The organism is Mycolicibacter sinensis (assembly GCF_001667945.1).
GTDB lineage: Bacteria > Actinomycetota > Actinomycetes > Mycobacteriales > Mycobacteriaceae > Mycobacterium > Mycobacterium sinense_B.
On sequence record NZ_LZJK01000115.1, the window covers coordinates 1 to 57,540 of the forward strand.

General features: G+C 68.9%; 53 protein-coding genes, 1 tRNA gene and 1 pseudogene (1 of these 55 only partly in view). 27 read left to right on the forward strand and 28 right to left on the reverse strand.

Features of this window, described 5'->3' with window-relative positions; translation table 11 throughout:
- The 5 genes from A5694_RS15370 to A5694_RS15390 all read left to right on the forward strand — a co-directional run.
- The coding region (locus tag A5694_RS15370) for a hypothetical protein (protein WP_207516024.1) at positions 1 to 728 on the forward strand (728 nt) is incomplete at its 5' end.
- A gap of 64 nt (positions 729 to 792) precedes the next feature.
- Positions 793 to 2,046 carry an ImmA/IrrE family metallo-endopeptidase gene (locus A5694_RS15375; protein WP_064922693.1) on the forward strand — a complete coding sequence of 418 codons (1,254 nt, stop codon included), beginning with the start codon at positions 793 to 795 and terminating at the stop codon, positions 2,044 to 2,046.
- A gap of 22 nt (positions 2,047 to 2,068) precedes the next feature.
- Positions 2,069 to 3,274 (forward strand): tyrosine-type recombinase/integrase, encoded by a 1,206-nt coding sequence (locus tag A5694_RS15380; protein WP_109470165.1) that lies wholly within the window; start codon positions 2,069 to 2,071, stop codon positions 3,272 to 3,274.
- Positions 3,258 to 5,486, forward strand: coding sequence for a tyrosine-type recombinase/integrase (locus A5694_RS15385; RefSeq protein WP_064922695.1), 2,229 nt, complete (start codon positions 3,258 to 3,260; stop codon positions 5,484 to 5,486). Before A5694_RS15380 ends, A5694_RS15385 begins: the two co-directional genes overlap by 17 nt.
- Positions 5,483 to 5,896 (forward strand): hypothetical protein, encoded by a 414-nt coding sequence (locus tag A5694_RS15390; RefSeq protein ID WP_064922697.1) that lies wholly within the window; start codon positions 5,483 to 5,485, stop codon positions 5,894 to 5,896. The genes A5694_RS15385 and A5694_RS15390 overlap by 4 nt, the downstream gene beginning before the upstream one ends.
- Before the next feature lie 112 nt (positions 5,897 to 6,008).
- Here A5694_RS15390 and A5694_RS15395 read toward each other — a convergent pair whose 3' ends face one another.
- The 3 genes from A5694_RS15395 to A5694_RS15405 all read right to left on the reverse strand — a co-directional run bounded on the left by A5694_RS15395 (position 6,009) and on the right by A5694_RS15405 (position 10,169).
- Positions 6,009 to 9,086 carry an RND family transporter gene (locus A5694_RS15395; protein ID WP_082952688.1) on the reverse strand — a complete coding sequence of 1,026 codons (3,078 nt, stop codon included), beginning with the start codon at positions 9,084 to 9,086 and terminating at the stop codon, positions 6,009 to 6,011.
- Between the two features lie 99 nt (positions 9,087 to 9,185).
- Complete coding sequence (locus A5694_RS15400; protein WP_064922698.1) at positions 9,186 to 9,620, reverse strand: DUF6188 family protein; 435 nt, start codon at positions 9,618 to 9,620, stop codon at positions 9,186 to 9,188.
- A 90-nt stretch (positions 9,621 to 9,710) separates the two neighbouring features.
- Positions 9,711 to 10,169, reverse strand: a complete 459-nt coding sequence (locus A5694_RS15405) for a PaaI family thioesterase (RefSeq protein ID WP_064922700.1) — start codon at positions 10,167 to 10,169, stop codon at positions 9,711 to 9,713.
- Positions 10,170 to 10,373: 204 nt separating this feature from the next.
- Here A5694_RS15405 and A5694_RS15410 point away from each other — a divergent pair, with 204 nt between their 5' ends.
- On the forward strand, positions 10,374 to 11,063 hold the full coding sequence (locus tag A5694_RS15410) for a TetR/AcrR family transcriptional regulator (RefSeq protein ID WP_064922702.1): 690 nt from the start codon (positions 10,374 to 10,376) through the stop codon (positions 11,061 to 11,063).
- A 150-nt stretch (positions 11,064 to 11,213) separates the two neighbouring features.
- Here A5694_RS15410 and A5694_RS15415 read toward each other — a convergent pair whose 3' ends face one another.
- Positions 11,214 to 12,239, reverse strand: a complete 1,026-nt coding sequence (locus A5694_RS15415) for a TadA family conjugal transfer-associated ATPase (protein ID WP_419179738.1) — start codon at positions 12,237 to 12,239, stop codon at positions 11,214 to 11,216.
- Positions 12,236 to 13,327 (reverse strand): septum site-determining protein Ssd, encoded by a 1,092-nt coding sequence (ssd, locus tag A5694_RS15420; protein WP_275084992.1) that lies wholly within the window; start codon positions 13,325 to 13,327, stop codon positions 12,236 to 12,238. The genes A5694_RS15415 and ssd overlap by 4 nt, the downstream gene beginning before the upstream one ends.
- 421 nt (positions 13,328 to 13,748) lie before the next feature.
- Between ssd and A5694_RS15425 the strand changes: the two genes are divergently transcribed.
- Positions 13,749 to 14,606 (forward strand): HAD-IB family hydrolase, encoded by an 858-nt coding sequence (locus A5694_RS15425; protein ID WP_109535707.1) that lies wholly within the window; start codon positions 13,749 to 13,751, stop codon positions 14,604 to 14,606.
- 417 nt (positions 14,607 to 15,023) lie between these two features.
- Here A5694_RS15425 and A5694_RS15430 read toward each other — a convergent pair whose 3' ends face one another.
- Positions 15,024 to 15,770: an oxidoreductase gene (locus tag A5694_RS15430; RefSeq protein WP_109535708.1), complete on the reverse strand. Its 747-nt coding sequence runs from the start codon at positions 15,768 to 15,770 to the stop codon at positions 15,024 to 15,026.
- A 39-nt stretch (positions 15,771 to 15,809) separates the two neighbouring features.
- Here A5694_RS15430 and acs point away from each other — a divergent pair, with 39 nt between their 5' ends.
- Entirely contained in the window at positions 15,810 to 17,774 is a 1,965-nt protein-coding gene (gene acs, locus A5694_RS15435) for an acetate--CoA ligase (protein ID WP_064922780.1), read from the forward strand.
- Positions 17,775 to 17,819: 45 nt separating this feature from the next.
- On the opposite strand, the gene A5694_RS15440 is transcribed toward acs, so the two are convergent.
- Entirely contained in the window at positions 17,820 to 18,536 is a 717-nt protein-coding gene (locus A5694_RS15440) for a peptidase (RefSeq protein ID WP_082952685.1), read from the reverse strand.
- A 212-nt stretch (positions 18,537 to 18,748) separates the two neighbouring features.
- Here A5694_RS15440 and A5694_RS15445 point away from each other — a divergent pair, with 212 nt between their 5' ends.
- Positions 18,749 to 19,306, forward strand: a complete 558-nt coding sequence (locus A5694_RS15445) for a phage holin family protein (protein WP_064922704.1) — start codon at positions 18,749 to 18,751, stop codon at positions 19,304 to 19,306.
- Complete coding sequence (locus tag A5694_RS15450; protein WP_064922706.1) at positions 19,306 to 20,265, forward strand: alpha/beta fold hydrolase; 960 nt, start codon at positions 19,306 to 19,308, stop codon at positions 20,263 to 20,265. Before A5694_RS15445 ends, A5694_RS15450 begins: the two co-directional genes overlap by 1 nt.
- A gap of 1 nt (position 20,266) precedes the next feature.
- Here the strand turns inward: A5694_RS15450 and marP are convergent, their stop codons facing one another.
- The 4 genes from marP to nth form a co-directional block, all read right to left on the reverse strand.
- Positions 20,267 to 21,460, reverse strand: a complete 1,194-nt coding sequence (marP, locus tag A5694_RS15455) for an acid resistance serine protease MarP (RefSeq protein ID WP_064922708.1) — start codon at positions 21,458 to 21,460, stop codon at positions 20,267 to 20,269.
- Entirely contained in the window at positions 21,457 to 22,149 is a 693-nt protein-coding gene (locus tag A5694_RS15460) for an NUDIX hydrolase (protein ID WP_234786378.1), read from the reverse strand. Before A5694_RS15460 ends, marP begins: the two co-directional genes overlap by 4 nt.
- 106 nt (positions 22,150 to 22,255) lie before the next feature.
- The gene (locus tag A5694_RS15465; protein WP_064922712.1) at positions 22,256 to 22,867 is read right to left on the reverse strand and encodes a TlpA family protein disulfide reductase; all 612 of its coding nucleotides are present in this window, start codon (positions 22,865 to 22,867) and stop codon (positions 22,256 to 22,258) included.
- A 12-nt stretch (positions 22,868 to 22,879) separates the two neighbouring features.
- Positions 22,880 to 23,560: an endonuclease III gene (gene nth / locus A5694_RS15470; RefSeq protein WP_109535712.1), complete on the reverse strand. Its 681-nt coding sequence runs from the start codon at positions 23,558 to 23,560 to the stop codon at positions 22,880 to 22,882.
- Between the two features lie 132 nt (positions 23,561 to 23,692).
- Here nth and A5694_RS24115 point away from each other — a divergent pair, with 132 nt between their 5' ends.
- Both A5694_RS24115 and crp read left to right on the forward strand, forming a co-directional pair.
- Positions 23,693 to 23,833, forward strand: coding sequence for a hypothetical protein (locus A5694_RS24115; RefSeq protein WP_165604302.1), 141 nt, complete (start codon positions 23,693 to 23,695; stop codon positions 23,831 to 23,833).
- Between the two features lie 105 nt (positions 23,834 to 23,938).
- A complete protein-coding gene (gene crp / locus A5694_RS15475; RefSeq protein WP_013830875.1) occupies positions 23,939 to 24,613 on the forward strand; it encodes a cAMP-activated global transcriptional regulator CRP in 675 nt (224 codons plus the stop codon).
- 97 nt (positions 24,614 to 24,710) lie between these two features.
- Here the strand turns inward: crp and A5694_RS15480 are convergent, their stop codons facing one another.
- The 3 genes from A5694_RS15480 to A5694_RS23325 are packed head-to-tail and all read right to left on the reverse strand — an operon-like array spanning position 24,711 to position 26,094.
- Positions 24,711 to 25,430: an MBL fold metallo-hydrolase gene (locus A5694_RS15480; protein ID WP_234786377.1), complete on the reverse strand. Its 720-nt coding sequence runs from the start codon at positions 25,428 to 25,430 to the stop codon at positions 24,711 to 24,713.
- Between the two features lie 47 nt (positions 25,431 to 25,477).
- Positions 25,478 to 25,936, reverse strand: a complete 459-nt coding sequence (locus A5694_RS15485) for a RidA family protein (RefSeq protein ID WP_064922718.1) — start codon at positions 25,934 to 25,936, stop codon at positions 25,478 to 25,480.
- Positions 25,933 to 26,094 carry a hypothetical protein gene (locus A5694_RS23325; protein ID WP_019737648.1) on the reverse strand — a complete coding sequence of 54 codons (162 nt, stop codon included), beginning with the start codon at positions 26,092 to 26,094 and terminating at the stop codon, positions 25,933 to 25,935. The genes A5694_RS15485 and A5694_RS23325 overlap by 4 nt, the downstream gene beginning before the upstream one ends.
- Positions 26,095 to 26,141: 47 nt before the next feature.
- On the opposite strand from A5694_RS23325, the gene A5694_RS15490 reads away from it, so the two are divergent.
- Entirely contained in the window at positions 26,142 to 27,164 is a 1,023-nt protein-coding gene (locus A5694_RS15490; RefSeq protein ID WP_064922720.1) for an ArsA family ATPase, read from the forward strand.
- Positions 27,161 to 28,315, forward strand: coding sequence for an ArsA family ATPase (locus tag A5694_RS15495; protein WP_064922722.1), 1,155 nt, complete (start codon positions 27,161 to 27,163; stop codon positions 28,313 to 28,315). The genes A5694_RS15490 and A5694_RS15495 overlap by 4 nt, the downstream gene beginning before the upstream one ends.
- A gap of 24 nt (positions 28,316 to 28,339) precedes the next feature.
- On the opposite strand, the gene A5694_RS15500 is transcribed toward A5694_RS15495, so the two are convergent.
- Positions 28,340 to 28,711: a WhiB family transcriptional regulator gene (locus A5694_RS15500; protein ID WP_064922724.1), complete on the reverse strand. Its 372-nt coding sequence runs from the start codon at positions 28,709 to 28,711 to the stop codon at positions 28,340 to 28,342.
- A gap of 331 nt (positions 28,712 to 29,042) precedes the next feature.
- Here A5694_RS15500 and ponA2 point away from each other — a divergent pair, with 331 nt between their 5' ends.
- The 5 genes from ponA2 to A5694_RS15525 all read left to right on the forward strand — a co-directional run bounded on the left by ponA2 (position 29,043) and on the right by A5694_RS15525 (position 34,578).
- A complete protein-coding gene (ponA2, locus tag A5694_RS15505) occupies positions 29,043 to 31,469 on the forward strand; it encodes a transglycosylase/D,D-transpeptidase PonA2 (protein ID WP_064922726.1) in 2,427 nt (808 codons plus the stop codon).
- 38 nt (positions 31,470 to 31,507) lie between these two features.
- Positions 31,508 to 32,470, forward strand: a complete 963-nt coding sequence (locus A5694_RS15510) for a metallophosphoesterase (RefSeq protein ID WP_064922728.1) — start codon at positions 31,508 to 31,510, stop codon at positions 32,468 to 32,470.
- Complete coding sequence (locus tag A5694_RS15515) at positions 32,467 to 33,573, forward strand: PLP-dependent cysteine synthase family protein (RefSeq protein WP_064922730.1); 1,107 nt, start codon at positions 32,467 to 32,469, stop codon at positions 33,571 to 33,573. Before A5694_RS15510 ends, A5694_RS15515 begins: the two co-directional genes overlap by 4 nt.
- Positions 33,574 to 33,952: 379 nt before the next feature.
- Positions 33,953 to 34,026, forward strand: a tRNA-Pro gene (locus A5694_RS15520).
- Positions 34,027 to 34,320: 294 nt separating this feature from the next.
- Positions 34,321 to 34,578, forward strand: a complete 258-nt coding sequence (locus tag A5694_RS15525; RefSeq protein WP_064922732.1) for a DUF3297 family protein — start codon at positions 34,321 to 34,323, stop codon at positions 34,576 to 34,578.
- Positions 34,579 to 34,967: 389 nt separating this feature from the next.
- Here A5694_RS15525 and A5694_RS15530 read toward each other — a convergent pair whose 3' ends face one another.
- Together A5694_RS15530 and A5694_RS15535 are read right to left on the reverse strand one after the other, a co-directional pair.
- On the reverse strand, positions 34,968 to 36,758 hold the full coding sequence (locus tag A5694_RS15530) for a glycoside hydrolase family 15 protein (RefSeq protein WP_064922734.1): 1,791 nt from the start codon (positions 36,756 to 36,758) through the stop codon (positions 34,968 to 34,970).
- Positions 36,759 to 36,764: 6 nt separating this feature from the next.
- On the reverse strand, positions 36,765 to 37,229 hold the full coding sequence (locus A5694_RS15535) for a GatB/YqeY domain-containing protein (RefSeq protein ID WP_064922736.1): 465 nt from the start codon (positions 37,227 to 37,229) through the stop codon (positions 36,765 to 36,767).
- 25 nt (positions 37,230 to 37,254) lie between these two features.
- Between A5694_RS15535 and A5694_RS15540 the strand changes: the two genes are divergently transcribed.
- Genes A5694_RS15540 through A5694_RS15560 form a run of 5 tightly spaced genes read left to right on the forward strand, consistent with a single transcriptional unit; the run spans position 37,255 to position 42,469 of the window.
- Positions 37,255 to 38,457 carry a hypothetical protein gene (locus A5694_RS15540; RefSeq protein WP_064922738.1) on the forward strand — a complete coding sequence of 401 codons (1,203 nt, stop codon included), beginning with the start codon at positions 37,255 to 37,257 and terminating at the stop codon, positions 38,455 to 38,457.
- 10 nt (positions 38,458 to 38,467) lie between these two features.
- The gene (locus A5694_RS15545; protein WP_064922740.1) at positions 38,468 to 39,076 is read left to right on the forward strand and encodes a DUF4129 domain-containing protein; all 609 of its coding nucleotides are present in this window, start codon (positions 38,468 to 38,470) and stop codon (positions 39,074 to 39,076) included.
- The gene (locus A5694_RS15550) at positions 39,073 to 40,182 is read left to right on the forward strand and encodes a DUF4350 domain-containing protein (RefSeq protein WP_064922742.1); all 1,110 of its coding nucleotides are present in this window, start codon (positions 39,073 to 39,075) and stop codon (positions 40,180 to 40,182) included. The genes A5694_RS15545 and A5694_RS15550 overlap by 4 nt, the downstream gene beginning before the upstream one ends.
- Entirely contained in the window at positions 40,176 to 41,156 is a 981-nt protein-coding gene (locus A5694_RS15555; protein ID WP_428844280.1) for an AAA family ATPase, read from the forward strand. The genes A5694_RS15550 and A5694_RS15555 overlap by 7 nt, the downstream gene beginning before the upstream one ends.
- Positions 41,153 to 42,469: a DUF58 domain-containing protein gene (locus A5694_RS15560; protein ID WP_064922746.1), complete on the forward strand. Its 1,317-nt coding sequence runs from the start codon at positions 41,153 to 41,155 to the stop codon at positions 42,467 to 42,469. Before A5694_RS15555 ends, A5694_RS15560 begins: the two co-directional genes overlap by 4 nt.
- Positions 42,470 to 42,552: 83 nt before the next feature.
- Here the strand turns inward: A5694_RS15560 and A5694_RS15565 are convergent, their stop codons facing one another.
- A complete protein-coding gene (locus A5694_RS15565; RefSeq protein WP_064922748.1) occupies positions 42,553 to 43,545 on the reverse strand; it encodes a stage II sporulation protein M in 993 nt (330 codons plus the stop codon).
- Between the two features lie 32 nt (positions 43,546 to 43,577).
- Between A5694_RS15565 and A5694_RS15570 the strand changes: the two genes are divergently transcribed.
- Positions 43,578 to 44,408, forward strand: a complete 831-nt coding sequence (locus tag A5694_RS15570) for an RDD family protein (RefSeq protein ID WP_064922750.1) — start codon at positions 43,578 to 43,580, stop codon at positions 44,406 to 44,408.
- A 110-nt stretch (positions 44,409 to 44,518) separates the two neighbouring features.
- Positions 44,519 to 45,322: a PadR family transcriptional regulator gene (locus tag A5694_RS15575; RefSeq protein ID WP_064922752.1), complete on the forward strand. Its 804-nt coding sequence runs from the start codon at positions 44,519 to 44,521 to the stop codon at positions 45,320 to 45,322.
- Positions 45,323 to 45,436: 114 nt separating this feature from the next.
- On the opposite strand, the gene A5694_RS15580 is transcribed toward A5694_RS15575, so the two are convergent.
- Together A5694_RS15580 and glpK are read right to left on the reverse strand one after the other, a co-directional pair.
- Complete coding sequence (locus tag A5694_RS15580; protein WP_064922754.1) at positions 45,437 to 46,165, reverse strand: HNH endonuclease family protein; 729 nt, start codon at positions 46,163 to 46,165, stop codon at positions 45,437 to 45,439.
- Between the two features lie 2 nt (positions 46,166 to 46,167).
- Entirely contained in the window at positions 46,168 to 47,703 is a 1,536-nt protein-coding gene (gene glpK / locus A5694_RS15585) for a glycerol kinase GlpK (RefSeq protein WP_082952686.1), read from the reverse strand.
- A 291-nt stretch (positions 47,704 to 47,994) separates the two neighbouring features.
- Between glpK and A5694_RS15590 the strand changes: the two genes are divergently transcribed.
- Complete coding sequence (locus A5694_RS15590) at positions 47,995 to 50,175, forward strand: hypothetical protein (protein ID WP_064922758.1); 2,181 nt, start codon at positions 47,995 to 47,997, stop codon at positions 50,173 to 50,175.
- A 218-nt stretch (positions 50,176 to 50,393) separates the two neighbouring features.
- Here the strand turns inward: A5694_RS15590 and A5694_RS24685 are convergent.
- From A5694_RS24685 to A5694_RS15625, 8 genes and pseudogenes are all read right to left on the reverse strand, one after another.
- A pseudogene (locus A5694_RS24685) lies at positions 50,394 to 50,513 on the reverse strand (type II toxin-antitoxin system VapC family toxin); the annotation flags it as partial.
- Between the two features lie 25 nt (positions 50,514 to 50,538).
- Complete coding sequence (locus A5694_RS15595) at positions 50,539 to 51,864, reverse strand: class I SAM-dependent methyltransferase (RefSeq protein WP_064922784.1); 1,326 nt, start codon at positions 51,862 to 51,864, stop codon at positions 50,539 to 50,541.
- 110 nt (positions 51,865 to 51,974) lie between these two features.
- Positions 51,975 to 53,060 (reverse strand): ergothioneine biosynthesis PLP-dependent enzyme EgtE, encoded by a 1,086-nt coding sequence (gene egtE / locus A5694_RS15600; RefSeq protein ID WP_064922760.1) that lies wholly within the window; start codon positions 53,058 to 53,060, stop codon positions 51,975 to 51,977.
- Positions 53,057 to 54,046 carry an L-histidine N(alpha)-methyltransferase gene (gene egtD / locus A5694_RS15605; protein ID WP_064922762.1) on the reverse strand — a complete coding sequence of 330 codons (990 nt, stop codon included), beginning with the start codon at positions 54,044 to 54,046 and terminating at the stop codon, positions 53,057 to 53,059. The genes egtE and egtD overlap by 4 nt, the downstream gene beginning before the upstream one ends.
- The gene (egtC, locus tag A5694_RS15610) at positions 54,043 to 54,735 is read right to left on the reverse strand and encodes an ergothioneine biosynthesis protein EgtC (protein ID WP_064922764.1); all 693 of its coding nucleotides are present in this window, start codon (positions 54,733 to 54,735) and stop codon (positions 54,043 to 54,045) included. Before egtC ends, egtD begins: the two co-directional genes overlap by 4 nt.
- A complete protein-coding gene (gene egtB, locus A5694_RS15615) occupies positions 54,735 to 56,015 on the reverse strand; it encodes an ergothioneine biosynthesis protein EgtB (RefSeq protein WP_064922766.1) in 1,281 nt (426 codons plus the stop codon). Before egtB ends, egtC begins: the two co-directional genes overlap by 1 nt.
- On the reverse strand, positions 56,012 to 57,298 hold the full coding sequence (gene egtA, locus A5694_RS15620) for an ergothioneine biosynthesis glutamate--cysteine ligase EgtA (protein WP_064922768.1): 1,287 nt from the start codon (positions 57,296 to 57,298) through the stop codon (positions 56,012 to 56,014). The genes egtB and egtA overlap by 4 nt, the downstream gene beginning before the upstream one ends.
- 66 nt (positions 57,299 to 57,364) lie before the next feature.
- Positions 57,365 to 57,540: the 3' end of a sensor domain-containing protein gene (locus A5694_RS15625; RefSeq protein WP_064922770.1), read on the reverse strand. Its footprint extends 469 nt past the window's final position; only the last 176 of its 645 coding nucleotides appear in the window; its start codon lies off the right edge, out of view; its stop codon occupies positions 57,365 to 57,367.

Sequence of the window (57,540 nt, forward strand, 5' to 3'; positions counted from 1 at the left end):
TCAGCGACACACCCGATACCAAGTCCAGCACCGTCTGCCCCGACCCCCGAAACCCCACCACCCCAGGGGACTCACCCCATGCTCTCGTGTTGGGCGAAACGCATGGCGATCTGTGTGCGAGGTTGGCGGAGGTTCCGGACCGGTACGTCGATCAGGGCAACGATCCCCGAGGAATCACCGTGTCATGCACGCTGCTGGAGACGTTGCTGTTCTCGAGGTGGCGTCGCCAGACCGAGGACTCGACTTTGAGGGCGATCAAGGGCAACGGGTTTGGGATTGTTCTGGTCGACGGGAAGGGGTCTCGTATCGGGGTGCGCAAACATCCACGCAACTGGGACGGCAGCCTGCTCGAATCGGTGGAGTATGTGCCCGGCGAGCATCAGCTGAGTATCGAGGAGGAATTGGGGTACCCAATCGGCGGCGGGGATGGCATTCCGGAGCCTCCCGGGTATCGGCAATATGTACTGTGGTGGCCAGGCAATCTGGGCTTGGGTGGTGCGGTCTTGGCTGCGGGCATACTCACCGACAAGGTTCAGGTACTCTACGCCAGCACTCCGCTGCCGCCACCGATCATGGAGCAGCGTGCGAAAACGGCACCCACCATGGATCCGTTCGCGCAGGCTACCGAGGTTGCAATGCCCGGAAAGCGGCGCCGGGACGAGGATTTCGCGGATGCCGACGGCGTCACCGAGGAGACACTGAAGGAAGCGCCGCCGGAATCGTCGTAGCCCTCGTGCACACTGCTGGGTGCATGCGGGGCTCCCACTCGGGTGATGTTGAATCGAGCGCACGATGATCGAGGTTTTTGGTGCACGGGTCCGGCAGGCCCGGCTATTGCGGCGGATGACGGCAACTTCTGTGGTGGGCCTGGTTGGCTGGAGCAATGCCCGCCAGACGAAGATCGAGAAGTCTTCGACGATCATGTTGTCCGCTGATGAGGTTGCGCGGCTGTCGGAGTTGTTCCGCTTTCCTGCACGGTTTTTCAGCTCGGAACCGCAGTCTCGCGTTTCGGCAGGTGAGTTGCTTTTCCGGGCGCCAAAGTCGATGACTGTTGGCGAGCAGGACTTCTTGGCGACATTCGCTTCGCTCGCCGGCGATTTTCTCGGCGAGCTGGATGAGCGGTCGAAATTGCCTCATGTGAAGATCCCGTCGATCTGCGGCAAGGATCATCACAGGCCGAGCGCGGTCCAGGCCGCAGGGTGGCTGCGCGAGGCGATGGGGCTGGAACCTAATGAGCCACTGGATGATTTGATGTATGAAGCTGAGCGATTGGGTGCACCGGTGATCGTCCGTCGGCGTACTCCGGGTGAGTGGGAGAGCGAGTTCGCGGCCACACCGGGGAGAGCGCGTGACGAGAAGCACTTGGGTTATTCGAGTTGGGTGGGACGACACCGGGATCGCCCGCTCGTGGTGCTGCGCGAATCCGAGTCGTGGGAACGGACCCGATTCACCGTTGCCCATGAGTTGGGGCATTTGGTGTTGCACAGCCGTGGACACTGCTCGGTGAACTCGGGCGAGGAGTTGGAGGCCAATCGGTTCGCCACCGAGTTGTTGGCGCCCGTCGCCGCGCTGGCGCCGGAGTTGCCGCAGGTGATGTCACTGTTGAACCTCAAACCGCTCAAGGACAAGTGGGGCTTGTCGTTGGGTTCGCTGATCATGCACATGCGTGACTCGGGATTGATCGACGCTGATCGCGCGAAAATGCTTACCACACAACTCTATTCACGGATAAATCCTGAGACTGGGCATACCTGGGGTATGACGGAACCCGGATGGAACGAACGTGACCCCGAGCGGCCCCGGCTGCTGCGCAAGTGGGTGGAACGCTGCTACGGGGATGCCTCGGTGCCGATGCTGGCCGCACGCGAGTCAATGATATTTCCATCGGATCTGCTCGAATGGTTCCTGGCTACGCAACGGCCTTCACCTGCATCTGACAGGCGCCCGATGGCTGCCGTCGGGATGCGCGGCGCTAGCGGATCAGCCCCGGAAGAGCGGCATCAAGTGGTCCGCCTCGACGATTTCCGTCGCGGTAGAACTCCATGAACGGCGCGAGAGGCCGCTGACGGTGGCGCGGGTGCAGCGGCTGTGTTTCCCGGACCGGCCTGACACCTACACGGTGGTCGGCGCCGATCGGCTACCCGTTGCACCTGCCCGGGAGTACTTGCGGTTCCTCGCCGATCAGGGCGCGTCTCCAAATACTGTGCGTGCCTACGCATACGGGCTATCGGCGTGGTGGACGGTGCTCGAACACACCGGCGCGGCCTGGGATGATTTTCCCACTAGCCTGTTTGGCGAGTTCCTGTGTTATCTGCGGACCGGGGATCTGCCGGGCGTGGTCCGCATCGGTGAGCCCGGGCCTGGGATGGCCGAGTCGTCGTTGCAGCCGCGGGGGGCTGCGGTGTTGTCGATGTACCGGTACTTCGCCGACGCCCACGATCTGACCCGCCCGTACCGCCGCTTGTTCTCCTCCCACGCCCGATCCTCGCGGCGCCGCTATGCCCCCACCCTGGCTGGTGTCGGACCGCGACGTGATCAGGAGGTGCCTGTGCACCGCCGGCGTGCACCCAATCGCAGCGAGACGCCGGTGTTGTTGCCCGATCAAGTCAACACCATCCTGGATGGCTGCAGTGTGCAGTCGCCGTCGGGTGAGTGGACCGGCAGCGAGGCGGGTTTGCGTGACCGGTTGTTCTTCGCCGTCCTGGCCGAGACCGGAATTCGGATAGGTGAAGCCTTATCATTGCGCCACAATGATTTCCATATCACCGGGGGTGACACGCCGTCGATTCTGGTGGCCGGCCGCGACGATCACCCCCATGGGGTACGAGCCAAGTCCGGTGCCCGCCGGATCTACATCGGCGATGATCTGGTAGCCCTCTACAGCGAGTACGTGTGGCAGCTGATCGGGTGGGCCGCCGACGTCGCGGTTGCCGACCTGGCGTCGCACTTCGTGTTCGTCAATCTGGCGCGCGGCCAGCGCTATGCACCGTTACGCCCGGAAACCGTCTACGACAAGGTGGACGCCCTCACGGCCGCCCATGCTGATGCGTTGCCCCAGGATTGGACTCCTCACTGGCTGCGGCACACCCACGCCACCGCTCTGCTGTTGTCTGGGGTGCCTGAACACGTGGTCATGCGCCGTCTCGGCCATGCCGATGTGCAGACCACGCTGTCGATCTACGGGTGGGTGACCGCCGACGCCGAGATGCGCACGGTCGCGCAGTGGAAGAGCTTCGTCGCCGGCTGGAAGGTGAGCCATGACTCAACCCCATAACAGTCACGTCGATTCTGCAGGATCCGCGGCGGCCACCGCGTGGGATCGGCAATGGCAGCAGGTCCCTGAATCGTGGCGAACTTTGCACTACCGCATCGACGCTGCACCGTTCGACGCCGTATTCGTGCGCAACCAGCGCTACCTGAACAATCCCGACGGCCACGACTTCACCCCCGCCGGTGTCCCAGAACGCTTTCGCCAAGAAATGGCGTGGTGGGTGTGGTTGTGCGGTCACGAAGGAATCCGCAAGATCGAGCCGTTCCTGTTGAAGTGGACGGCCGTCGCCTTGACCGACGCCGCCGCCGAGCACCAGCAGCGATATCACCGGCCTCTAGTAAGCATCGCAGACCTCGCGGCCGAAGACGTCGTACGTCACGCGGTGGTGCGATTTGAGCGCCGCAACGCCCGCCTGCCCTCCGCGGGGGCTCGGCGCCAAGTCGTGGGCTTGATCGAGCACCTGCATCTTTACGTATCGGTGCGCTGCACCGATGCCCCGTGGTGGGCCCATGACATCTGGGATCTGCGGGCTGATCCCCGCATACCACAGCGCGAACATGAACCCAGCCATGACAAAGTCGTCAAACTTGCCCAGATCCACCCGCCGTGGCTGCGTGAGGGCGTGCGGTTCTGGCTGCGCACCTCCATAACCGCGGAATTGCTGCGCTGGTCATCGGTAGCCGATCGTGCTCGCAACATGGCCAGGCACCTCGGCCCGTTCTTGGCCGCCCGCAACATCAGCACCCCGCTGTTGGCCGATGACCGCGCCGCCCTGCGGTTGTTGTTCACCGAGTTTTCCAACTACCTGAAATCCCCATCCGCACAGTTCAAACCAGACCGGCCGTTGTCAGCATCCGCGGTGGACTCGACCCAGTCGCAGGCCCAGGTGTTCTACGCCTTCATGGTTGATCACGCCGAGGAAGCCGCTGCGGCGACCGGCGACCCCCGGTGGGCTCAGATCACCGACACCTACACGCGGCTGTGGGGCGCGGCGTTTCGAACCCGCCGCGCCAACCGGCAGCGGGAACTGACGTGGTTCTCCACTACGGAATTGCAGCAGATGTTGTGCTACCTCGACGTGCTGGCGGCCGATCGCGGTATGCCGGTGGCCATCACTCACCCCGATGCAACGATCTCGGTTGTCGCCGGCCTCGGAGACCCGCAAGCCGCGCGAGTCTGGCTGCTGCAGGCGCTGACCGGACGCCGAGCCTCGGAGATCCTGATGCTCGATTTCGACCCTCTGACCGCTATTCCCGGCCAGGAACGCCCCACAGATTCCGATGACCCCGACGCATTCGTCGCCAAGTTGCGCTACCAGCAGACCAAGGTCGACGGGGTACTGCCGTCGATCCTGGTTGAGAAGGCGGTGGTCAACGTGATCACCGAACAGCAACAGTGGGTTCGCCGCCGCCACCCTGGGCTGAGCCCGAAGTACCTGTTCCTCGGACTGCGCCACCAGCATCAGGGCCACCGGGCCCGCACCTACCAGTCCTACGGTGTGGCACTGAACAAACTCGACAAGGTTCACGGCCTGGCCGACTCGACCGGGCGTCCGCTGCGGTTCAGCCAGACCCATCGGCTCCGCCATACCCGGGCCACCGAGTTGCTAAACGACGGCGTTCCCATTCACGTGGTACAGCGATACCTTGGGCACGCATCCCCTGAGATGACCCTGCGCTACGCTGCGACGCTTGCTGCAACAGCTGAGTCAGAATTCCTGCGGCACAAGAAGGTCGGCGCACACGGCACCGATATCGCAATCAGTCCATCCGATATTTATGACATGACTCAACTGGCGGCCCGCACGGATCGGGTACTTCCCAACGGCGTGTGCCTGCTTCCTCCGCTGAAGAGCTGTGACAAAGGAAATGCTTGTCTGTCCTGCGGGCATTTCGCCACCGACGCCACTCATCTCGACGAATTGATCGCGCAGCGCGCCAAGACCGTCACCTTGATCGAGGTCCGCCGCGAACAGTACCGGCGACGCAGCGGGCGGGAACTAACCGACGACAACGTGTGGATCCACGAACGGCGCCGGGAGATCGCCTCTCTGGACGCCATCATCGAGCGTCTGCACACCGACACCGAGGGCCTCGCGAACGGAGCCAGTGTGGGCGGTGCTGGTGCCTCAAACCGGTTGCCGCTGTTGAAGGTCAAGACCCGCGGCAGCCACGAATCTGTTCTACGCAAAGCCGACCCCAACGCACCCGGATGAGGCAACGCCCCCCTCCCCCTTCGGATAACGCCCGCCGCGCCCTGGCCGACTACCGCAAGAACATCTCCCAGACCAAGCGCCGGGATATCGAACGGGCCATCAAACACCTACGCAAGACCAACGCCATCATCAACATATCCACCGTCGCTTCCCGCGCCGGCGTAGAACGCAAGACCGTCTACAAGCACCGCGACCTAGTCGCCATCATCGACGCCTACCGACGCCAGCCGCCTTCGCTCGACGCCGCCACGGGCCGCGAGACCACCGTCGTAGCCGCCCTACGTGCCCAACTGGTCGCCAAGGACGGTGAGATCCGCGCACTGAAAACCAAGCTTGCCGAACAAGAATCGACAATCGCACTGCTCTACGGACAACTCGACGCCGGAAACGGTGCAGGGGGCGGCGGCTAATGGGTGCCATCGCAACAACGGTGTGGGGCACCGCCTGCACTTTACTCGCGATTCCAGCCATTGTGGCGCCGAAACCACGCACCCGTATCCGGAATCCCCCAATCTGCGGCGGTTACAGAGTGCCTGTGTCGTAATACGGATCGCTCAGGCGGGCCTGACGGTGTCCAGGTGGGATAGAGCGCGGCGTGTTGGGCCACCAGCTGGCTTCGCGCAGGAGTGTGGCGATGGCGGGGACGGTGAGGGTGCGAACGAGGAATGTGTCGAGTAGGAGTCCGCAGCCGATGATGAGGCCGACTTGGATCATGATCGCGATGGAGCCGAACATCAGTCCGAACATGCTGGCAGCGAAGATGATTCCGGCTGAGGTGATGACCGAGCCGGTGCGGGCGACGGTGCGCAGTACCCCTACGCGAATGTTGTGTTTGGATTCCTCGCGCAATCGTGAGACGAGCAGCATGTTGTAGTCGGCGCCGACGGCTACCAGGATGATGAAAGCCAGCAACGGGACGGGCCAGGCGATTTCGTAGCCGAGTCCCCATTGGAAGACCAGGACGCCGATGCCCAGTGAGGCCAGGTAGTTCAGCACGACCGTCCCCAGCAGGTACAGCGGGGCGAGCAGGGAGCGCAAGAGCAGGACGAGGATGAGTCCGACGATGACCAGGGTGCTGATGGCCAGTTGGGTGAAGTCAGCCGACAGCAGCCGCTGGATGTCGGAGTTGACGGCGGGGAACCCGGCAACGGCGATGGTGGCGTTGGCCAAGGTGGTGTTGGGGCGTGCGGTGTCGGCGGTCTCGACGATCTGCTGGGCGAGGGTGATCGCCTGCGCGCTGTAGGGGTCGTAGCTGGATTCGACGACAAAGCGGGCGGTTTTGCCATCGGGTGAGAGGAATTGTTTGGCGACGTCGGTGAATTGACGGTTATCAAAGGCACTGGCGGGCAGGTAGAAACCGCTCGCTGCGTCAGAGCCGGCGCTGGCGCGGGCCGAGTTCTGCAGTTGGGCCGCGACCTGGCCCATCCGAGCCAACATTTCGATGTTGCTGTCGGCCAGGGCGTGCACACCGGCGGCCAGCGCTTGCGCCCCGGAAGCGAGTTGGCCGATGCCCTCTTGGAGCCGGCCGATGTTGCCGGCCGGGTCCGCGGGATCACCCTGGGTTCCGAAGGCCTTGTCGAGTGCTGCGGCAGCGACTTGTATGTCGGCAAGGGTGCCAGCAATGGTGGCGTCGGTGTCAGGGTTGTAGCGATCGCCGAGGGTGGCGACTTCGGTGAAGAATCCATTATCGCGCAAACTCACCAGGATCTGGACCTGGTCACGGATCTGGGCGCATTGCGGCGTGGCGGCACACCACCCGGAAGTGTTCAGGCCATCGACGAGGGGGGCCAGCACAGCGAGGGCGGTTTCGGCTTGATCCGCCCGAGACCGCAGCCCGGGTCCGGATTGGATGGCTTGGTCGACGGTGGGTGCGGTGGCCGAAAGTTCTTGCAGCAACGGTCGAGATGACCACAGCAAGGTGTCACCGGATTGGGCTCGGGCCAGTACGCCCGACAGGGGAATCAAGATGGCGTGCAGGGCGGCATCGAGCTGGGTCAGGCCGCCGGCGAGTTGATCGGCGCCGTCGGTGAGTTGGGTGAGGTCGCCTTTTCGTGCGTCGCCATCGGCGACGGCGTCGGCCATCTTGTCGCCGATCTGCCTGTTCTGCCAGGACAGTTGGGCTTGTTCGAGGCGGGTGCCGGTGGGGCGGGTTATCCCGACGACTTTGGTGACCCCGGGTACTTGGGCGACCCGGGAGGCCATCTCGTCGAGGTCGGCCAGCCCTTTGCTGGTGCGCATGTCGTCGGGGTTTTCCACGACGAGAAATTCGGTGATGACGACGTCTTTGGGGAAGTGGCGATCCAGCAGTTGGTAACCCTGGTTGCTAGCGGTGGTGGCAGGCTGGCCTTTGCGGTCGTCGTAGCTGATCTTCATCGTGGTCGCGACCGCAGAGAGGGCCAGCAGGATCACCAGGCTCACGGCCAACAGCGGCACCGGCCGGCGGACCACCGCGACAGCGACACTGTTCCAGTAGCGGCGGGTTCGATCGGATTTCGGCTCGCCGATTCCACGGCGGGCTGCCAGCGCCAGCACCGGCGGCAACAAGGTGACGGTGGCCAGGAATCCGACCAGCACGGCGACCGCGCAGGCCGGGCCGAGCCCAGCGAAGACACTGAGGCGAGCGAAAACCATGGCAAAAAAGGCCAGCGCAACGGTGGCCGCCGAAGCCAGGATCACGCGGCCGATGCTGGCGGTGGCATCAATGACGGCCTGATCGGCGGGGACGTGTGCGCGGCGCTGTTCGTGGTAGCGGCTGATCAAAAACACCGTGTAGTCGGTGCCCGCCCCGAGCAGGATCACGGTCATGAACGCCACGGTGAACTGCGAGACGGGCATGCCACTCTGGCCGAGGGCAGACAGCACCCCACGGCCGACGGCCAGGCTGACCCCGATCACCAGCAGGGGCAACAAGGCGGTAAACACCGACCGGTAGACGATCAGCAGGATCAGTGCGATCAACGCGGCGGTGGCGATCGAAATCAGCAGCAGGTCGTGTTCGGCGGCGGCGATCTGGTCGTTGAAGGTGGCCGCCGGGCCCGTCACGTACACCGTCGTCGGTGAACCGGCGAATACGCCGGCGGCGATGTCGCGCACGGCTTGGACGGATTCGGCGGCCTTGGGGTCACCCAGGGTGCCGGCCACACCCACAGGCAGATACCAGGCTTTGCCGTCATTGCTGGTCGCGTGCGCCGCGGTGACGGGGTCGGCGAGCAGATCTTGAACCAGCAAGACGTGGTCGGTATCGGCGCGCAGCTGCACCACCAACTGCTCATAGCGGTTGCGCACCGGCGCGGTTAAGCCGTCGGGGTCTTCCATAGCCACGACCAGCATCGTTTTGGAGCCCTGTTCACCGAAGGCCGCGCTCATGCGGTCCACGGTTTGAAACGACGCGGCGTCGCGGGGGATCAGGTTCACCGACTGCTGCCGCACCACCGTTTCCAGCTGCGGGAACACCAGTGCCAGCAGCACGGCGGCGGCGATCCAGCCGCCGATGACCAGTGCTTTATGACGCACCGTGAACCCGGCCAGCACTGCGAGCCGGCCGCTGTACTCACTGGATTCGCCCGGACCGGCCACAGCGTTGCGGGGCCGGCGAGACATGGTTGCCGTGCCCGCACCGTTGTCCGCACTCACCGCGCCTGCGCCCACACAAGACGCTGCCACCGGCCACAAGGTCCTGGCCGACGACGACGAAGATCCTTAGTTGGGGGTCGTTGCACCGGCATTGTCGTCCTCGTCGTCGGGGATGTCGTGGCGGACCACCTTGACCCTGCCGTGCGGCAGGCACGCCATGTAACCGTGGTGTTTGCCGTAGAGCTCCCAGGCGGTGGCGCGCTCGTTGGCGCTGACCTCGATGCGCAGGCCGTTGGAGAAGCTCAGGAATAGCCGACCGGAATCGTCGTGGCATGCCTTTGTACACACCGCACCCGCCAGATCCAGTAGCGGACGTTGGTGGGCGGCGACCTCGCGCGGGTCGATGAGCACTTCCTCGGCCGGAAACTCACCGTTAGCGGGCAGGGCAAGCCACAGCAGGCAACTGATGACCACCTCGTTAGCGTCATCGAAGCTCAACACCAGATCGCCCTGCAACGACATCCGCTGCACGGTGCAACCTTCGATCCACGTGGTGTACATCGCGCACCTCCGTCGACGCCCAACCGGTCTGCACTGAAATGGTACGGCACGTAGCGCTGCGCTACTAGCAATAGCGTTACGGGCTGCGGGTCAGGACTCCGGATCGCTCGACGCCCCGTTGCCCCCGAGCCGCCGAAGAAGATGCTCGAACGCTGCTACGTCGCCATAGGCGGCGAAGTGATCGGCGGTGACCACGACGAACACCGCTTTTGCGGTGAATCGGGTGGTCCCTTCGGGGTCGGTGCCGGTCGCGCCGATGTGCAGCACGCGGCCTTCCCGGGTGGCGACGTGCGCGGTGATGCGGTGGGATCGATGCAGCACGACCGGCTGGAGATATTCGACGGTCAGGCTGCGTGTCACAGCGGGCGCGCCGGCAATCCACAACGCGAACCCCAATACGTCGTCGCAGGCGGCGGCGACCGCCCCGCCGTGCGCCAGACCGGGCGCCCCGATGTGGCGTTCGTCGAAGGTCACGTCCGCGTACACCGTGTCGCCGCTGCGGTAGACCACCAGGTGCAAACCGTGTGGATTCTGCGGCCCGCAACCCATACACGTCGGAGTGTGAGCGGGCAGCAGCTCAGGTCGTGCCGCACCCGAGCGGCCGGACGCGACGTCTTGATGTGATGAGTGATCGGCCACCAACGACACCTTCGGTACACATAGTTTCGCTGCGCTACCGTTGGTACGGTACCCGTTACGGGCGGCGACGCGCGTAATTGGTCGGGAATCTGGAATGAGGCGAGGTGAGCGGGTGTGAGCAGCGAGCAGGTACCGCCGGCCCCCGATGACGACGATATTGACCCCCGCCGGACTCGGTCACGCAACCGCTTGCTTGACGCCGCGACCGCGCTGCTCAGCAGCGGCGGCATCGAAGCCGTCACCATCGAGGCGGTCACCAAGGCTTCCAAGGTGGCCCGCACCACCCTCTACCGCCATTTCGGCAGCTCATCGCAGTTGCTCGCGGCCACCTTCGAGCGACTTCTACCTCAAGTGACCCCACCCGGGCCGGCCAGTGGGACACTGCGCGAACGGCTCATCGAACTGCTTACCCGACAGGCCGCGCTGTTCGCCGACGCCCCAGCCCACATCACCATGCTGGCCTGGCTCGCCCTGGGCCCGACCACAATCGATCACGCCAGCACCGAACATGCCCCGCAGGCGCTGCGAGCGCGGGTCATCAACCAATACCGGCAGCCCTTCGACGCCATCCTGCAAGACATCGAGGCCGCTGCTGAATTCGACGGCCTGGACCCGGATCTCGCACTGTGCCAACTCATCGGACCACTCGCGTTCGCACGAATGACCGGCCTGCGATCCATCACCGCACACGACTGCGCCCGCATCGTCGACGACTTCCTGGCCACTCACCGACCCCAGGAAGCCCAACCCGCAGTTCCACAGCCCGACGGCCAAAGGGTCACAGACGACAACCGCCCGGGGTGAGCCTCTCCCGGGGCGCAATCAGTGCAACCGGGCAGACGACAGGAGCAACGGGTCGGGATGGCAGCCGCTCAACCCCTAGGCGGGCACACCGTGCGATTCGATCGTTCCCGATTAGGCTGATCGGCACAGGACGCACCTAATCGGTAACAGTCATACACATATGCTCGCGACCCCAGATAACACGGCCGCGGCCAACTGGCTGTGCAGCCCGGCGCGGTCCAGTCCGCCGAGCGCGGCCAGGGCTTCCAGGCGGGCCGGAACCTCGGCCGGGCTGTTGGCGTGCACGGTGCCCGCGCCGCCGTCGTGCCCGGTGTTCAACGCGGCCAGCAGGTCGACCACCTCGGCGCCCCGGACCTCGCCGACCACCAGCCGGTCCGGCCGCATCCGCAGCGCCTGCCGGACGAGATCCCGCAGGCCCACCGCACCGGCGCCTTCGACGTTGGCCGCGCGGGCTACCAGCCTGACCAGGTGCGGGTGGCGGGGCTGCAATTCGGGGGCGTCCTCGACGCAGACCAGGCGCTCTCCGGCCGGTACCGCCCCCAGCATGGCGGCCAGCAGCGTGGTCTTACCGGCGCCGGTGCCACCGGAGACCAGAAACGCCAGCCGGGCGTTGATGATGTCGGCCAGCAGTGCCGCCGCCGGGGGCGCAATGGCGCCGGCGCCGATCAAAGCGGCGATGTCCTGGGTGGCCGGCCGCAATACCCGCAGCGACAAGCAGGTCCCGTCGGCGGCGACCGGCGGCAGTATCGCGTGCAGGCGCACGCTGAACTCGCCGGTGCCGATCCCGCTGAGGTGGCCGTCGACCCACGGCTGGGCGTCGTCGAGCCGGCGTCCCGCCGCCACCGCAAGCCGCTGGGCCAGCCGGCGCACCGCCGCCTCGTCGGGGAACCGGATCTCGGTGCGCCGCAAGCCGTCCCCGTCATCGACCCATACCGCGTCCGGGGCGGTGACCAGCACATCGGTGGTGCCCGGCGCGCTCAACAGCGGCTGCAGGATCCCGGCGCCGGTCAGTTCGGTCTGCAGCACCCGCAGGTTGGACAACATCTCGGTGTCGCCGAGCACCCCGCCGGATTCGGCCCGGATCGCGGCGGCCACCGCCTGGGGCCGCAAGGAGCCAGACTCCCACGACTCCGAAGCCAGCCTCTCGCGGACCCGGTCGATCAAGGAATCGCTCATGCCGCGGCAACCTTTCGCGCGGGTAGCACGTCGAGGACCCGGTCGGCGGCGATCGCCAGCGCGGATCGGCGGTGTAGGCGCAGTCCCGCGTGTTCGAGCCGCTCGGCCAGCCGCGGCTCGGCCCGCGTCGCCGCCAGCAGCGGCAGACCGATGATCTCGGCGACCTCGATGGCGCGAAGTCCGCCCGGAGCCGGCCCGCGCACCACCAGACCGACGTTGGGATTGGCCGCACGCAGCCGTGGGGCGATCACGGCGCCGGCGGCACACGAACGCACGTCGCAGGGGCTGACCACGACCACGAGATCGGCGGCGGACAGCGCGGTTTCGACCGGGTCGGTCAGGGTGCGAGGCAGATCACAGACCACGGTGATCCCGCCGCGGCGGGCCGCATCCACCACGGCGTCAACAGTTCCGGCTGAGACCTCAACGACCTCATGGGCCGCGTCGGCGTCATGGCTGCGGCGGGCGGCGGAGAGCACACTGACCCCGCGCTGCCGGGGCAGCGCGTCGCGCAGTGCCGGCCAGGTCAGCCGCCCGCTTCGCGCGGTCAGGTCGCACCAGCGCAGCCCGGCGGCGTTCTCGGTGCCGGCGAGCAGGTCGATGCCGCCGCCCCAGGCGTCCAGGTCGACCAGCAGCGCGTCGCCGGCGCGCTGCGCCAGCGCGGTCGCCAGCAGCGACGCCCCGGCGCCGCCGCGTGCGCCGATCACCGAGATCGCCTCGCCTCGGCACCCACCGTCGGGCAGTGCGTCGGCCGCCTCGGCCAGCTCGGCCACCAGCTCGTTGCCGTCGGCGGGCAGCGTCAGCACTCGCTGGGCCCCGACCGCGACGGCGGCCTGCCAGCTGGCCGCGGTGGGCTCGGCCGCGGTGAGCACGATGACGTGGGTGCGGCGCGGCAGCCGGGCCGCGGCACAGGAGCTGGCGGCGGCCTCGTCGAGCACCACCGCGGCGGCCGCGGCCCAGGCCTTGCGGCTCGGTGTCGCGGCGCCGAGGTGGATGACGCGCACGCCCACCGCCGCACCCACGCGGTCCAACTCGTCACGCAGTAGGGGCTCAGTGACGAGGGCCAACAGGCCGGCGGCGGTGCTCACGCCCCCACCGTGGCGGCGCGCCCCCGCCCGGGCCAGTCGCTGGACCCCCGAATGTGGATGGAATCCGCGACTGTGCAAAACCGTCCGACAGCAGCCAACGCAATTTCAAGTCGAATCGGATCATAATTCCGGTTTTGGAGCACGTTCCGGAAGGACGGGAGCCCATTCCAGCGAAGAATGACCGATTAAAAAAGACGACCCCCGCCAGGGGGGGAGGAGGCGGAGGTCGTCGTGTATCAACCCCGGGGGGTCGGGTCGATACACCCTCAGCATAAGCCGAGTGATGCCACTATACACACGACAGGCCGGTCCGGCGCAAGTGTTAGTGCCAAATGCCGACACTTCGGCTCCGCACGGCCGCTGAAGTGCTCTTTCCGGCATTGCACCGGGCCGGCCGACCCCTCGCCCCTATGCTGTACCGGTGACCGCTTCCGACCCGGGCGCCGGGGGCCCGCAGGCGCTGCGATCGCCGAGGCCGGTGGGCAGTCGAACCCGCACCGCGGCCTTCCTAGACCTCGACCACACCGTCATCGCCAAGTCCAGCGCGCTGGCTTTCAGCAAACCATTTATGGACCAGGGACTGATCAACCGGCGCACCGTGCTCAAGTCGAGCTACGCCCAGTTCCTCATGCTGCTCTCCGGCGCCGACCACGATCAGATGGAGCGGATGCGCACCCACCTGACCAACATGTGCACCGGCTGGAACGTCGAACAGGTCAAGGCGATCGTCAACGAGACCATGCATGACATCGTCACTCCGCTGGTGTTCGCCGAGGCGGCTCAGCTGATCGCCGACCACAAGCTCTGCGGCCGCGACGTGGTGGTGGTCTCGGCCTCCGGCGAGGAGATCGTCGCGCCGATCGCCCGGGCACTGGGGGCCACGCACGCCATGGCGACCCGCATGGTCGTCGCCGACGGCAAGTACACCGGCGAGATCGCGTTCTACTGCTACGGGGAGGGCAAGGTGCAGGCCATCCGGGAGCTGGCCGCCCGGGAGGGCTACCCGCTGGAGCACTGCTACGCCTATTCGGATTCCATCACCGACCTGCCGATGCTGCAGGCGGTCGGCCACCCCTCGGCGGTGAACCCCGACCGGGCGCTGCGCAAGGAGGCGATCGCCCACGGATGGCCGGTGCTCACCTTCTCCCGGCCGGTGTCGCTGCGCGACCGCATTCCGGCGCCGTCCGGTGCGGCGATGGCCACCACCGCAGCGGTCGGCATCAGCGCCGTTGCCGCCGGGGCATTGACCTACTCGCTGCTGCGCCGGCTGGCGTTCTGAACGCTCCAGCAAACACCGGCGGTCACAATCCGGTGACGTCATAACCGCCCTTCGCAATTGGGCCTTGATGTGGCTTGCGTCACGTAGTACAAAGGAAGCACGGAAGCCCGGCAAGGCCAGGGTCGAGCCGGAAGAGAAGGATCGATCTCCCGAGCCGCACTTCCCAGTACGGAAAGCGGTACCCACGCGGAGCCACAGCCGCGAAGATGGCAGAAGTGTTGTGGGCCTGCGTAATTGCGGAACGTGTTCGGTATCGACAGCCCTTTGGGTGGGGCAGCAGCCGAAGCACACCGGATGAGCGCCGAGGCCACCCACACAACCCACGTTGGACGCTTGGTAACCGTGCACCGTGCTAGCGGGCGGCGAGCCGAATCTTTCGGAGCGCCGCCCGCTTCGTTCGTCCGGACGGCCGCTGAATCAGCGCTTGGCGCCCGCTTCAGCTATCCCCAGCGCATCCAGGGCGCCGGCGTGCATCGCCGCGCAGCACCCCAGCAGCCACCCGGTCACACCCTCGGTGGAACCGCCGGCGAAACCCTGCGCCGCACGGCGGTACTCCCCGGCCTTGCGCATCCAGGTCACCTCCGGCACCCCCAGCCCGTGCCGGTCCAGCCCACTGGCGATCGTCACCAACCGGGCCGCCCCCCGAGCGACCACGCCGTCGGCGCTGCCGAACGGCGCGAGCGTGAGCAGCTCGCCGTGCACCACCGCGGCGAACACCGGCGCCGGCACCGTGGTGCCCCCGGTGGCCAGATCGGCCAGCATCTCCAGGCGGCGGCCGACCTCGGCGCCGCCCGCCGGGCGGCCGAGGTGGTCGCCGTCAACCAGGTCGGCGGCGGCCAGCACGTGCAGCCGGGCCAGGGCCTGCAGCGGGGCCCGCCGCCACACCTCGACCAGCGAACCCTCCCCGCCTTCGAGGGCCTGGGCCACCCGCAGCGCGCCGGCGAACACCGGATCGCCTGCCGCGCGCGCGTCGACGGTGGTGGGTCCGCCGTCGAGCACCGACGACGCCCGGGCCGCCCGCAGCGAGGCCTCGGCGGCACTGACCGGCCAGCCCCGCACGTTGGTCCTGTGGCGATGGGCCCGCGCCAGCTCATCGCGGACCTTCTCGCTGGCCTCGGCGACACCGGGCAGTTCGAGCAGCGGAGCCAATGGGTCGGTGATCACGGGCTGTGACACTACCGCCGGGTGGTTAGGCTGCTGACCGTGAGCCAGAACCCCGATAGCGCCGCCGTCGATTCCCTGCCGTCGTACCCGCCCTCCCCGGCGTTCGCCGCCCGCGCCAACACCGGCGCCGAGGCCTACCAGGCGGCCGAGCGCGACCGGCTCGGATTCTGGGCCGAGCAGGCCAACCGGCTGCACTGGGACACGCCGTTCACCGAGGTGCTGGACTACTCTCGGGCGCCGTTCGCCCGCTGGTTCGCCGACGGCAAGCTCAACGTCGCCTACAACTGCGTGGACCGTCACGTGCAGGCCGGCCACGGCGACCGGGTGGCGATCCACTGGGAGGGCGAGCCGGTCGGCGACGCCCGCACCATCACCTATGCGGAGCTGCTCGCCGAGGTGAGCCGGGCCGCCAATGCGCTGACCGGGCTGGGTCTGGTCGCCGGAGATCGGGTGGCGATCTATCTGCCGATGATCCCCGAGGCGATCGTCGCGATGCTCGCCTGCGCCCGGTTGGGGGTGCTGCACACCGTGGTGTTCGCCGGGTTCTCCGCACACGCGCTGCGATCCCGCATCGACGACGCGCAGGCGAAGGTGGTGATCACCTCCGACGGGCAGTACCGGCGCGGCCAGGCTGCGGCGCTCAAGCCGGCGGTCGACGAGGCGGTCACCGGTGCCGAGTCGGTACAGCATGTGCTGGTGGTTCGGCGCACCGGTGGTGAGGTGGCGTGGGCGCCGGGCCGCGACCTGTGGTGGCACGACGTGGTCGACGCGGCGTCACCGCAGCACACCCCCGAGGCGTTTGAGGCCGAGCAGCCGCTGTTTCTGCTGTACACCTCGGGCACCACGGGCAAGCCGAAAGGCATCGTGCACACCAGCGGCGGGTATCTGACCCAGGCCGCCTACACGCACTACTGCGTGTTCGATCTGCGGGCCGACACCGACGTGTTCTGGTGCACCGCGGACATCGGCTGGGTCACCGGCCACACCTACGCCGTCTACGGCCCGCTGGCCAACGCCGCCACCGAGGTGATCTACGAGGGCACCCCGGAGCACCCGGACCAGCACCGGCACTTCCAGATCATCGAAAAGTACGGTGTGACAATCTATTACACCGCACCGACGCTGATCCGCACCTTCAAGAAGTGGGGCCGCGAGATCCCGGACACCCACGACCTGTCCAGCCTGCGGTTGCTGGGTTCGGTCGGTGAGCCGATCAACCCGGAGGCCTGGCGCTGGTACCGGCGGGTGATCGGGGCCGACGCGGTGCCGGTGGTCGACACCTGGTGGCAGACCGAGACCGGCGCGACGATGATCTGCCCATTGCCCGGGGTGGCCGCGGCCAAGCCCGGTGCGGCGATGCGGCCGCTGCCCGGCATCTCCGCGCGCATCGTCGACGATCACGGCGATCTGGTCTCCCCCCAGGACGCCGGCGGCGAACCGGTGTCGGGCTACCTGGTGATCGATCAGCCGTGGCCGTCGATGGCCCGCGGAATCTGGGGTGACGAACAGCGCTTCATCGACACCTACTGGTCGCGGTTCGCCGAGCAGGGCTGGTACTTCGCCGGTGACGGTGCCCGCTACGACGCCGACGGCGACATCTGGGTGCTGGGCCGTATCGACGACGTGATGAACGTGTCCGGGCATCGCATCTCCACCGCCGAGGTGGAGTCCGCACTGGTCGGTCACGCCGCGGTAGCCGAGGCCGCGGTGGTCGGGGCTCTCGACGAGCAGACCGGCCAACGGATCTGCGCCTTCGTGGTGCTGGCGGCATCGCACCGCGACGTCGGCGGCGCGATCATCGACGAACTGCGCCAACGTGTCACGGTGGAGATCTCGCCGATCGCGCGGCCCCGCGACGTCCACCTGGTCCCGGAACTGCCCAAGACCCGCAGCGGCAAGATCATGCGACGGCTGCTGCGCGACGTCGCCGACGGACGCGCACTCGGTGACACCTCAACCCTGGTTGACCCCAGCGTGTTCGACGCGATCCGGGCGGCCGACTGAGCCGATGCGGCGCCAGCTCCGCCGCGCTCCGCGAGCGCCTGAGCCTCAGGGAATCGGGACGAACCCCGCGCCCGGCCGGTCGTTGGCGTCGATATCGCCCAGCACGGCGTTGATCGACACCACCACCGCGGGCGTGTGCAAGGGGATGTACTTGACCACGCAGGTCGGCAGCGCTTCGCTGAACGCCCCGTGAATCATGCCGACCAGCATGTTGTTCACCACGACGGGCCCGCCGGAGTCGCCCGGGCGACCGCACACCTGCATCACGATGGTTCCCGGGTCCTGGCCCGGCCCCCAGGTGACCCCGCAGGAATTGCCGGTGGTGCGGCCCTGCTTGCAGGCGATCTGGCCGAAGATCGGGTCCGGTCCGATACCGCCGACGACGAAGCCGCCGAAGTTGGACACCGGCGTCACCTTGTCCGGGTCGAATTGGATCACCGCGTAGTCCAGGCCGTCGTTGCCGGCCACCATGCGGCCGATCGTGCCGTTGGCCTCCGCCCCCTCGGCGGCGACCTCCGCGCCGGGGCCGCCGCAGTGCGCGGAGGTGAAGCCGATCAGTGCACCGGTCTTGTCGTGGCCGATGGCCGTCAGCGTGCACATCGTGTCGCCGTCGACGACGATGCCGGCGCCGCCGCCCATCACCACCTTGTTGTCGGCGGAGGCCCGCGGGGCCGGTGCGGCAAGCGCGGCCAGAGCGGCCCAGGCCGCGCAAGTCAGCAGCGTCGCCAGAGCGCGCAGCAGCCAGCGGTGTGCGATCTGCACAGCGGTACTCCCGTCCGATCAGCTCCACCCCCGGTGGGCATAAAACAGCGTAGCGGCGGTCGCACGTGCGGCGGAGCCAGACGCGCGGACCGCTGCCATCACCACGGCACCAGCCCTGCCCAGTCCGGCCGCAGCTTTACCGGGGTCGCTCCTCGGCGCCGCTGACGCATGGCAACATTAAGCCGCGACGACAGCGAACGGGAGGACAGCCAGTGAGCAAGGCCGATCGCAGAAACGCAAAACGCGCCGCGGCTAAGGCGGACCGCAACGGGGTGCCCAACACGCTGGCGACCATCCCGCTGACCGATCCGCACGCCCTGCCCGCCGACCCGTCGCTGGGGGATCTGGTCAAAGACGCCACCGCCCAGATGTCGACGCTGGTGCGCGCCGAGGTCGAACTGGCCCGTGCCGAGATCACCCGGGACGTCAAGAAGGGCCTGACCGGCAGCGTGTTCTTCATCGCGGCGCTGGTCGTGCTGTTCTACTCGACCTTCTTTTTCTTTTTCTTCCTCGCCGAGGTGCTCGACATCTGGCTGCAGGACTGGGCCGCCTATCTGATCGTCTTCGGGATCATGCTGACGGTGGCCGTGGCCTTGGCCCTCCTGGGTTTCCTGCGGGTTCGGCGCATCCGCGGACCGCGCCAAACCATCGAATCGGTCCGAGAGACGCGCGAGGCGCTGCGCCCCGACCCGGAGCGGCTGCATTCGTCGGGGCCGCACGCGCTGGACGTCCAGGACGGCAAACCGGCCACCGATCCCTCGGGCTGGTAGTGCCGCCACCGGATCCGTCGATCACCCGCATCGACGGGCCGTGGCGACACTGGGACATCCACGCCAACGGCATACGTTTTCATGTCGTCGAGGCGACCCCGCCCGGCAAAGACCCCGCCGACGGCCCGCCGACGGCGCGGCCGCTGGTGATGCTGCTGCACGGGTTCGGCTCGTTCTGGTGGACCTGGCGCCACCAGCTGCGCGGGCTGACCGGTGTCCGGGTGGTCGCGGTCGACCTGCGCGGATACGGGGGCAGCGACAAGCCTCCCCGCGGCTACGACGGCTGGACCCTGGCCGGCGACACCGCCGGGCTCATCCGCGCCCTGGGGCACTCCTCGGCGATCCTGGTCGGCCACGCCGACGGCGGCCTGGTGTGCTGGGCGACCGCGCTGCTACACCCGCGGCTGGTGCGCGCCATCGCGGTGGTCAGCTCGCCGCACCCGGCGGCGCTGCGCAAGTCGGCGCTGACCCGCGCCGATCAGGGTCGGGCGCTGCTGCCGTGGTTGCTGCGCTACCAGATACCGTTCTGGCCGGAGCGCACCCTGACCCGCCGGGACGGCGCCGAGATCGAACACCTGGTACGTAGCAGAGCCGGGGTGAGTTGGCAGGCGGGCCAGGACTTCTCCGAAACCATGGGCCATCTGCGCGCCGCGATCCAGATACCGTCGGCAGCGCATTCCGCGCTGGAGTACCAACGCTGGGCGGTCCGCAGCCAATTACGCTCGGAGGGCCGGCGATTCATGAAGGCACTGGACCTTCGGACGCTGAACATCCCGCTGTTGCACCTACGCGGCGAGGACGACCCCTACGTACTCGCCGATCCGGTCGAGCGGACCCGGCGGTACGCGCCGCACGGCCAGTACGTGTCCTTGCCCGGCGCAGGGCATTTCGCCCACGAGGAAGCCCCCGATGCGGTCAACACCCACCTGATGCGGTTCCTGGCTGCCGCCCGGGCCTAACTTATTCGCCGCCCACGCAGGTCTGGGTCGACACGGGTTGGGTATCGCCGATCCGGGCGAGCTGGTTCGCCACCTCCTCGGCGGTCATCACGAACCCGGTGTCGGCGTCGTCGACGGCCGCACCGAAGACCACACCGAGCACCCGGCCGTCCATGTCGATCATGGGACCGCCCGAGTTTCCTTGTTGCACAGTGCCTCTGATGGTGTAGACCCGGCGGGTGATGGTAGCGGTGCGGTAGATGTCGGGTCCTTCGAGGTTGATGATGTCGCGGACCCGGGCCGGGGTCGCCTCGAAGACGCCGCCGCCGGGGTAGCCCAGAACCAGGGCGTCGGTGTCGGGCGCGGCCGGCGAGGAGGCGAACGCCAACGGCGGCAACGGCAGATCCGGCACGGCCAGGATCGAGATGTCTTCTTTGGGGTCGAAGGAGATCACCGTGGCGTCGTAGGACTTGGTACCGCTTTCCACGGTGACGCTGTCCGATCCGGCGACCACGTGCGCGTTCGTCATCACCCGGTTCGGCGAGATCACGAAACCGGTGCCCTCCAACACTTTCTGGCAATTGGGCGCCACCCCACGGATCCGCAGCACGCTCGGCGAGGCGGTCTCGACCACCGGGCTGGCGGCCAGTCCCGGGTCGGGCGCATCCACGGCGGCGATCGGCGTGCGGCTGAACGGCTCCAGCACGGCCGGCAGCCCGGAGTCGTCGAGCACCGCCGACAGCCGGCGCGGCACGTTCTTGAGCCAGCCCGGCGCGATCTCGTCGACTTGGCGCAAGACCCGCGAGTCATTGACCGCGGCAGCCAGATTCGGCTGATCGGATGCGGTCAACGGGGTGGCCAGCAGCCAGGCCGCGATGAGCACCACCACCAACTGCAGCACCACGCCGACGATCGAGTCCATCCCCCGCACGCCGGGGCTGCGGATCGCCCCGCGCACCGCCCGGCCCAGCACCACACCGGCGACCTCACCGATGACGACCATGGCCAGGATCAGGAACAGCGCGGCGAACAGCTTGAGCCGGGCCCCGGCGACGTGCTCGATCAGGTGCGGCGCCAGCAGCACCCCGGCCATCGCGCCGAGCGCCACACCGACGAAGGACAGCAGGGAGCCGAGCGCCCCGGAGCGCCAGCCGGATACTGCGGCAACAAAGGCGATCGCCAGCACGGCGATGTCCAGCCACTGCGACGACGTCATATCCCAGTCATCCCCGTTCCACCAGGTTCTCCTCCAAGCAGAGCCATGGCCTCGTCCAGGCCGCGCACCTCGGTGTGGTCCCAGGGCTGCGCCCAGCCGGCCACGTCCAACATCGCCGAGATCACCTGGGCGGTGAATCCCCAGACCAGCATCTCGTTGAGCCGAAACGCCGGCATGGCCCAACGCCGACTGCGGGCATCACGGTAAACCATCAACCGGTTCTCGGGGTTGATGAATGCCCGGACCGGAACCCGGGCCACCACAGCGGTCTCGGCCGGGTCCACCACGCGCACCGGCCCGGGATCTTGCGCGTAGGCCAGCACCGGCACCACCTGGAATCCCGAGGGGGCGATGAAGACCTTCTCCAGCACCACCAGCGGATGCACCCGGTCCGGGTCGATCCCGGTCTCCTCGTTGGCCTCCCGCAGCGCGGTGGCCACCGGCCCGGAGTCCCCGGGGTCGACGGCCCCGCCCGGGAATGCGGCCTGGCCGGCGTGGTGGCGCAGCGTCGAGGCGCGGACGGTGACCAGCAGGTCGGCCGATTCGATGCCGCCGCCCGACGGCGGACCGGAGAACAGCACCAGCACCGCCGCGTCACGGCCGTGCCCGGTGACGCGGGCCTTGGCGCTGGCCGCGGTGGTCATCGCGCGAACGTCGGCGGGCAGCCGGTGCAGGTAGGCGTTCGGCATCTTCTCGACGTTGTCGACCAGCGGGCGCAGCCAGGGTGGGGCCAACAGCCGGGGATCGCCAGCGTTCACCGCGTCTCCCTCTGTCCCGGATCCTGATCGCCCCACGTCAGCGCCCACTGCCCTCCACGGCGGCGGCGATCTCCTCGACGGTGGCGAAGGACTGCGGCAGGATGCGGGCAACGCTACCGTCCACGGCCAGCACCACGGTCGCGGGCATCACGTTGGGAACCCGCAGCGCCGCCGCCACCGCACGACGGCCGTCCTGCAGGGTGGGCAGCTGCACCCCCAGCTCGGTCAGCAGCGCCAATCCGGCCGCGGCGTTGTCGTCCTGGTGCACCGTCACCACCGTGACGTCCGGCCCGGCCCGGCGCTGGTATTCGGCGAGGGCCGGCAGCTCCTCACGGCACGGCCGGCACCAGTACGCCCACAGGTTCAGCACCACCCGGCGGCCGGCGAGCATGGCCGCCACGTCGACGGGCGCACCGTCGGCCGCGCATTCGACGGTGACGTCGCGCAGCGCACTCGGGCCGGCGCCGCCCGGGCCGATCCGGCAGGGCGGCAGCGCGGCGCGTTCACGGAGGTGGTCGAGGTCTGGCCCGGCGCTGGTCACCCCCGTGCTGCGGCCGGGCGGCACCGGCTCACGGCGCAGTTCGACCACCAGGCCGACGACCAGCGCGGCCGCCACCACCAGCACCGCGACGGTCCACCGGGTTCGCATCAGCGGCGGCCGCTACAGCCCGGCCAGGGCCAGCAGGTGCTCGGTCTCGGGGCCTTTGACCAGCGCGGCGGCCTCCATCGTGTTGGTGGGGCCGAGCCCGAACGAGGGGCAGTCCTTGGCCAGCACGCACACCCCGCAGGCCGGTTTACGGGAGTGGCAGACCCGCCGGCCGTGGAAGATCACCCGGTGAGACAGCAGGGTCCATTCCTTGCGTTCGATCAGCTCACCGACCGCGTGCTCGACTTTGACCGGGTCCTCCTCGCGCGTCCAGCCCCAGCGCCGCACCAGCCGCCCGAAGTGGGTGTCGACGGTGATTCCCGGTACGCCGAACGCGTTGCCCAGGATCACGTTGGCCGTTTTGCGGCCCACCCCGGGCAGGCGCACCAATTCGTCCATGCTGGCGGGTAGTTCACCGTCGTAACGCTCGACCAGCGCCTGCCCCAGGTTGATCAACGACGTCGCCTTGTTGCGGTAGAAGCCGGTGGGCCGGATGAGCTCCTCCAGCTCGGTGCGGTCGGCTTGGGCGTAGTCCAGCGCGGTCGGGTACCGGGCGAACAGCGCCGGTGTCGTCAGGTTCACCCGCACGTCGGTGCATTGAGCCGACAGCACCGTCGCGACGGCCAGCTCCAGCGGCGTGGTGAAGTCCAGTTCGCAGTGGGCGTCCGGAAAGGCTTGCGCCAGAGTTCGATTCATCCGCCGAGCGCGTCGCACCAGCCCGATCCGGGTCTCGGTGCGGGGCGCTCGGGAATCTTTGTCCACTGTCACCTCCGACAGGGTACTAATTTGTGACCGCAATGAGACCTTGCCCAGGTTTACTGTCACCTTGTGTCCTGGCTGCTGATCACCGCCATACCCATGCTGCTGATGTTGGCAGCGGTGGGGCTGGAGCGCATTGAGACCGGGTTGAACGAGGTCGAGACGACAAATCCGCAGTTTCCCCGGACTCGCCGCGCCAATCGTGTGTAGCGTTGGCACGTCGCTTGGCGCTTAGCCGTAGACTCAGATGGCTAGCCGGGTAGAGGCTGGCGCTTGCGCGATTCACATTTTCATCAAGAGCATCTAAGGGGCAACGTGGACGAGATCCTGGCGAGGGCCGGAATCTTCCAGGGAGTTGAGCCCAGCGCCGTCGCCGCGCTGACCAAGCAGCTTCAGCCCGTGGACTTTCCGCGCGGACACACCGTGTTCGCCGAAGGGGAGCCCGGCGATCGGCTGTACATCATCGTCTCCGGGAAAGTGAAGATCGGCCGGCGGTCGCCGGACGGCCGGGAGAACCTGCTGACCATCATGGGCCCGTCGGACATGTTCGGTGAGTTGTCAATCTTCGACCCCGGCCCGCGGACCTCCAGCGCGACCACCATCACCGAGGTGCGGGCGGTCTCGATGGACCGCGACGCGCTGCGGTCGTGGATCTCCGATCGGCCCGAGATCGCCGAGCAGCTGCTGCGGGTGCTGGCCCGCCGGCTGCGCCGCACCAACAACAACCTGGCCGACCTGATCTTCACCGACGTGCCCGGCCGGGTCGCCAAGCAGCTGCTGCAGCTGGCGCAGCGGTTCGGCACCCAGGAGGGCGGCGCCCTGCGGGTTACCCACGATCTGACCCAGGAAGAGATCGCCCAGCTGGTCGGGGCGTCGCGGGAGACGGTGAACAAGGCGCTGGCCGACTTCGCCCACCGCGGCTGGATCCGGCTGGAGGGCAAGAGTGTGCTGATCAGCGACTCCGAGCGGCTGGCCCGGCGCGCGAGGTAGTTTCGCCGAGGCTGTCGTTAGCGTGGAAAAGTACGAGTAGCGGCCGCGCTAACTCTCCCCCGCAAGCGGGAGGTGCCCCCAGGCTCGCGGGGGGTGTTCAGCTCCGCAGGTAGTTCAGCTGGGCCTGCACCGACCATTCCGCCGCGCCCCACAACTCCTCGTCGACGTCGGTGTAGACGTATTCGACGACCTGGCGCGCGGTGGCGTCGTCCCCGAGGGCGGTCAGGGCCGAGCGCACCTGGTTGAGTCGTTGCTCGCGGTGTGCCAGGTAGCCGGTGGCGGCGGCCTCGAGGTCCGGCAGCTCGGGACCGTGCCCGGGCAGCACCGTCCGTCCGCCCAGCCCGCGCAGCCGGCGCAGCGAGTCGAGGTACTGCGCCAGGTCGCCGTCTTCGGTGTCGATCACGGTGGTGCCGCGGCCCAGCACGGTGTCGGCGGTCAGCACGGCATCGTCGAGCACGAACGACAGCGAGTCCGCGGTGTGCCCGGGAGTGGCCAGCACCGTGATGCGCAGCCCGGCCGCATCGATCACCTGCCTGTCGGCCAGGCCGCCACCCATCCGGCGCTGAAATCCGCTGCCGGCCGAATACACCGGCGCCCCGACCGCGTCGGCCAGCTTGTCGATGGCGTCGGTGTGGTCGAAATGCCGGTGGCTGATCAACACCAGCGCGATCTTGCCGACCTCGGCGAGCCGGCTGATGTGCTCGTCGTCATCGGGCCCGGGGTCGACGATCACCACCTCGTCACTGCCCGGCCCGCGCAGCACCCAGGTGTTGGTGCCCTCCAGCGTCATCAGGCCGGGATTGTCGGCCAGCAGCACCGACGCGGTCGCGGTGACCGGTCGCAGCTGACCGTAGGCGGGGTGGCTCAGGGCGCGATCTCCACGATCAACTCGACTTCCACCGGCGCGTCCAGCGGCAGCTCGGAGACCCCGACGGCCGAGCGGGCGTGCGCACCGGCCTCGCCGAACACCTCGCCGAGCAGCTCGGAGGCGCCGTTGATGACGGCGGGCTGGCCGTTGAAGTTCGGGCCCGATGCGACGAACCCGACCACCTTGACCACCCGGGTCACCGAGTCGAGCCCGACCAGGGCGTCCACGGCGGCCAGCGCGTTGAGCGCACAGATGCGGGCCAGCGCATAGCCGTCCTCCGGGCTGACCTCCGCGCCCACCTTGCCGCGGCGGGCCAACTTGCCGCCGGCCATCGGCAGCTGACCGGAGGTGTAGACCAACTCGCCGGTCCGCACCGCCGGTACGTAGGCCGCCAACGGCGCGACCACCTCGGGCAGCTCGATCCCGAGTTCGGTCAACCGGGCCCGCCAGCTCATTTCGGGCGCTTCAGGAAGGCGATGAGCTGCTCACCGGAAGGCCCGGGCAGCACGGTGACCAGCTCCCAGCCGTCCTCGCCCCACTGGTCGAGGATCTGCTTGGTGGCGTGCGTGATCAACGGGACGTTGGCGTACTCCCACACCGTGCGTTCGCTCATGGGAGCGAGCTTATCGCTAGCACGCTCAACCCCTTGGTTAGCATGCAGTGGTGACAGCCACACCCAGCGGCGAGCCCGCCATCGGCTGGCCTTCGCGTTTGTCCAAGGCCCGGCTGCATTTCGTGACCGGCAAGGGCGGTACCGGCAAGTCGACGGTGGCGGCCGCACTGGCGCTGTCCCTGGCGGCCGGCGGGCGCCGCGTGCTGCTGGTGGAAGTCGAAGGGCGCCAAGGCATTGCGCAGCTCTTCGATGTGCCGCCGTTGCCACCGGACCCGAGCAAGATCGCGACCGCCGAGGACGGTGGGCAGGTCGACGCGCTGGCGATGGACATCGAGGCCGCGTTCCTGGAATACCTCGACTTGTTCTACAACCTGGGCATTGCCGGGCGGGCGATGCGACGCGTCGGGGCGGTCGAGTTCGCCACCACCATTGCGCCGGGCCTGCGCGACGTCATCCTCACCGGCAAGATCAAGTACCACGTGATCCAGACCGACAAGAACAACAAGCCGGTCTATGACGCGATCGTGGTCGACGCGCCGCCCACCGGCCGGATCGCCCGATTCCTCGACGTCACCAAGGCGGTATCGCAGTTGGCCAAGGGCGGCCCGGTGCATTCGCAGGCCGAGGGTGTGGTGAAGCTGTTGCACTCCGATCAGACGGCGATCCACCTGGTGACGCTGCTGGAGGCGCTGCCGATGCAGGAGACCATCGAGGCCATCGAGGAGCTGCGGGAGCTGGAGTTGCCGATCGGCAGCGTGATCGTCAACCGCGACATCCCCGCGCATCTGGAGCCGGACGATCTGGCCAAGGCGGCCGAGGGCGTCGTCGACGCCGACGCGGTCCGGGCCGGCCTGGCCGCCGCCGGGATCACCCTGGACGACGACGATTTCGCCGGCCTGCTGACCGAGACCATCCAGCACGCGACCCGCATCAGCGCTCGCACCGAAACGGCCGAACAGCTCGAGAAGCTCGACGTGCCGCGTCTGCATCTGCCGACGATCACCGACGGCGTCGACCTCGGCAGCCTCTACGAGCTCTCCGAGATCCTCGCCCGACAGGGGGTTCGATGACACCCGACCCGGCCGGCAAGCCGCTGGCACTGGACATGGCCGCCATCCTGGCCGACACCGCCAACCGGGTGGTGGTGTGCTGTGGCGCCGGCGGCGTCGGCAAGACCACCACCGCCGCCGCGATGGCGCTGCGGGCCGCGGAATACGGCCGCACCGTGGTGGTGCTGACCATCGACCCGGCCCGGCGACTGGCCCAAGCCCTGGGCATCGACGACCTGGGCAACACCCCGCAGCGGGTGCCGCTGCCCGACGAGGTGCCCGGCGAGCTGCACGCGATGATGCTCGACATGCGCCGCACGTTCGACGAGATGGTGACGCAGTACTCCGGGCCCGAACGGGCGGAGGCCATCTTGAACAACCAGTTCTACCAAACGGTGGCCACCTCGCTGTCGGGCACGCAGGAGTACATGGCCATGGAGAAGCTCGGCCAGCTGCTCTCCGAGGACCGCTGGGATCTGGTGGTGGTCGACACCCCGCCGTCGCGCAACGCCCTGGACTTCCTGGACGCACCGAGGCGACTGGGCAGTTTCATGGACAGCCGGCTGTGGAAGCTGCTGCTGGGTCCCGGACGGGGCTTCGGCAAGCTGGTCGCCGGAGCGCTCGGCTTGGCGATGAAGGCGCTCTCGACCGTGCTGGGTTCTCAGATGCTTTCCGATGCAGCGGGTTTCGTCCAATCGCTGGACGCCACCTTCGGCGGCTTTCGGGAGAAGGCTGACCGCACCTACGAGCTGCTCAAGCGCCGAGGCACCCAGTTCGTGGTGGTCTCAGCGGCCGAGCCCGATGCGTTGCGGGAGGCGTCGTTCTTCGTCGACCGGCTTTCCTCCGAGCACATGCCGCTGGCCGGATTGATCCTCAACCGGACCCATCCGATGCTGTGCGAGCTGCCGATCGAGCGCGCCATCGACGCCATCGAGACGCTGCAGGACACCCCGACCGGCCAGACGGCGTCCGACGGGGCCAAGGCGCTCACCACCGCGGCGTTGCAGATTCACGCCGAACGCGGCGCCACCGCCAAGCGTGAGGTCCGGCTGCTGTCGCGCTTCACCCGGGCGAACCCGCGCGTGCCCATCGTCGGGGTGCCGTCACTGCCGTTCGACGTCTCCGACCTGGAGGCCCTCGGCGCGATCGCCGACCAGCTGACCGCGAAGTAGACGCGAAGAAAGCTCAGCGGCCGTTCAGCCGGCGTCGCGTTGTTTGCGCTGGGCGGCGAAGTACTCCCGCCAGGAGGTCACCTCGGGGTGCTGTTTGAGCAGCGCCCGGCGTTGCCGCTCGGTCATGCCGCCCCATACGCCGAACTCCACCCGGTTGTCCAGGGCGTCGGCCAGGCATTCGAGTACCACCGGGCAGTGCCGGCAGATCACCGCCGCCTTGCGCTGGGCGGCACCGCGTACAAAGAGTTCATCCGGGTCAGCGCCTCGGCAGAGCGCCTTGGAGACCCAGGCGATCCTGCCCTCGTCCTGCACGCCACGCAGGACGGTTCGGGACGGCTGGGAAGCTGATGCCACTGATGTGCTGGTCTTGTGAACCGCTGGCCGTGTAACAGACACTGACGATCCTCCGTCCCGGCCGCCCCGGCAGCCACCTATTCAACATCAACGCCGACCGCTATTGCGATCTACGCCACATCGTGTCATCAGTGTTACCTGAATCGCACTCGATGTCCAAGTTAGGTGGTCAGGTGGCATCTGCGCAACCGGTAGAAGCGCCCTTTTTTGGGACAACCGTGCCGTCCGATCATGATCTGCGGGGCTATCGGCCCTCGCGAGCGTTCCCGACCCGGCTTTTTCTGACGCCGGCGACAACTGCCTGGATCCGGCGTTCGGGGTCTGCTGGGGACTTCGGTGAGCGTCACCGGCCACCGGCGTTACTGTGTTAGCCATGTCGGAGCGTCCCCCGACCGGCCCAACCGTGCTCAAACTGGCCGGGTGTTGTTTGCTCGCCGCCGTGCTCCTTGCGGCGTTGCTGTTCCCGGTCGCGGGCGGGATCGGCCTGATGTCCAATCGCGCCTCCGACGTGGTGGCCAACGGCTCGGCCCAGTTGGTCAACGGCGACGTGCCGGCGGTGACGACGATGGTCGACGCCAAGGGCAACACAATCGCGTGGCTGTACTCCCAGCGCCGATTCGAGGTTCCCAGCGAAAAGATCGCCGACACGATGAAGTTGGCGATCGTCTCCATCGAGGACAAGCGGTTCGCCGAGCACAGCGGTGTCGACTGGAAGGGCACGCTGACCGGGCTGGCCGGCTACGCCTCCGGGGATATCGACACCCGCGGCGGCTCGACACTGGAGCAGCAGTACATCAAGAACTACCAGTTGCTGGTGCTGGCCCAGACCGACGCCGAGAAGCGCGCCGCGATCGAGACCACCCCGGCGCGCAAGCTGCGCGAGATCCGGATGGCGCTCACCCTGGACCGCACCTTCAGCAAGCCGCAGATCCTGACCCGCTACCTCAACCTGGTGTCGTTCGGCAATAACTCCTTCGGTATCCAGGATGCGGCCCAGACCTACTTCGGGGTCGACGCCTCGGACCTGAACTGGCAGCAGGCGGCGCTGCTGGCCGGGATGGTGCAGTCGACCAGCGCGCTGAACCCCTACACCAATCCCGAGGGCGCGCTGGCACGGCGAAACCTGGTGCTGGACACCATGATCGAGAACCTGCCCGACCAGGCCGACGCGTTGCGGGCGGCCAAACAGGAGCCGCTGGGCATCCTGCCGCAACCCAACGAGTTGCCGCGAGGCTGCATCGCGGCCGGCGACCGGGCCTTCTTCTGCGACTACGTGCAGGAATACCTGGCGCGGGCCGGCATCAGCAAGGAGCAGGTGGCCCGCGGCGGGTATGTCATCCACACCACGCTGGACCCCGACGTGCAGGGCTCGGTCAAGCAGGCGATCGACAGTTTCGCCAACCCGAACGTGCAGGGCATCGCCAGCGTGATGAGCGTGATCAAACCCGGCAGCGACGCGCACCCGGTGCTGGCGATGGCCAGCAACCGCACCTACGGGCTCAACGGCGAGATCGGCGAAACCATGCGGCCCCAACCGTTCTCGCTGGTCGGAGACGGTGCCGGGTCGATCTTCAAGACGTTTACGGTGGCCGCGGCGCTGGAGATGGGCATGGGAATCAGCGCCGAACTCGATGTGCCCGGCCGGTTCCAGACCAAGGGCATGGGCTCAGGCGGTGCCAAGGGCTGCCCCAAGGAGACCTGGTGCGTGGTGAACGTCGCCCCCTACCGCTCGCCGATGAACGTCACCACGGCGCTGGCCACCTCGCCGAACACCGCATTCGCCAAACTCATCTCCCAGGTCGGGGTGGGCCGCACCGTCGACATGGCGATCAAGCTGGGGCTGCGCTCCTACGCCGATCCGGGCACCGCCCGCGACTACGACCCGGACAGCAACGAGAGCCTGGCCGACTTCGTCAAACGCCAGAACCTGGGCTCGTTCACCCTGGGCCCGATCGAAGTCAACGCACTGGAGCTGTCCAACGTCGCCGCCACCTTGGCCTCCGGCGGCATCTGGTGCCCGCCGAACCCGATCGACAAGGTCTTCGACCGCAACGGCAACGAGGTAGCCGTCACCACCGAGACCTGTGACCGGGTGGTTCCCGAGGGGCTGGCCAACACCTTGGCCAACGCGTTGAGCAAAGACATCGCCGGCGGTGGCACCGCGGCGCCCGCGGCCGGTTCGGTGGGCTGGGACCTGCCGATGGCCGGCAAGACCGGCACCACCGAGGCGCACCGGTCCTCGGGCTTCCTGGGATTCACCAACCGCTACGCGGCGGCGAACTACATCTTCGACGACTCCAGCTCGCCGTCAGACCTGTGCTCGTTCCCGCTGCGGCACTGCGGCGACGGCGATCTGTACGGCGGCAACGAGCCGGCCCGGACCTGGTTCGCCGCGATGAAGCCGATCGCCACCGACTTCGGCGACGTCGTCATGCCGCCGACCGACCCGCGCTACGTCGACGGCGGGCCCAACTCGCGGGTGCCCAGCGTGGTCGGCCTGGACATCGACGCCGCGCGGGCCCGTCTCAAGGAGGTCGGCTTCCAGGTCGCCGACCAACCGAACTGGGTCAACAGCAGCGCCCGCTCCGGAGCGGTGGTGGGCACCTCGCCTAACGGACAGACCATTCCCGGGTCGATCATCACCATCGAGGTCAGCAACGGCATCCCGCCGCCACCACCGCCGCCGCCGGAGGGCATGCCCCCGCCGGTGGGCTCGACCGTGGTCGAAATTCCGGGGCTGCCGCCGATCACCATTCCGCTGCTGCCACCGCCGGCCCCCGGGCAGCCGCTGCCGCCGTAACCGCGGAGCGTCTGCTGCGGCGCAGTAGGCTGAAACCCATGGCTGCATCACCTGCCCTGACCCGGTCCCTCGTCGCCGCATCGGCCGCGCTCGGACCGGCGGCCCTCGTGGCGTACGGCGCGATCATCGAACGCAATGCCTTCGTGGTGCGTGAGGCGACGATGCCGGTGCTGACGCCGGGCTCGTCACCGTTGCGGGTGCTGCACATCAGCGACATCCACATGCGGCCCGGCCAGCGCCGCAAACAGGCGTGGCTGCGTGAGCTGGTCCGGCTGGAACCGGACCTGGTGGTCAACACCGGCGACAACCTGGCCCACCCCAAGGCGGTGCCGGCCGTGGTGCAGGCGCTGGGCGATCTGCTGTCGGTGCCGGGGGTGTTCGTCTTCGGCAGCAACGACTACTTCGGGCCGCGGCCCAAGAATCCGGCGAAGTATCTGACCAAGCCGACGCATCGCGTCTACGGCACCCCGCTGCCGTGGCAGGACCTGCGCGCGGCGTTCACCGAACGCGGCTGGCTGGACCTGACCCACAACCGTCGCGAATTCGACGTGGCCGGGCTGCGGATCGCCGCCGCGGGCGTCGACGACCCACACATCGAACGGGACCGCTACGACACCATCGCCGGCCCGGTCGACCCGACGGCCAATCTGCGGCTCGGGCTGACCCACTCGCCGGAGCCGCGGGTGCTGGACCGCTTCGCCGCCGACGGCTACCAGCTGGTGATGGCCGGCCACACCCACGGCGGGCAGCTGTGCCTGCCGTTCTACGGGGCACTGGTGACCAACTGCGGCCTGGACCGGTCCCGGGTCAAGGGGCCGTCGCAGTGGGGCGCCGACATGCGCCTGCACGTCTCGGCGGGGATCGGCACCTCGCCGTACGCGCCGGTGCGCTTCGCCTGCCGCCCGGAGGCCAGCCTGCTGACCCTGGTCCCCGCGCCGACCGGCGGCGACGACTCTCGCCTCAGCCGCGGCTCCACGCAGCCGTCCGTGTCGGCCCGTTGACCGCACGGGTTGCCGACCACGGGCACCCACGGCGCTGGGCCGACAACGCGATCCGGCTGATCGAGGCCGACGCGCGGCGCAGTGCCGACACCCACCTGCTGCGCTATCCGCTGCCGTCGGCGTGGGCTGCCGACGCGGATGTGGCGCTGTATCTCAAGGACGAGACCACCCACATCACCGGCAGCCTCAAGCACCGGCTGGCCCGCTCACTGTTCCTCTACGGGCTGTGCAACGGCTGGATCGCCGAGGGCACCACGGTGGTGGAGGCCTCGTCGGGGTCGACGGCGGTGTCGGAGGCTTATTTCGCTGCCCTGCTGGGCCTGCCGTTCGTCGCGGTGATGCCGGCCTCGACCAGCGCCTCGAAGGTGGCGTTGATCGAGGCGCAGGGCGGGCGGTGTCATTTCGTGGAGCATTCGGCCGACGTCTACGCCGAAGCCGAGCGGATCGCCGCCGAGAGCGGCGGGCACTACCTGGATCAGTTCACCAATGCCGAGCGGGCCACCGACTGGCGCGGCAACAACAACATCGCCGAATCGATCTTCTCCCAGCTGCGCGACGAAGCCCACCCGATCCCGGACTGGGTCGTGGTCGGGGCCGGCACCGGTGGCACCAGCGCGACGATCGGGCGTTACATCCGGTATCGCCGCCACCCGACCCGGCTGTGTGTGGTCGACCCGGAGCGTTCGGCGTTCTATCCGGCCTACGAGCAGTGCCGGTCTGACGTGGTGATCGAGGAGTCCTCGCGCATCGAGGGCATCGGACGGCCGCGGGTGGAGCCGTCGTTCCTACCGGATGTGGTGGACCGGATGGTGGCGGTACCCGACGCGGCCTCGGTGGCCACCATGCGGCACGTCAGCGCGGTGCTGGGCCGGCGGGTGGGCGCCTCGACGGGCACCAATGTGTGGGGGGCGTTCGGGTTGCTGGCCGAGATGGTCGCCGACGGGCGCAGCGGGTCGGTGGTGACCGTGCTGGCCGACAGCGGCGACCGCTACGCCGACACCTACTTCTGCGACGACTGGGTGGCGCAGCAAGGGCTGGACACCGCCGGTCCGGCCGCGGTGCTGGCCGGGTTCGAGCGGTCCTGCCGCTTCGCGTTCGCCTGAGCCCCCTCTTCGGCGGTGTCAGGGTTGGTGGCCACCAGCCACAGCGCAGCCAGAGCGAAGAACCCGGCATACACCGCGCCGCCCAACAGCGTCATGATCTGGCTCCCTTGCTAAACGTTATTAGCCAGTCTGCCTAGTCTTGGCTGTGTTTGCAGCTCCCCACGCCGGAATGTGGGGCGTTTCATGCTGCTGGCAGCGGGGTGACCTGCGCCGCGAGGGAGCTTGCTGCCGCCCAGCTCCCCCGTGACGCCGGCGGGGAACTAGGTGATAGTTGCCCGCCTTTGCGCGACAACTCGACGCTGACGGGGCGGGCAGATCTCCGCATGGGCAGTGCGTTTGGGTGGCTGCGGGGGCGGTGCGATACGCTGTCGTGGCTTCACGGGGTGTGGCGCAGCTTGGTAGCGTGCTTCGTTCGGGACGAAGAGGTCGTGGGTTCGAATCCCGCCACCCCGACTCAGGTTGTTGCAGGTAGAGGGCTCCGACTGGTCAATCCGGTCAGGGGCCCTTTTCCGTCGCGGTCCGCAGTAGCTTTCAGCGCCTTCCGGCGAGCCGAGTCGAGAGCGACCTACACCTGCTCCAGAGCGGAAACAGTCGACGACCGCGTCATCGCGTGTGGCGGGGGTGCTGTAGCCCGTCTTGCGCCCCGCGGTGCTGGGCACGCCTTGGGCTGTGCATCACGGCAGGGTCGCGTAGGTTTTTAGAGCATCAGTATCCGAGAACTCCACGCAGCATTCAACGAAAGTCATCATGTCCGAGGACCAGAGCACAGACGTTCCACCCAATCACCTCTCCGTCGATCCGCGCAGCGCCTTCTATAACGAAGAGACGCTCCGCCGCGGCGTGGGTATTCGCTTCAACGGCGCCGAGAAAACCAATGTGCACGAATACAACGTGGCCGAGGGTTGGGTGCGGGTGGAAGTCCCCACCGCCAAGGATCGCCGCGGAAATCCGATGGTCGTCAAGCTCAGCGGCACGGTTGAACCGTATTTCCGCCCCGCGGAGTAGCGGGTGCCCCTGATTTGGCGCCGCGGTTCTAGGTTCGACGGACCGTGCCGAGGCGAGCCGGTCACCCCAACGATCGAACAGCGGTTCGGCCCGCTGGCGGAGCGCCAGATGTGCGTCAAAGCTGTGTCGATAGCCGGAATCCCACGACCGCGGACGGGTACGGCGGTGGACCGGCACGGGGGCGAGACGCCAGGAATTCCGCTTCGATCATGATGTCGGCTGCGGCGGCACCGGCCTACCCTGGACACGTGATGGAAGTACTCCCGTGGGTGGTTCCGATCATCGCGATCCTGGTCATCGTCAGCGTCCTGATCGCGCTCTCGGCGCACTTCAACCACGACTGAGCAGCACGCGGCCCAGCGGTATCCAGGTGGGGACTCCCGGGACCGCTAGATGCCACGCGTCCGGGTCGACTCCCCGCTGAGCCCCCGGGCCGTATTGACCAGGCCCACCATCGAAAACGCCTGCGGGGTGTTGCCGACCAGCCGGCCGGCGGCGGTGTCGTACTCCTCGCTGAGCAGCCCGACATCGTTGCGCAGGCTCAACAGGCGCTCGAACAACGCCCGGGCCTCATCGCGGCGGCCGATGCCGTGCAGCGCGTCGGCCAGCCAGAAGGTGCACACCAAAAACGCGCCCTCGCTGCCGGGCAGACCGTCCACCGAGCCCTGGTCGGTGTCATAGCGCCTCAAGAAGCCGTCGCTGGACAGCTCCCGCTGCACCGCAGCGACGGTCCCCACCACCCGCGGGTCGTCCCACGGCAGGAAACCCACCCGGGGGATCAGCAACAGCGCCGAGTCCAGGCCGGCGGAACCGTAGGACTGGGTGAAGGTCTGCCGCTCGGCGTCGAAGCCATGCTCGCAGACGTCGGCGTGGATCGCCGCTGCCAGCGCCCGCCACCGATCGACCGGTCCGTCCCGGCCGTGGGTCTGCACCGCGTGCACCGCCCGGTCCACGCCCGCCCACGCCATCACCTTCGAGTGCACGAAATGCCGTTGCGGGCCGCGGACCTCCCACAGGCTGGCGTCGGGCTGGTGCCAGTTGCCCTCGAGGAAGTCCAGCAGGGCGCGCTGGATGTCCCAGGCGGTGTCCTCGCACTCCAGACCGGAATCCAGCGCAAGGTTCAGCCCGTCGAGCACCTCGCCCCACACGTCGAGTTGGAACTGACCGGCCGCGTCGTTGCCGACCCGCACCGGCGCCGAACCCTCGTACCCGGACAACCAATCCAGGGTCAGCTCCGGCAGCCGGCGGGTGCCGTCCAGGCCGTACATGATCTGCAGTTTGGCCGGGTCACCGGCCACCGCGCGGACCAGCCACTCCCGCCAGGCCTTGGCTTCGGCGACGTAGCCGGTGCCCAGCAGCGCCTGCAGCGTGAAGGTGGCATCCCGCAGCCAGCAGTAGCGGTAATCCCAATTACGCACCCCGCCAAGGCTTTCCGGAAGTGATGTGGTGGCGGCGGCGACGATGCCGCCGGTAGGGGCGTAGGTGAGCGCCTTGAGCGTGATCACCGCGCGGCGCACCGCATCCGACCACTGACCCCGGTATCGGCACTGGTCGATCCAGTTCTGCCAGAACGACAGCGTCTTGCCCAGAGCATGCATGGCCTCGGATCGCACGGCGTCGGGCAGCAGATGCGACGGCGTGTGGGTCAGCACGAACGGCACCTTGTCGCCGGCGGACACCTCGAATTCCGCGACGGTTGTCATGTTTTCGCCCCGCATGGTGACCGGGCTGCTCAGACAGACCGTGTCCGGGCCGGCCACCGCGATCAGCCCCTCCTCGCTGCGGCGCATCCAGGGCACCACATTGCCATAGTCGAACCGGATCGCCAGGTCCATGCGCACCGGCACCCGCCCGGAGATGCCCTCGACGATCCGGACCACGTCGGCGGCCTTCCCCCGCGGCGGCATGAAGTCGGTGACGCGCACCGTGCCGTCGCCGGTGTCCCATTCGCTGTCGACGACCAGGGTGTCGCCGCGGTAGCCGCGCCGGGTGGCCGGGCCGCCGGCAGCCGGGGCGATGCGCCAGTAGCCGGCGGACTCGTCGTGCAACAGCGCCGCAAAACAGGCCGGGGAGTCGAACCGCGGCAGGCACAGCCAGTCGATGCTGCCGTCACGGCCCAAAAGCGCCGCGGTGTGCAGGTCACCCAGTAGCGCGTAGTCCTCGATCGGTGCCGACGCCATCGGCGATCAGAGGCGTTCCTTGACCGCGGCCGACAACCGGGAACCATCGGCCTTGCCCGCGGCGATCGCGGTAGCGGCCTTCATCACCAGACCGATGTGCTTGGAGTGCGGGCGTTCACCGATCTGCTCGGCCACCTGCGCCAGTGCGGTGTCGACGACGTCGGCCAATTCGGCCTCGCTGAGCGGTTCGGGCAGGTACTCGGCGATGATCCGGGCCTCGGCGTGTTCTTCGGCGGCGAGCTCACCACGGCTGTTCTGGGTGTAGATCTCCGCGGACTCCGCGCGCTTGCGCGCCTCGCGCGCCAGCACCTTGAGCACCTCGTCGTCGGTCAGCTCGCGGGCCTGCTTGCCGGCGACCTCTTCGGACTGGATCGCGGCCAGCAGCATCCGTAAGGTCGCGGTGCGCAGCTTGTCTTGCGCCTTCATCGCTTCGGTCAGGTCCGCCCGCAACTGCGATTTGAGTTCCGCCATGCCGCATAACGCTACGCTCAGCCACATGGTGAATCCGCCGCCTGGCTACCCCGGCCCTGGTTTTCCTCCGCCCGGTTACGGGCCGCCACCGCCGGGTTACGGCCCGCCACCCGGTTACGGGCCGCCCCCGGGTTATGGCCCGCCACCGGGTTACGGGCCACCGCCTCCCGGATATGGGCCGCCGCCACCGGGCTACGGCCCGCCACCGGGGTACGGTCCCCCGCCGGGATACGGCCCGGGATATCCGCAGCCCGACCTCAAACCCGGGGTGATCCCGCTGCGCCCGCTCAGCTTGACCGACATCTACAACGGCGCCGTCGGCTACATTCGGGCCAACCCGGCCGTGGTGCTGGGGCTGACCGCGATCGTCGTGGTGGCCACCCAGATCATCAGTGGCATCGCGCTGTTCGGCCTGCTGACGGCCGTCGGGCCGCAACACCGCGGGCCGTCGGCCGCCGAGATCTCGGGGGGCGACGTGGCGGCATGGATGACCGCCTTCGCCGGCGCCGCTATCGTGACCGCCCTGGGCACCATCGTGCTGACCGGCATGCTGACCGCCGTCGTCGGACGTTCGGTGTTCGGCTCCCCGATCACCGTCGGGGAAGCCTGGGCGATCGTCCGCACCCGCTTTGCGGCGCTGATCGGCCTGACCGCCCTGATCGGGCTTGCGGCGGCGGTGTTGTGCGGGTTCGTCGCGTTCGTCATCGCTGTCGCCGGCGGAGCCGGAGGCACCGGGGCCGCCGTGCTGGTCGGCCTGCCGCTGGTGCTGGCATTGGTCGCGGCACTGGGCTACGGCTACGCGGTTCTGGTGTTCGCACCGACGGTGATCGTGCTGGAGCGGCAATCGGTGTTTGACGCGATGCGCCGGTCGTTCGCCCTGGTGCGCAACAGTTTCTGGCGGGTGCTGGGCATCATGGTTCTGACCGCGCTGATCGCCTCGCTGATCAGCAGCGCGGTGGCCTTCCCGTTCAACATCATCGGGATGGCGGTCACCCACGGCGCCGACGCCTTGACCGGCTCGGCACAGCTGGGCTTGTTCTCCCGGATCGGTGCGACGATCGGGCAGATCATCGTGCTGCCCTTCACCGCAGGCGTGACGGTGCTGCTCTACACCGATCGCCGTATCCGCGCCGAAGCGTTCGACCTGGTGCTGCGGACCGGTGTTGCGAGCGGGCCGTACGCGGGCGGGCCGACCGACCACCTGTGGCTGACCCGGCCACCGGGGTGAGGATCAGCGGGTGGCCACCGTCGACATCGACCGCGAAACCGCTCGCGAAGCCGCCGAACGGGAACTGAGTAAACCGATCTACCCGCGGCCGTCCCCGAAGCAGCAGTTCATCGACTTCCTCGAAACACTGATCCGGCGGCTGGTGCTCAAGGGCGCGGAGCTGCCCGGCGGATGGTTCACCATCAGCGTGTTGTTGATCGTGCTCGCGGCGGCGGTGCTGGCCGCCGTCCACGTGGGTCGCCGCATGCTGCGCGACGGCGACCGCCACCCGCCGTTGTTCGGCACTGCGCAGCTCAGCGCCGCAGAACACCGCGCGGCCGCGCAGCGGTACGCCGCTTCCGAAGAATGGGGCGAGGCGATCCGGCACCGACTGCGGGCGGTGGCCCGCGAACTCGAGGAAACCGGGGTGGTTCATCCCGCTGTGGGCCGCACCGCCACCGAACTGGCCCGCGACGCCGGCGCGGCGCTGCCGAGCCTGGCGGGCGAGCTGCTCCGCGCCGCCGAGACGTTCAACGACGTCAACTACGGCGAGCTGCCGGCCACCCCGGAGGGATATCGGATCGTCGCCGACCTGGATGAGCGGGTGCGCTCCACAACGCCGCGGCGGCAGTACCGGTGACGGCCACCCGGCGGACGTGGCTGTGGGGCACGCTGGCTCTTGTTGTGATCGCGGTGGTTTCAGCGGTCGGCGTCTATCTGACCAATCCCCGGCCGGGGGGCCGGATGGATCCGCACGCCACCGGCCCCGAGGGCGCACACGCCGTGGTGACGCTGCTGCGTGATCGCGGCGTCGAGGTGGCGATCGCCGATACCCTCGACGACGTCACCCGCGCGGCGCGCCCGGATGCGCTGGTGCTGGTGGCCGAGACCCGGCGCATCGTCGGTGACGAGCTGCTGGACCGGCTGGCCGGCCTTCCCGGCGACCGGCTGCTGGTGGCGCCCGACACCAGGGCGCGCAAAGCCCTGGCGCCCGGCGTGCGCTCCGGCCCGGCGCGTACGTTCACCCGCCAGCCCGGCTGCAGTCTGCGCGAGGCCGAACGCGCCGGAACGGTCGACCTCGGCACGACAGCGACTTACCTTGCATCGCAAGGGAGATCGATACGCAGCTGCTATGACGGCGCGCTGGTGCGTTACCACGATGGCAGCCGGACCGTCACCGTGGTCGGCAGCGCGTCCTTCATGACGAACAGCGATCTGGCCCGCGAAGGCAATGCGGCCCTGGCAATGAACCTCGGCGGCGCCCGCAACCTGCTCATCTGGTATGCGCCTCAACACAGCGAAGGCGGGCCATCAGGCCGCGCAACACTTCTCGAGCTGGTCCCGGAGAATGTGACCTGGTTGGTCTGGCAGCTGTGCGTGGCGCTGGCGCTGGCCGCATTGTGGAAGGGGCGCCGCCTCGGCCCGCTGGTCGCCGAGCGCATGCCGGTTGTCGTGCGTGCCTCGGAGACCGTCGAGGGTCTCGGCCGGCTCTACCGCTCCCACCGGGCCCGCGACCGGGCGGCCGCCGCGCTACGCACCGCAACTATGCGCCGACTCGCCCCGCGGCTGGGGTTGGGGCCAGCTCCGGATCCGCCGGAGCTGGTCGCGGCGGTGGCCCAGCGTATCGGCGCGCACCCGGACTGGTTGGGGCCGTTGCTGTTCGGCCCCGCTCCGGAATCCGACGACGCACTGGTCGGTCTTGCTCAGGCACTCGATGACATCGAAAGGCAGGTCACCGGATCGTGACACAGACTCCCCCGCACAATCCCGCGGCAGCGGCGGCCCGCGACGCGCTGCTGGCGTTGCGCACCGAGGTCGCCAAGGTGGTGGTCGGCCAGGATGCGGTGGTCGGCGGCCTGGTGATCGCCCTGCTATGCCGCGGCCACGTGCTGCTCGAAGGCGTTCCGGGCGTGGCGAAGACCCTGCTGGTGCGGACGCTGGCCGCGGCGTTGCGGCTGGATTTCAAACGGGTCCAGTTCACCCCCGACCTGATGCCCGGCGATATCACCGGCTCCCTGGTCTACGACACCAACACCGCACAGTTCATGTTCCGGCCCGGGCCGGTCTTCACCAACCTGCTGCTGGCCGACGAGATCAACCGCACCCCGCCGAAAACCCAAGCGGCGCTGCTGGAAGCGATGGAAGAGGGGCAGGTCAGTGTCGAGGGGGCAGCCAAGCCGCTGCCCGACCCGTTCATCGTCGCCGCCACGGCCAACCCGATCGAGTACGAGGGCACCTACCGGCTGCCGGAGGCCCAACTCGACCGGTTCCTGCTCAAGCTGACCGTCCCGCTACCGGGGCGCAACGCCGAGATCGACATCCTGTCCCGGCACGCGCGGGGTTTCGACCCGCACGACTTGTCCGCGGTCGCGCAGGTCGCCGGTCCCGACGATCTCGCGGCCGGCCGTGCCGCGGTGCGCCAGGTGCTGGTCGCCGACCAGGTGCTGGGCTACATCGTCGACGTGGTCACCGCGACCCGGCACTCGCCGGCGTTGCAACTGGGCGTCTCGCCACGCGGCGCGACCGCCCTGCTGGCCACGTCGCGGTCGTGGGCATGGCTGTCCGGGCGCAACTACGTGACGCCCGATGACGTCAAGGCGATGGCCCCGGCCACGCTGCGGCACCGGGTAATGTTGCGTCCGGAGGCCGAGCTCGAAGGCGCCAGCGCCGACGGTGTGCTCGACGGCATCCTGGCCTCGGTTCGGGTGCCGCGCTGGTGATCCTGACCGGCCGCACCGCACTGATCGCACTGGTCTGCGCTCTGCCCGTCGGGCTGGCTCCCTGGCCGGCGACGGCGTTCGCCGTGCTGCTGGCCGGGCTCGCCGTGGCGGTGATGCTCGACGTCGCGCTGGCTGCCGATCCGGCCGCGCTGCGCATCACCCGGACGATGGACAACGCCGTGCGGCTCGGCCAGTCGGTGCCGACCACCCTGACCCTGCACGGCGACCGCCGGTTGCGCGGGCAGCTGCGCGACGCCTGGCCGCCCAGCGCCGGCGCCTGGCCGCGCGCGCACCCGTTGGACCTGCGCGCCGGCCAGGAGCTTCGGGTGCGCACCGAGCTGCGGCCGATTCGGCGCGGTGACCAGCACGCTGACCGGGTCACGGTGCGCTCGGTCGGGCCGCTGGGTCTGGCGGGCCGGCAACGCTCCCGGGTGGTAGCTGGTCACGTGCGGGTGCTGCCGCCGTTCCTGTCCCGCCGGCATCTGCCGGCGCGGCTGGCCCGGCTGCGTGAGATCGACGGGAACCTGCCGGCACTGGTCCGTGGCCAGGGCAGCGAGTTCGACTCGCTGCGCGAATACGTCGCCGGTGACGACGTCCGCTCGATCGACTGGCGGGCCACCGCCCGACGCTCGGAGGTGGTGGTGCGGACCTGGCGACCCGAGCGGGACCGGCGCGTCGTCATCGTGCTCGACACCGGCCGGACCGCGGCGGGGCGGATCGGGGTCGACCCGACCGCGCGCGACCCGGCGGGCTGGCCGCGGCTGGATTGGTCGATGGATGCCGCACTGTTGTTGGCGGCGTTGGCGTTACGGGCCGGTGATCATGTCGATCTGTTGGCCCACGACTCTCTGAGCCGGGCCGGGGTGTTCGGTGCGTCGCGCACCCGGCTGTTCGCCCAGCTGGTCGACGCGATGGCGCCGCTGCAACCGGCGTTGGTCGAAACCGACGCGGCGGCAATGCTTTCCACCTTGTCTCGGCGGGCCCGCCGCGGCAACCTGGTGGTGCTGCTCACCGATCTGAATGCCTCCGCACTGGAGGAAGGGTTACTGCCGGTGCTGCCGAAACTGACTGCCGAACACCTGGTGATTCTGGCCGCGGTCGCCGATCCCCGGGTGGAACGGCTGGCGCGCGGACGCGCCGACGCCGCCGCGGTGTACGACGCCGGCGCCGCGGAACGCTCGCGCAACCAGCGCCGCGCGGTGGCTGCGAAGTTGCGGCGCAGCGGCGTGCAGGTGATCGACGCCCCGCCCGACGAGCTGGCGCCGGAGCTGGCCGACGCCTATCTGGCGATGAAGGCCGCCGGACGGCTGTGACGGGGCTCGCGAGCGTGCGCCGAGTGCCGCGATCCGCGGCGTGTCGCTGAGCCAACACGCCCACTCGCACTAGGGGGGTCGGCTCAGCCCGTGGGCACCACGTCGGGTGCGTCGGCGATGTCACCGGTCTCGTCGGCGGCCACCGCCTGGCGCCCGAAATACACCACGTAGGCCAGAAACGCCGCCTCGGCCACCACTCCGATACCGATCCGCAGCCACGTCGGCAAGGGTGACGGGGTCACCACCGCCTCGAGCAACCCGGAGACGGCCAACACCACCACCAAACCGACGGCGACCGCGACGACGGCGCGGCCCTGCTCGGCGAGCACCTGTGCGCGCGGGCGGTCCCCAGGGGCGATCACCATCCAGCCCAGCCGCATGCCCACCGCGCCGGCCAGGAACACCGCGGTCAGCTCCAGCAACCCGTGTGGGGCGAGCAGGCCGAGCATGAATCCGCCTCTACCGGCGTGGAACATCAACCCCAGTGCCACACCGAGATTGGCGGCGTTGGCCAACAGCAGTGCCGGGATCGGCAGCCCCAGCAGCACCGAGAATGCGATGGCGCGTGCGGCCACCCAGGAGTTGTTCACCCAGACCTGCAGGGCGAAGGAGCCGGCCGGATGGTCGCTGTAGTAGGCGGCGAAGTCGTGGTTGACCAACCGGTCGATCTCGGCGGGGGTGCCGATCACCGCCTGCACGTCCGGGTCGCCGGCCACCCAGCAGGCGATCAGCACCGTGACGGCCAGGAAGAGCACCGCGGTGCCCAGCCACCAGCGCCGCGCCCGGTAGGCGACCACTGGAAACGACACCGTCCAGAAGCGCACGAACTCCGAGGCCAGCGGGGCGTGCGCACCGGTGACGGCGGCCCGGGAGCGCGCCACCAGGCTGGAGAGCCGTCCGATGAGTGCTGCATCCGTCGACGACGAGCGCACCACCGACAGATGGGTGGACACCCGCTGGTAAAGCTCCACCAGCTCGTCGACCTCGGCGCCGCTCAGCCGGCGACGGTTTTTGACCAGCGACTCCAGCCGATCCCAGGTGGGGCGATGGGCCAGCACGAAGGCGTCGACATCCACGGCGTCGAGCCTAACCGCGTAGCGTCTGCTCTATGCCGTACCGCAGCCCCGAGCTGGTGACCGGCGACGCCGTCGTCCTCGACATCGCGATCGCGCAACTACCGGTGCGTGCGGTCAGCGCGCTGATCGACATCACCGTCGTCATGGTGGCTTACCTGTGTTCGATAGTGCTGTGGGCGATGACGCTGGGCCGGTTCGACGGCGCCTTGACCGCCGCGATCATGATCATCTTCGCGGTGCTGCTCCTGGTCGGCTATCCGGTCACCATCGAGACGATCACCCGGGGTCGCTCGCTGGGCAAGATGGCGATGGGGCTGCGGGTGGTCTCCGATGACGGGGGCCCGGAACGCTTCCGGCAGGCGCTCTTTCGGGCGCTGGCCGGGGTGGTGGAGATCTGGGCGCTGACGGGCAGCCCGGCGGTGATCTCCAGCCTGCTGTCGGCGCGCGGCAAACGCCTGGGCGACATCTTCGCCGGCACGGTGGTCATCAGCGAACGCGGACCGGCGTCGGCCCCGCCCCCGATGATGCCGCCCGGGCTGGCCTGGTGGGCGTCGACACTGCAGCTTTCCGGGCTGCGGCCTGAATCAGCGGAGTTGGCAAGGCAATTCCTCGGCCGCGCGACCCAGCTCGACCCGCACACCCGGCAGATGATGGCCTATCGGATCTCCGGTGAAGTGCTCGCGCACATCTCACCGCCGCCGCCCCCGGATGCGCCGCCGGAACTGGTGCTGGCGGCGGTGCTCGCCGAGCGCCATCACCGCGAGCTGGCGCGGCTGCAGGCCGGCCCGCCGCTTCCCTACTTCCCAGCGGACCCTGGCCCGTGGCCACCGCCGGATACCGGCGGGTTCGCCCCACCGCGGTAACCCCCCCGCACGAGGGCCATCCAAACCTCCGTTGCATCTCGATAGGTTCCGATATATCGTCAACGTATCGGGAGCGGCGAGCGCTTCCGTTCGAGAGCACGAGGTGACGAATGAACATCCCCTTCGGTCCGCCCGGCGGACCTTTCACGGAAAATGCTGAGCAACCCGGTGGTTTCGGGTTCGGCTCCGCGGCGCCGCATCAGCGCCGGGCCGCGCACGCCGCGCGCCGGCAGGCGCGCCGCGAGTTCCGCAGGCAGCTGCGCGACCATGCCGCCGACCACTGCGGGCCCTTCGGCTTCAGCCCCGGCCATGACGTCGGTGGCGCTGGATTCGGTCCGGGCTTCGGCCCCGACTTCCGGCACGGCTTCGGTCCGGGATTCGGCCCCGGTTTCGGCCCGGGATTCGGCCCCGGCGGCCCGGGATTCGGCTTCGGCTTCGGTCCGGGCGGGCACCGTGGCCACCGGCGTGGCAGCCGTGGCCGGCGCGGTGACGTGCGGATCGCGATCCTGGCGCTGCTGGCCGAGCAGCCGATGCACGGCTACGAGATCATCCAGCAGATCGCCGAACGCAGCCAGGGGCTGTGGCGCCCCAGCCCCGGATCGGTCTACCCGACCCTGCAGATGCTGGTCGACGAGGGATTGATCACGGGCAGCGAAACCGACGGCAAGAAACGCCTTTTCGAGTTGACCGAGGGCGGTCGCGCGGTCGCCGAAGAGATCGAGACCCCACCGTGGGAGGAGATCGCCGACGGCGCCGACCCGGGGCAGGTCAGCCTGCGCACCGCGATCGGCCAGCTGTTCGGTGCGGTCGCGCAGGCCGGTCAGGCCGCCACCCCCGAACAGCAGCAGCGCATCGTCGACATCGTCAACGCTGCGCGCAAGGAGGTCTACGGCATTCTCGGGGAAACCGACTGAGGCCGTCCCGCCGGCCCTGCCTCGAGTCGGAATCTCACGACGTATCGCCTGCGTGTCGCGTCGTGAGATTCCGACTCGCGCGAGGGTTTCTCACGCCGTTTCGCGCCGGCGATCTCAGCAGCGGCGAAGAACCCGATGCATGGCGGTCTTCTCGTTGGCCGAAACCCACAGCCCATAAGCGGTTTTGACCGTGACCTGACGGGCCACGAATTCGCATTCGAACGCGGCGTTCGCCGGCAGCCAGCCGGCGGCGTCGCGGAATGCTTTGTCGAAGTTGGCTTGTGCGCTGACCGCCAACAGGTTGCGCGGATCGTTGGCGAAGTCGCGGCGCCGGGCGTCGTCCCAAAATCGCGCGCCCTTGTACCAGGCGTCGGCCAGCGAGACCAGGTGGTCGACCTGCACCGCCTCGGACGTCGAGGGGCCCCGGACGAATTCGAGGGTGTTCCCGGTGTAGGGGTCGTGCAGCGTGCCGCGCTGCACCAGGCAGGTGCCCCGGCGCAGCACGACCCGGGTCAAGTCGCGGCGCATGATGTCGTCGCGGGTGTTGCAGCCGTTGTGGCCGAATTCGACGTCGACGTCGTCGCTCCACCGTTCACCGAACCGGTGGCGCTTGAAGTCCTGCAGGCGATCCCAGCCCTTGACCGGGAGGGCTTCGAGCATGCGGCGGGCGTCGTCATAGCCCGGGTTGAGCGGCGCGGCGCTCGGTGTCGGCGGGGTCCACGTCGGCAAGGGACCCGACGGCCGCGAAAACCAGCCGTTGTGCTGCCACCACGCCCAGCCGACGGCGGCCACCACGACCAGCGCCACCACCGTGGCAGACACCACCCGCCTGCGTGCGGCCATACTCAGGGCAGCTCGACCCAGTCCAGTGTGCGCTGTACGGCCTTTCGCCACCCGGCGTAGCCTTCGGCACGCTGATCCTGCGACCACGTGGGGGTCCAGCGTTTGTGCTCCTGCCAGTTGGCCCGCAGGTCCTCCGGGCTTTTCCAGAACCCGACGCCCAGCCCGGCGGCGTACGCTGCGCCCAGCGCCGTGGTTTCGGCGACTACCGGCTTGACCACGTCGACGCCCAGCACATCGGCCTGGATCTGCATGCACAGGTCGTTGGCGGTGATGCCACCGTCGACCTTCAAAACCTCAAGGTGCACACCGGAATCGGCTTCCATCGCCTCGGCCACGTCTCGGCTCTGGTAGCAGATCGCCTCCAGCGTCGCCCGAGCCAGATGTGCGTTGGTGTTGAATCGGGACAACCCGACGATCGCGCCGCGCGCATCCGAACGCCAGTACGGCGCGAACAGCCCGGAGAACGCCGGCACGAAGTACATCCCGCCGTTGTCGGCGACCTGACGGGCCAGCGATTCCACCTGGGTGGCGCCGCTGATGATGCCCAGCTGGTCGCGCAACCACTGCACCGCCGACCCGGTGACCGCGATCGAACCCTCCAGGGCGTAGACCGGTTTGGCATCACCGAACTGGTAGCAGACCGTGGTCAACAGCCCGTTGTCGGAGCGGACGATCTGCTCACCGGTGTTGAGCAGCAGGAAGTTTCCGGTGCCGTAGGTGTTCTTGGCCTCCCCGGCGGACAGGCACACCTGGCCGACCATGGCGCTTTGCTGATCGCCCAGGATGCCGGCGATCGGCACTTCGCCGCGCACCGGCCCGGTGGCCACGGTGACCGCGTGCCGCCGCCGCGACGACGACGAGGTGATGCGCGGCAGCATCGCCCGCGGGATCGAGAACAGCGCCAGCAGTTCGTCGTCCCAGTCCAGGGTCTCCAGGTTCATCAGCATGGTGCGGCTGGCGTTGGTGACGTCGGTCAGGTGCACTCCGCCGCGGGGGCCGCCGGTCAGATTCCACAGCACCCAGGTGTCGCAGGTGCCGAACAAGGCGTCCCCGCGCTCGGCATCGGCACGCACACCGTCGACATTGTCCAGAATCCATTGAAGCTTGCCGCCGGAGAAGTACGTGGCCGGCGGCAGGCCCGCCTTGCGACGGATCACCTCACCGTGCCCATCGCGCTCCAGGGCGGCAGCGATGTAATCGGTCCGGGTGTCCTGCCAGACGATCGCGTTGTAGTAGGGCTGGCCGGTGTGCTTATTCCACACCACGGTTGTCTCGCGCTGATTGGCGATGCCCATCGCGGCCAGGTCGGCGGCGTCGAGCTTGGTGGTGTTCAGCGCCGATACCAGCACCGCTGCCGTGTGATTCCACAGTTCGAACGGGTCATGTTCCACCCAGCCGGCCCGCGGCAGGATCTGTTCGTGTTCGAGCTGGTGACGGCCCACTTCGGCGCCGTCATGGTCGAAGATGATGCAGCGGGTGCTGGTGGTGCCCTGGTCGATCGACGCGACGAAATCGCCCAAGTCTGAACTCCTGCCCATAGTGCGTGCCCTGCCGGTCGGTCCGCGTCCATCATGGCCCACACCGGTCGGGCTCGGGTGCACTACGCGCGCGCCAGGACGGCGGGGTGAGCGGCGCCGCCGCCGACAAAATTAGTCAGTCTTCACGAACCCATCAGTCAGTATTTATTCGCGCGATCGCATATTTCGATGTGTCACCGGTAGATGTCGTAATGGTGAACAAACGGTGTCGGTCAGGTGGGCCGAAGCCGTTGGCAGATCCCTCGTCGCCTGGCCCGGCGCGTGCAGCTCACAACTCAATTCGGAGAAGCCATGGACGTCGTTCTCGGTGTGGCACTTGCGTCGATGCCGCTCGCCACCATCCACACGGTGCTGGTGGGCGGTGAGAACGGGGACGGCGCCATTCTGGACGCACACAGCTTCGACGTGCCGACCGGTCCCGCCGGTGACTTCGCCGCGGTGGATGCGGTGATCGCCGCGATCCTGCAGGCGCGCGACGCCGCCGGCCACGCCGGATATCACCTGGTGTCAACCGGATTGACGGTGACCGATCCCTTTGATGCCGCCGCAGTGCGTTCGCGGCTGGCCGCCAATGGCCTCGAGGATGTCGCCCTGATCTCCCCCGCCCTGGCGGCGGCAAGCCTGGCCGAAAACCTGGGCCAGACGGTGGGCTGCGACCGGATGGGCCTGCTGTCGATCGAGTCGCGGGACGCGACCCTCGCGGTGATCGACTGCGTCGACGGCTCCATCACCAGGCTCTTCCGTCAGCCGCTGAGCGACGGTGATGCCACCGCCGCGGTCGACACCGTCGCCGACCGGCTGAACACTCCGGAGACCCGCCCCGACGGCCTGCTCCTGGTCTGCCCCGAGGCCGATTCCAGCGCAATCAGACCCCGACTGGAGGCAACGTTCGCCCACGAGGTGTGTGAGCCGGCCGAACCGCAGGCCGCCCTGGCCCGCGGCGCTGCGCTGGCCTCCACCCGGGTGACGAGGACTGTGGACGCGTCGACTGCCGCACTGGCCTACACCCAGGAAGCCGACTCCGGTGTGATCGCTCCCGGCTACTACGACATTCCCGGCTACCGCCCGGGTTTGGCGGCCGATGATCTGGCCTACAGCGCGGTTCCCGACGAAGAGGCCGACACCGCAACCGAACTCATCGAACCGGTGGGGCAGCCGACCAGGCGTCCGCTGCTGGTTGCCGGCACGATACTGGCGTCTGCCACGTTTGCCGCGGCCTCGGCGCTGATGGTGTCGATGGCGCTGGACATCACCCCCAATCTGGTCGCGTTGCGACCGGAAATCGGTCGGGTGCTGAGCTTTCCACTCGAACCGCCAAAGCTGCCGGAACCCGCCTTGCAGCCGTACGTCGAACCACCGGTGGTGATGAACCACCCGGACGTGCTGCCGCTGCCGCCGCTGGACGTCCCGCCGGCGGCGCCTGTGTCGGTTCCGATCCCACCCGCGCCCGACGCACCTGCGCCGTCGGTCTTCGGTCCCCCGTTGCACATGCCGTCCCCGGCGGTGCCCGCCGCGAACCCGTTCATCTTCACCCCGGCTCCGCTGCCGGTAGTGCAGCACTCGACCCCGACGATCAGGCCGGTCGCATCGGCGCTGCCTGACCTGTCGTTCCTGCTCGGGCTGCCGGCGAAGCTACCCGCGTTTCCGTCACCGCCCAGTGCGGTGCCTGCGCCGCCGTTAGAGATTCCGAACCCGCCGGTGGTCAAGCCGGACCCGCCGGTGGAGATTCCGACCCCGCCGGTGATCAAGCCCCAACCTCCGGTCGTCAAGCCGATTCCACCGGTAATCAGGCCCAATCCGCCGGTGGAGATCCCGACCCCGCCCGTGATCAAGCCGGATCCGCCCGTAGTCAAACCGCAGCGGCCGGTGATCAAGCCGATCCCTCCCGTGATCAAACCCAACCCCCCGATCCAGCTGCCCGACCCACCGGTCAAGCTTCCCGAGGCGCCGATCAAGCTGCCGGACCCACCGGCCGCCAAGCCCAATCCACCGTTGCAGCTGCCTGGATTGCCCGATTCGGCGCCGCCGGTCGGTCTGCCGCAGGCGCCGGCATTCCCGTCGCTGCCGGCTCCCAAGGCGCCGTCCATCCCGGCGTTCAACCCGCCCGGGCTGCCGGGCTTGCCGGCGCCCAGTTCGCCTGGCCTACCGTCGCTTCCGGCCCCCAAGGCACCGGCCCTCCCGGCGCTTCCGGCACCTAGCGCACCTGCGATGCCCAACCTCGGGGGCGGCCCCGGTGGCGGGATCTTCGGCGGCAAGCCCGGTGGCGGAATCTTCGGCGGCAACCCCGGCGGCGGCATTTTCGGCGGCAAGCCCGGTGGCGGCATTTTCGGCGGCAACCCCGGTGGCGGCATCTTCGGCGGCAAGCCCGGTGGCGGCCTCTTCGGCGGCGGCGGTGGCGGCGGCCTGTTCGGCGGCGGCGGTGGCGGCCTGTTCGGCGGCAAGCCCGGCGGAGGCGGCCTCTTCGGCCACTAGGCCGAGGCCGCGGACCTGCGCGCCTCGGTCGGCAAGTACTGGGTGATCGAGGAGCTCCGGCCGGCCTTCATGCGACGACGCCGAAACTGCCCAGCAGGTACCGTCTTTCGACCTCGACGAGAAGGGCCGGGTCGAGTTGCCGGCGTTCTTGTTGAGCGCGCCCGCGGCGTAGCGGCGCCCGCCTCACCGGAACCGTCTTTGACCGTGATGCCCGCCAATTAGCGGAAGTCACGGTCACGGCTCCAGATCGTCGAGGTACCGTGCTGGCGCGTCAGCGCCACCAGATGCGTGTCGGGTACCAGATTTCCCCTTGGGCCGATGTCGTCAGCGATACGCCGGCAGCCGGCCGCTGGCCGAATCGCCCTACGGCTGCCACCAGGGCCGCAGCGGCAGGGCGCCGTCATCACCCCGTTCGTCGACGTTGACGGCCAGCACATGGTGAAGCTGAAACAGGTTGCGCTCGAAGCCCAGTACCGAGGCGGCCATGTACAGCCCCCACACTTTGGCCCGTCCCAAGCCGACCTCGGCGACGGCCTCGTCCCAGTGGTCGACCAGGTTCTGACTCCAGCCGCGCAGCGTCTTGGCGTAGTGGTGCCGGAAGTTCTCTTCGTGCAGCACCTCGAAACCGGTCTGCTGGATCTCGGTGATGATCCGGCCCGCGCCGGTGATCTCCCCGTCCGGGAAGACGTAGCGGTCGGTGAAGGCATCGCCCTTGTAGGTCGAATTGTCCGGCAACGTAATGCAGTGGTTGAGAAGCAGACCACCGGGCCGGAGCTTCGCCTTGAGCGATCCGAAGTACGCGGGATAGTTCTTCACCCCGATGTGTTCGGTCAGTCCGATCGACGAGATGGCGTCGAAACCGGTCTCCCGCACATCGCGGTAGTCGCAGTGCCTGACTTCGGCGAGGTCGGAGAGCCCCTCGTCGGCAATCGCCCGCTGCGCCCAGGCGACCTGTTCGGCCGACAAGGTGGCGCCGATCGCCCGCACCCCGCGGCGCGCCGCGTAACGCACCATGCCACCCCACCCGCATCCGACGTCGAGCAGCCGGTCGCCCGGCTTCAGCCGCAGCTTGTCGAAGACCAGCCGGTACTTGTTCTCCTGTGCCTCCTCCAGGGTCGCCTCCGTGCTGGGGAAGATCGCGCAGGTGTAGGTCATCGACGGACCCAGCACCCATTCGTAGAAGGTGTTGGACACGTCGTAGTGGTGATGGATGGCGTCGGCGTCGCGGGCCTTGGAATGCCGCAGACCGGCCGCGGCGCGACGGCGCCACTTGGCCGGCGCCTCCTCCGGCGGCGGCGCAATCGGTTTGAGATGCTTCACACCGATCGAGCGGACGATGTTGAACAGCACCTGCGGCGACGGCTGTTTGAATTCCAGGTCCGCCAGGGCGTTGAGCACCGGATACGGATTGCCCGGATGCACCCCGCGCAGCTCCAGGTCGCCGGCGATGTAGGACCGGGCTATCCCGAGTTGCCCCAAGGAAGTGGCCAGGTAGGTGGTCGCACGCGGGTTGAGCAGGTCCACCCCCAGCTCGGCGTCGTCGGGTCCGACGCTGCTGCCGTCGTAGGCGGTGATGTGGATCGGCGGCTGCCCCCCGCCGGCCAGAAGTACCAGGATCTCGGCCAAGCCCAGCCGGCCCTTGGTGTCGCGAACACGCTCCGGTGTTGTTGCGGTTTTCAATGCAGTCATCATCGCCCCGTCCATGCTGATATGGCCCTCCCCCGTTTGCGGGCGGCGAACTCGTGCGTACCCACCTCGGCGGCGGCTCAATCCGCACCGTTCGGCGGGACGGCCCCGGGTCAGGAGTTGGCGGTGGTCACAGCGACCAATGCCTCGGCGAAGGCCGCCAAGTCCGTCTCGGTGGTGTCGACGTGCGGGGAGATCCGCAGCACCGGGGCGGTCAGCTCCAGCGGTGCGCGTTCGACACCGCCGGCCGTGGTCACCATCCGGTGTTCGGCGATCAGGACCGAGCGCACTGCCACCGGGTCGACACCGTCGAGCGGCGCCAGGGTGGTGATCGCACTGGGCTCGTCGACCGGCTCGACCACCCGCCAACCCGCCAAGCCCGCCAGCGCCCGCCGGCTCAGCGAACCCACCTCGGCCAATCGGGCCCGCACCGCCGCGGGCCCGGCCGCCAGATACTCACCGAGAGCGGCGGCAAACCCGACCTGCGCCGCCACGTTCACGTCACCCGCTTCCGGCCCGGCCTGGATTCGGCCGGCCAGTTCCGGCCGTACCGCCAGCGCTCCCACGCCCCGCGGACCGGCCAGCCACTTGCGCGAAGACGAATAGACGGCATCGGCACCGACCGCACAGTCAATCTGGCCCAGCGCCTGGGCAGCGTCGACCACCAGCGGCACCTCGGCCTCCGCGCATACCCGCGCCATATCGGCCAGCGGCTGCACCAGTCCCCGGTGGCTGCCGACCGGGGTCAGGTGCACCAGGTCCGGCGGGTCGGCGGCGAGCGCGGCCGCCGCCTCCTCGAGCATCAAACGCCCGGTTCCGTCGACCGGCAGCATCCGCCGGCTGAAGCCGCGCGCCGCCATCACCGCCAGGTTCGGGCCGTACTCACCGGGCAGGCAGGCCAGCGTGCCGCCGGCGACGGGCCATCGCGACAACAGCAGATCCAGCGCATGCCGGGAGCCGGTGGTGAACACCACGTGGCCGGCGGCCAGGCCGGTCAGTGCCGCGAAAGCGGCCCGGCCGGCGTCGAGCACCGGTGCGGCGGCCTCGGCGGCGACGTCGCCGCCGACCTCGGCTTCGTGGCGAGCGTGCCGGGCGGCGGCGGCCATTGCGGCGTAGCTCTGCCGCGAGCAGGCCGCGCTATCCAGGTGCAGCCCGGCGACCGGCGGGCGCGCCGCACGCCAGGTGTCGGCGAGGCTCATTTGACGGCGAGGGACAGGCCGAAGTCGCCGGCCGCGTCGGTCCACCACCGCCGGCGCCGCAGCCCCGCGGCCGCCAACTCGGCGGCCACCTGCTCCGACCGGAACTTGCAGGAGACCTCGGTCAGCATCTCCTCGCCGGCCGCGAAGTCGACGGCCAGGTCCAGCGCCGCGATCACGACGTGCTGCTCGCGGCGGGCCCGCAGCCACATCTCGATGCGCTGATCCGTCGCATTCCAGCGCGCCACATGGGCGAACGCGTCGAGGTCGAAATCCGCCTCGAGTTCTCGGTTGACCACCGCGAGCACATTACGGTTGAACGCCGCGGTGACGCCTGCGGCGTCGTCGTAGGCACGCACCAGCCGTGCGGTGTCCTTGACCAGATCGGTGCCCAGCAGCAGGGTGTCGCCGTCGTGCATCACCGCGGCAAGAGCCGCCAGGAAGTCAGCGCGCGGCTCGGGGGTCAGGTTGCCGATCGTGGAACCCAGAAACACGAACAGTCGCCTGCCGCCGTCGGGGATCTGCGCCAGATGGTGTTCGAAGTCGCCGCAGACGGCGTCCACCTGCACATCCGGATAGTCCCGGGCGATGGCCTCCCCCGCCGTCTCCAGCACGCCGGCGTCGACGTCGAACGGGACGAATCGGCACAGTGAGCCGGCGGCCCGCAGCGCATCGAGCAGCATCCGGGTCTTCGCCGAGGTTCCGCTGCCCAACTCGACCAGCGTGTCGGCGCCGGACAGCGACGCCACCGCCGGGGAGTGCTCCCGCAGGATCTGCGCCTCGGCGCGGGTCGGGTAGTACTCGGGCAGCCGGGTGATCTGATCGAACAGCTCGCTGCCGGTTTCGTCGTAGAACCATTTGGGCGGCAGCGTTTTCGGCGTCTGACGCAGGCCGTGCCGGACGTCGTCGCGTAGCGCGGTGTGGGCGGCGTCGGCGGCGAGGTGGTTGGTCAGTGTGACCGTGCCACCGGCCGCATCGAACGCTGTCATCGACTTCCCTCCAGGGGTGTGACGCTGACCTCGCCGTCATGGGCGTCGACCAGGTGCCGGTCCGGTATGTCCACCCAGCGCGGGTCGTCGTCGTAGGGTTCGCTGGCCAGCACCACCCCCTCGGCGCTGTGCAGCATCGACAAGGTGTCCCCCCAGGTGGTGGCCAGCATCCGGGAACCGTTGGCGGCCAAGATGTTCAGCCGGGCGCGCGGATCGGCCGCACCGATCTGCGTGATCACGTCACCGAGCGACGCCATGCCCCGTTCGAAGATCGTCGCGGCCAGTATTGCGCTATCGCACACGGATTCAGCTCCTGCACAGGTGGGCAGCACCGCGGTGTTCACCACCCCGTTGTGGGACAACAACCATCGGCCGTCGGTGAACGGCGCGGCGGCACTAGCTTCGATCGGCATGCCGACGGTGGCCGAGCGCACCGAGGCCACCACGCAACCGCTCGACAACGCCGGCGCCACCGAGGCGAACGAGGTGTCGCCCCACAGCGGTGCCGCGCTGCGCCACCGGCGGGGCACCGATCCGTCGAAAAAGCCCGCACCCCAACCATCGGCGTTGAGCAACCCGTGCCGCTGGCGACGCGGCGCATAGGACTGCACCAACAGGCCGTGCGGCGGTTCCAGTGTCAGCTCGGCCAGTGACCGCGGCCGGCCCAGCCAGCCCAGGTGCCGGCACATCAAGCGTCCCAGGCCAGTCGCACGCCGGCGAAGATCTGCCGCCGGTAGGGGTGATCCCAGTTGCGGAAGCTGGGCCGCAGGATCTCGGGCGCCACCGCCCAGGATCCACCGCGCAGCACCCGGTAGTCGCCGCCGAAGAACGGCTCCGAATAGCGCTGGTAGATCATCGGCGCGAAGCCCGGCCAGGGCTGCAGCGGTGAACTCGTCCACTCCCAGACGTCGCCGAGCATCTGCTCGGCCCCGTAGGCCGAAGCGCCGTCCGGGTAGGCCCCCACCGGAGCCGGGCGCAGCGCCGCACCGCCGAGGTTGGCCAGTTCGGCCGTCGCTTCGCGCTCGCCCCACGGCCGCCGGCGTCGGGCGCCGGCGCCCGGGTCCCACGCGCAGGCTTTCTCCCACTCGATCTCGGTCGGCAGCCGAGCCCCGGCCCACGCCGCGTACGCCTGTGCCTCGAAGTAGCTGACGTGCTGCACCGGCTCGTCGTCGGGAAGGTCTTCGACACGGCCGAATCGGGTCCGGCAGGTGTGGTCGGGGCTCCAGAACTGCGGCGCACTCAGGCCGGCCTGCTGGCAGTGGTTCCATCCGCGCTCGGTCCACCACCGGGGTTGGCGGTAGCCGCCGTCGTCGATGAACGCCCGCCATTCGCCGTTGGTCACCGGCACCCGACCGATCCGGAAGGCCGGCACCTCCACGCGGTGCGCCGGCCGCTCGTTGTCGAGCGCGAACGGCTCCGCGGTGAGATCGACGCCGAGCACGAACTCACCGGCCGGCACCAGCACCGACGTGCCGGCCAGCCCGGGCCGCCCGGCCGGCAGCGGCTGACCCTCATCGAGCAGTGGAGCCCCGCTGCGCAGGTTCAGTGCCTGCAACATGGTCTCGTCGTGCTGGTGTTCATGGCTGAGCACCAGACCGAACACGAACCCGTCCCCGTTTCCGCCGGGCACGGCGTCGAGTTTCTCGAGGACCTTGGAACGCACTGTGGCGCAATATTTCCGGGCCTGATCGGGGGTCAGCAACGGCAGGTCGACGCGGCTGGCCCGCGAGTGGGTGAACGCATCATAGAGGCCCTCGACATCGGCCGGCAGCATCCCGGGCCGGGCCGGATCCCCGCCGCGCAGCAGCCACAGTTCCTCCTGCTGACCGATATGGGCCAGGTCCCACACCAGCGGGCTCATCAACGGGTCGTACTGGCGGTGCAGTTCGGTGTCGTCGAAGTCGACGAGCGCCAGGGTGCGTGTCCGCGCCCGGGTCAAGTCGCGCGCCAGTGTCTCCGGTGTGCTCACGACTGCCTTCGCGCCAGCCGGGCCACGGTCGCCGCGACACCGGTGCGGCCCACCTCGTCGGCGATGTCGTCGGCCGGGCAGCGGGCCTGTTCGACCTTTTCGACCAGCCGCTGCATCCCGTCACGCAGCGCCGCCGGCGCCTGATCGGCCACCAGGCCCACGCATCGACGCGCGGCCGTGTGCAGGCGCGGGTCAGCCAGACCGATCCGGGCGGCGACGTCCCAGGCGGTCTTGACGGGCTCGACGGCTTCGGCGGCGGCGTCGGCGGTGGCCGGGTCATCGAGCAGGGTCGCCAGGGCGAACACGATCGCCGGCCACAGTGCATCACCGACGCTGTCGAGGTAGCGGATCTCCAGCCACCCGCGCGGGCGCACCGGAGGGAACAACGTGGTCAGGTGGTAGTCCAGGTCGCCGACTCCGGCGCGGCGGCCGCCCAGCATCACCCGCCCGTCGGCCCAATCGGCGAACGGAACGTACCGGCTGACCGGGCTGGCCTCCGGGGCGTGTACCAGCATCACGGGCGCCTTCAACGCGTAGCGCGCCCAGTCCGCGGCCGGGTCGGTGCCGTCGAGACCGAGGACGGGGCCGCAGCGCGCCGAGTCCAGCCGGCTCCACACCTGTTGGCGGGTGGACCGCCAGCCGGAGAATTTCCCACCCAACAGCGGGGAGTTGGCGGCGATGGCCACCATCGTCGGCCCCAGCGCGTGTGCCAGCCGCACCCGGTCGGCCCAGCCGGACCGCGGTCCGGCATCGAGGTTGAGCTGCACCGACGCCGTCGACGTCATCATCGCGGCCCCGGCCGAGCCGGTGTGGCTGGCGGCGAAGAACTGCTCCATCGCGGCGTAACGCGCGCCGGGATTGACCCGATGTGCCGGCCGCAGCGGGTCGGCACCGAGGGGCACCAGCCCCAGCCCGGCGTCGGCGAACGCCGAGCGCAGCACCGCCTGGTCGGCGGCCATCGCCTCAATCGCGGCGAGTGCACCCATCAGCGGCGGGCTGGACAGCTCCACCGCACCGCCGGGTTCTACGGTGACCCGGCTGCCGCCCGGCAACACCGGCAGCGACTGCAGCACCTCGCCGATCTCGGCCCAGCCAGGGCGGCGAAGCGGATCGGCCGGGTCGAAGCAGTGCGCCTCGATCTCCAAGCCCACCCGGCCCAGCGGCGCATCGGTGAGGCAGCCGAGGGCGATGTAGTCGGCGGCGCCGGCGGCACCGGCCAGGTCGGCACCGTCGGGGCAGGGCTCATCGGCGCGGGACAGCTGTGTCACCGCAGCCAGCGCCATATATCAACCCCTCCGCCCGTTGATCTTCCCGACGCTACCGGAGTGGACCGACAAGGCGACACCCGTTTACTGGCCGAGGGAGTTCTGCATCGCCCCAGCCAGCACATTCACCGCCGGCCCGGCATTGCCGGACTGGCAGACCTTGGCCTGCAACAGCACGTTCGCCCGCAGCCGGGTCTGGTTGAAACAGCGCCGGTCGGTGCCGGCCTCCTGCTTGATCCAGGCGGCGTCCGCCGCGGTCG

Bases quoted from the DNA above. Each gene is read 5' to 3' on its own strand.
- A5694_RS15375 (WP_064922693.1), top strand. From the start codon at position 793: ATGATCGAGGTTTTTGGTGCACGGGTCCGGCAGGCCCGGCTATTGCGG.
- A5694_RS15385 (WP_064922695.1), top strand. From the start codon at position 3,258: ATGACTCAACCCCATAACAGTCACGTCGATTCTGCAGGATCCGCGGCG.
- A5694_RS15390 (WP_064922697.1), top strand. From the start codon at position 5,483: ATGAGGCAACGCCCCCCTCCCCCTTCGGATAACGCCCGCCGCGCCCTG.
- A5694_RS15395 (WP_082952688.1), bottom strand. From the start codon at position 9,086: ATGTCTCGCCGGCCCCGCAACGCTGTGGCCGGTCCGGGCGAATCCAGT.
- A5694_RS15400 (WP_064922698.1), bottom strand. From the start codon at position 9,620: ATGTACACCACGTGGATCGAAGGTTGCACCGTGCAGCGGATGTCGTTG.
- A5694_RS15405 (WP_064922700.1), bottom strand. From the start codon at position 10,169: ATGGGTTGCGGGCCGCAGAATCCACACGGTTTGCACCTGGTGGTCTAC.
- A5694_RS15415 (WP_419179738.1), bottom strand. From the start codon at position 12,239: ATGAGCGATTCCTTGATCGACCGGGTCCGCGAGAGGCTGGCTTCGGAG.
- marP (WP_064922708.1), bottom strand. From the start codon at position 21,460: ATGACGTCGTCGCAGTGGCTGGACATCGCCGTGCTGGCGATCGCCTTT.
- A5694_RS15460 (WP_234786378.1), bottom strand. From the start codon at position 22,149: ATGCCGAACGCCTACCTGCACCGGCTGCCCGCCGACGTTCGCGCGATG.
- A5694_RS15465 (WP_064922712.1), bottom strand. From the start codon at position 22,867: ATGCGAACCCGGTGGACCGTCGCGGTGCTGGTGGTGGCGGCCGCGCTG.
- nth (WP_109535712.1), bottom strand. From the start codon at position 23,560: ATGAATCGAACTCTGGCGCAAGCCTTTCCGGACGCCCACTGCGAACTG.
- A5694_RS15485 (WP_064922718.1), bottom strand. From the start codon at position 25,936: ATGAGCTGGCGGGCCCGGTTGACCGAACTCGGGATCGAGCTGCCCGAG.
- A5694_RS23325 (WP_019737648.1), bottom strand. From the start codon at position 26,094: ATGAGCGAACGCACGGTGTGGGAGTACGCCAACGTCCCGTTGATCACG.
- A5694_RS15495 (WP_064922722.1), top strand. From the start codon at position 27,161: ATGACACCCGACCCGGCCGGCAAGCCGCTGGCACTGGACATGGCCGCC.
- ponA2 (WP_064922726.1), top strand. From the start codon at position 29,043: ATGTCGGAGCGTCCCCCGACCGGCCCAACCGTGCTCAAACTGGCCGGG.
- A5694_RS15510 (WP_064922728.1), top strand. From the start codon at position 31,508: ATGGCTGCATCACCTGCCCTGACCCGGTCCCTCGTCGCCGCATCGGCC.
- A5694_RS15525 (WP_064922732.1), top strand. From the start codon at position 34,321: ATGTCCGAGGACCAGAGCACAGACGTTCCACCCAATCACCTCTCCGTC.
- A5694_RS15530 (WP_064922734.1), bottom strand. From the start codon at position 36,758: ATGGCGTCGGCACCGATCGAGGACTACGCGCTACTGGGTGACCTGCAC.
- A5694_RS15535 (WP_064922736.1), bottom strand. From the start codon at position 37,229: ATGGCGGAACTCAAATCGCAGTTGCGGGCGGACCTGACCGAAGCGATG.
- A5694_RS15540 (WP_064922738.1), top strand. From the start codon at position 37,255: ATGGTGAATCCGCCGCCTGGCTACCCCGGCCCTGGTTTTCCTCCGCCC.
- A5694_RS15570 (WP_064922750.1), top strand. From the start codon at position 43,578: ATGCCGTACCGCAGCCCCGAGCTGGTGACCGGCGACGCCGTCGTCCTC.
- A5694_RS15575 (WP_064922752.1), top strand. From the start codon at position 44,519: ATGAACATCCCCTTCGGTCCGCCCGGCGGACCTTTCACGGAAAATGCT.
- A5694_RS15580 (WP_064922754.1), bottom strand. From the start codon at position 46,165: ATGGCCGCACGCAGGCGGGTGGTGTCTGCCACGGTGGTGGCGCTGGTC.
- glpK (WP_082952686.1), bottom strand. From the start codon at position 47,703: ATGGGCAGGAGTTCAGACTTGGGCGATTTCGTCGCGTCGATCGACCAG.
- A5694_RS15590 (WP_064922758.1), top strand. From the start codon at position 47,995: ATGGACGTCGTTCTCGGTGTGGCACTTGCGTCGATGCCGCTCGCCACC.
- A5694_RS15595 (WP_064922784.1), bottom strand. From the start codon at position 51,864: ATGACTGCATTGAAAACCGCAACAACACCGGAGCGTGTTCGCGACACC.
- egtE (WP_064922760.1), bottom strand. From the start codon at position 53,060: ATGAGCCTCGCCGACACCTGGCGTGCGGCGCGCCCGCCGGTCGCCGGG.
- egtD (WP_064922762.1), bottom strand. From the start codon at position 54,046: ATGACAGCGTTCGATGCGGCCGGTGGCACGGTCACACTGACCAACCAC.
- egtC (WP_064922764.1), bottom strand. From the start codon at position 54,735: ATGTGCCGGCACCTGGGCTGGCTGGGCCGGCCGCGGTCACTGGCCGAG.
- egtA (WP_064922768.1), bottom strand. From the start codon at position 57,298: ATGGCGCTGGCTGCGGTGACACAGCTGTCCCGCGCCGATGAGCCCTGC.